The sequence below is a fragment of the Sediminibacillus halophilus genome, from assembly GCF_900103695.1.
GTDB classification, from domain to species: domain Bacteria; phylum Bacillota; class Bacilli; order Bacillales; family Amphibacillaceae; genus Sediminibacillus; species Sediminibacillus halophilus.
Genome location: NZ_FNHF01000001.1, coordinates 1,026,961 through 1,084,631, shown reverse-complemented (window position 1 = coordinate 1,084,631; position 57,671 = coordinate 1,026,961). Strand labels below are relative to the sequence as shown.

At 42.3% G+C, this 57,671-nt stretch carries 59 protein-coding genes, 1 pseudogene and 1 riboswitch; of the genes and pseudogenes, 49 read left to right on the top strand and 11 right to left on the bottom strand.

Annotated elements, in window-relative coordinates:
* The first annotated feature begins 46 nt into the window (after positions 1-46).
* From BLR82_RS05565 to BLR82_RS05520, 10 genes are all read left to right on the top strand, one after another.
* The gene (locus BLR82_RS05565) at positions 47-526 is read left to right on the top strand and encodes a DUF1189 family protein (protein ID WP_074597965.1); all 480 of its coding nucleotides are present in this window, start codon (positions 47-49) and stop codon (positions 524-526) included.
* A 156-nt stretch (positions 527-682) separates the two neighbouring features.
* Complete coding sequence (locus BLR82_RS05560; RefSeq protein ID WP_074597964.1) at positions 683-1,924, top strand: dicarboxylate/amino acid:cation symporter; 1,242 nt, start codon at positions 683-685, stop codon at positions 1,922-1,924.
* Positions 1,925-2,380: 456 nt separating this feature from the next.
* On the top strand, positions 2,381-3,799 hold the full coding sequence (locus tag BLR82_RS05555; RefSeq protein WP_074598287.1) for a DHA2 family efflux MFS transporter permease subunit: 1,419 nt from the start codon (positions 2,381-2,383) through the stop codon (positions 3,797-3,799).
* A gap of 257 nt (positions 3,800-4,056) precedes the next feature.
* Positions 4,057-4,923, top strand: a complete 867-nt coding sequence (gene licT, locus BLR82_RS05550) for a BglG family transcription antiterminator LicT (protein ID WP_074597963.1) — start codon at positions 4,057-4,059, stop codon at positions 4,921-4,923.
* Between the two features lie 454 nt (positions 4,924-5,377).
* Positions 5,378-7,105, top strand: a complete 1,728-nt coding sequence (locus BLR82_RS05545) for a carbon starvation CstA family protein (protein ID WP_074597962.1) — start codon at positions 5,378-5,380, stop codon at positions 7,103-7,105.
* Between the two features lie 89 nt (positions 7,106-7,194).
* The gene (locus BLR82_RS05540) at positions 7,195-7,452 is read left to right on the top strand and encodes a cory-CC-star protein (protein ID WP_074597961.1); all 258 of its coding nucleotides are present in this window, start codon (positions 7,195-7,197) and stop codon (positions 7,450-7,452) included.
* Between the two features lie 16 nt (positions 7,453-7,468).
* Positions 7,469-8,416 carry an ArsA family ATPase gene (locus tag BLR82_RS05535; protein WP_074597960.1) on the top strand — a complete coding sequence of 316 codons (948 nt, stop codon included), beginning with the start codon at positions 7,469-7,471 and terminating at the stop codon, positions 8,414-8,416.
* 217 nt (positions 8,417-8,633) lie between these two features.
* Positions 8,634-9,698, top strand: a complete 1,065-nt coding sequence (gene desA / locus BLR82_RS05530) for a Delta(5) desaturase DesA (RefSeq protein WP_074597959.1) — start codon at positions 8,634-8,636, stop codon at positions 9,696-9,698.
* A 401-nt stretch (positions 9,699-10,099) separates the two neighbouring features.
* Entirely contained in the window at positions 10,100-11,212 is a 1,113-nt protein-coding gene (locus tag BLR82_RS05525) for a sensor histidine kinase (RefSeq protein ID WP_074597958.1), read from the top strand.
* Positions 11,213-11,232: 20 nt separating this feature from the next.
* A complete protein-coding gene (locus tag BLR82_RS05520; protein ID WP_074598286.1) occupies positions 11,233-11,832 on the top strand; it encodes a response regulator transcription factor in 600 nt (199 codons plus the stop codon).
* Here the strand turns inward: BLR82_RS05520 and BLR82_RS05515 are convergent.
* From BLR82_RS05515 to BLR82_RS05505, 3 genes are all read right to left on the bottom strand, one after another.
* Positions 11,825-13,105 (bottom strand): glycosyl hydrolase family 18 protein, encoded by a 1,281-nt coding sequence (locus tag BLR82_RS05515; RefSeq protein WP_074597957.1) that lies wholly within the window; start codon positions 13,103-13,105, stop codon positions 11,825-11,827. The two genes, BLR82_RS05520 and BLR82_RS05515, sit on opposite strands and share 8 nt — an antisense overlap.
* A 232-nt stretch (positions 13,106-13,337) precedes the next feature.
* Positions 13,338-13,652, bottom strand: a complete 315-nt coding sequence (locus BLR82_RS05510) for a DUF3889 domain-containing protein (protein ID WP_074597956.1) — start codon at positions 13,650-13,652, stop codon at positions 13,338-13,340.
* An 82-nt stretch (positions 13,653-13,734) separates the two neighbouring features.
* The gene (locus BLR82_RS05505) at positions 13,735-14,487 is read right to left on the bottom strand and encodes an AAA family ATPase (RefSeq protein WP_074597955.1); all 753 of its coding nucleotides are present in this window, start codon (positions 14,485-14,487) and stop codon (positions 13,735-13,737) included.
* Positions 14,488-14,601: 114 nt separating this feature from the next.
* A riboswitch (PreQ1 riboswitch) is annotated at positions 14,602-14,646 on the top strand.
* Positions 14,647-14,794: 148 nt separating this feature from the next.
* Here BLR82_RS05505 and queC point away from each other — a divergent pair.
* The 3 genes from queC to queE are packed head-to-tail and all read left to right on the top strand — an operon-like array spanning position 14,795 to position 16,657.
* The gene (gene queC / locus BLR82_RS05500) at positions 14,795-15,460 is read left to right on the top strand and encodes a 7-cyano-7-deazaguanine synthase QueC (RefSeq protein WP_074597954.1); all 666 of its coding nucleotides are present in this window, start codon (positions 14,795-14,797) and stop codon (positions 15,458-15,460) included.
* Positions 15,457-15,936, top strand: coding sequence for a 6-carboxytetrahydropterin synthase QueD (gene queD, locus BLR82_RS05495; RefSeq protein WP_139186892.1), 480 nt, complete (start codon positions 15,457-15,459; stop codon positions 15,934-15,936). Before queC ends, queD begins: the two co-directional genes overlap by 4 nt.
* Complete coding sequence (gene queE / locus BLR82_RS05490; protein ID WP_074597953.1) at positions 15,929-16,657, top strand: 7-carboxy-7-deazaguanine synthase QueE; 729 nt, start codon at positions 15,929-15,931, stop codon at positions 16,655-16,657. Before queD ends, queE begins: the two co-directional genes overlap by 8 nt.
* 55 nt (positions 16,658-16,712) lie before the next feature.
* Here the strand turns inward: queE and BLR82_RS05485 are convergent, their stop codons facing one another.
* On the bottom strand, positions 16,713-17,408 hold the full coding sequence (locus BLR82_RS05485; RefSeq protein ID WP_074597952.1) for a DUF421 domain-containing protein: 696 nt from the start codon (positions 17,406-17,408) through the stop codon (positions 16,713-16,715).
* Between the two features lie 230 nt (positions 17,409-17,638).
* Here BLR82_RS05485 and BLR82_RS05480 point away from each other — a divergent pair, with 230 nt between their 5' ends.
* From BLR82_RS05480 to BLR82_RS05405, 16 genes and pseudogenes are all read left to right on the top strand, one after another.
* On the top strand, positions 17,639-18,673 hold the full coding sequence (locus tag BLR82_RS05480; RefSeq protein ID WP_074598284.1) for a S66 family peptidase: 1,035 nt from the start codon (positions 17,639-17,641) through the stop codon (positions 18,671-18,673).
* 15 nt (positions 18,674-18,688) lie between these two features.
* Complete coding sequence (locus BLR82_RS05475) at positions 18,689-19,129, top strand: VOC family protein (protein WP_074597951.1); 441 nt, start codon at positions 18,689-18,691, stop codon at positions 19,127-19,129.
* A 12-nt stretch (positions 19,130-19,141) separates the two neighbouring features.
* Positions 19,142-19,555, top strand: a complete 414-nt coding sequence (locus tag BLR82_RS05470; protein ID WP_074597950.1) for a GNAT family N-acetyltransferase — start codon at positions 19,142-19,144, stop codon at positions 19,553-19,555.
* A gap of 370 nt (positions 19,556-19,925) precedes the next feature.
* Positions 19,926-20,594 carry a VC0807 family protein gene (locus BLR82_RS05465; RefSeq protein ID WP_074597949.1) on the top strand — a complete coding sequence of 223 codons (669 nt, stop codon included), beginning with the start codon at positions 19,926-19,928 and terminating at the stop codon, positions 20,592-20,594.
* 184 nt (positions 20,595-20,778) lie between these two features.
* Entirely contained in the window at positions 20,779-21,597 is an 819-nt protein-coding gene (locus BLR82_RS05460; RefSeq protein WP_074597948.1) for a hypothetical protein, read from the top strand.
* Positions 21,598-21,939: 342 nt separating this feature from the next.
* Complete coding sequence (locus BLR82_RS05455) at positions 21,940-22,923, top strand: ring-cleaving dioxygenase (protein WP_074597947.1); 984 nt, start codon at positions 21,940-21,942, stop codon at positions 22,921-22,923.
* 240 nt (positions 22,924-23,163) lie between these two features.
* Positions 23,164-24,048 (top strand): LysR family transcriptional regulator, encoded by an 885-nt coding sequence (locus tag BLR82_RS05450; RefSeq protein WP_074597946.1) that lies wholly within the window; start codon positions 23,164-23,166, stop codon positions 24,046-24,048.
* 113 nt (positions 24,049-24,161) lie between these two features.
* Positions 24,162-24,530 carry a CidA/LrgA family protein gene (locus BLR82_RS05445; RefSeq protein WP_074597945.1) on the top strand — a complete coding sequence of 123 codons (369 nt, stop codon included), beginning with the start codon at positions 24,162-24,164 and terminating at the stop codon, positions 24,528-24,530.
* Positions 24,527-25,216, top strand: coding sequence for an LrgB family protein (locus BLR82_RS05440; protein WP_074597944.1), 690 nt, complete (start codon positions 24,527-24,529; stop codon positions 25,214-25,216). The genes BLR82_RS05445 and BLR82_RS05440 overlap by 4 nt, the downstream gene beginning before the upstream one ends.
* A 133-nt stretch (positions 25,217-25,349) precedes the next feature.
* Positions 25,350-26,111, top strand: coding sequence for a methyltransferase domain-containing protein (locus BLR82_RS05435; RefSeq protein WP_074597943.1), 762 nt, complete (start codon positions 25,350-25,352; stop codon positions 26,109-26,111).
* A gap of 263 nt (positions 26,112-26,374) precedes the next feature.
* Positions 26,375-26,566 (top strand): annotated as a pseudogene (locus tag BLR82_RS20975) (PadR family transcriptional regulator); the annotation flags it as partial.
* A 75-nt stretch (positions 26,567-26,641) separates the two neighbouring features.
* A complete protein-coding gene (locus BLR82_RS05425) occupies positions 26,642-26,986 on the top strand; it encodes a DUF1048 domain-containing protein (protein ID WP_074597942.1) in 345 nt (114 codons plus the stop codon).
* Positions 26,987-27,393: 407 nt separating this feature from the next.
* Complete coding sequence (locus BLR82_RS05420) at positions 27,394-28,155, top strand: ABC transporter ATP-binding protein (protein ID WP_074597941.1); 762 nt, start codon at positions 27,394-27,396, stop codon at positions 28,153-28,155.
* A complete protein-coding gene (locus BLR82_RS05415; RefSeq protein WP_074597940.1) occupies positions 28,156-28,905 on the top strand; it encodes an ABC transporter permease in 750 nt (249 codons plus the stop codon).
* A gap of 550 nt (positions 28,906-29,455) precedes the next feature.
* On the top strand, positions 29,456-30,349 hold the full coding sequence (locus BLR82_RS05410; protein WP_245693649.1) for a putative RNA methyltransferase: 894 nt from the start codon (positions 29,456-29,458) through the stop codon (positions 30,347-30,349).
* Positions 30,350-30,476: 127 nt separating this feature from the next.
* Positions 30,477-31,319 (top strand): nucleotidyltransferase domain-containing protein, encoded by an 843-nt coding sequence (locus tag BLR82_RS05405; protein WP_074597938.1) that lies wholly within the window; start codon positions 30,477-30,479, stop codon positions 31,317-31,319.
* Positions 31,320-31,531: 212 nt separating this feature from the next.
* On the opposite strand, the gene BLR82_RS05400 is transcribed toward BLR82_RS05405, so the two are convergent.
* The gene (locus BLR82_RS05400; RefSeq protein ID WP_074597937.1) at positions 31,532-32,071 is read right to left on the bottom strand and encodes a flavodoxin family protein; all 540 of its coding nucleotides are present in this window, start codon (positions 32,069-32,071) and stop codon (positions 31,532-31,534) included.
* A 2-nt stretch (positions 32,072-32,073) separates the two neighbouring features.
* The gene (locus tag BLR82_RS05395) at positions 32,074-32,667 is read right to left on the bottom strand and encodes an NAD(P)H oxidoreductase (protein ID WP_074597936.1); all 594 of its coding nucleotides are present in this window, start codon (positions 32,665-32,667) and stop codon (positions 32,074-32,076) included.
* Between the two features lie 123 nt (positions 32,668-32,790).
* On the opposite strand from BLR82_RS05395, the gene BLR82_RS05390 reads away from it, so the two are divergent.
* The 12 genes from BLR82_RS05390 (at position 32,791) to BLR82_RS20755 (ending at position 43,049) form a co-directional block, all read left to right on the top strand.
* Entirely contained in the window at positions 32,791-33,633 is an 843-nt protein-coding gene (locus BLR82_RS05390; RefSeq protein ID WP_074597935.1) for a LysR family transcriptional regulator, read from the top strand.
* Between the two features lie 99 nt (positions 33,634-33,732).
* Positions 33,733-34,857 carry a radical SAM/CxCxxxxC motif protein YfkAB gene (gene yfkAB, locus BLR82_RS05385; RefSeq protein ID WP_074597934.1) on the top strand — a complete coding sequence of 375 codons (1,125 nt, stop codon included), beginning with the start codon at positions 33,733-33,735 and terminating at the stop codon, positions 34,855-34,857.
* 223 nt (positions 34,858-35,080) lie between these two features.
* On the top strand, positions 35,081-35,920 hold the full coding sequence (locus BLR82_RS05380; protein ID WP_074597933.1) for a DUF2785 domain-containing protein: 840 nt from the start codon (positions 35,081-35,083) through the stop codon (positions 35,918-35,920).
* Positions 35,921-36,077: 157 nt separating this feature from the next.
* A complete protein-coding gene (locus tag BLR82_RS05375; protein WP_074597932.1) occupies positions 36,078-36,614 on the top strand; it encodes a GNAT family N-acetyltransferase in 537 nt (178 codons plus the stop codon).
* Between the two features lie 101 nt (positions 36,615-36,715).
* A complete protein-coding gene (locus tag BLR82_RS05370) occupies positions 36,716-37,504 on the top strand; it encodes a nucleotidyltransferase domain-containing protein (RefSeq protein ID WP_074597931.1) in 789 nt (262 codons plus the stop codon).
* A 12-nt stretch (positions 37,505-37,516) separates the two neighbouring features.
* The gene (locus BLR82_RS05365) at positions 37,517-38,077 is read left to right on the top strand and encodes a GNAT family N-acetyltransferase (protein ID WP_074597930.1); all 561 of its coding nucleotides are present in this window, start codon (positions 37,517-37,519) and stop codon (positions 38,075-38,077) included.
* A 179-nt stretch (positions 38,078-38,256) separates the two neighbouring features.
* Positions 38,257-38,814 carry a TVP38/TMEM64 family protein gene (locus tag BLR82_RS05360; protein WP_074597929.1) on the top strand — a complete coding sequence of 186 codons (558 nt, stop codon included), beginning with the start codon at positions 38,257-38,259 and terminating at the stop codon, positions 38,812-38,814.
* Between the two features lie 239 nt (positions 38,815-39,053).
* A complete protein-coding gene (locus BLR82_RS05355; RefSeq protein WP_074597928.1) occupies positions 39,054-40,532 on the top strand; it encodes an aldehyde dehydrogenase family protein in 1,479 nt (492 codons plus the stop codon).
* A gap of 12 nt (positions 40,533-40,544) precedes the next feature.
* Positions 40,545-40,724 carry an H-type small acid-soluble spore protein gene (locus BLR82_RS05350; protein WP_074597927.1) on the top strand — a complete coding sequence of 60 codons (180 nt, stop codon included), beginning with the start codon at positions 40,545-40,547 and terminating at the stop codon, positions 40,722-40,724.
* 189 nt (positions 40,725-40,913) lie between these two features.
* Positions 40,914-41,615: an ABC transporter ATP-binding protein gene (locus BLR82_RS05345; protein WP_245693648.1), complete on the top strand. Its 702-nt coding sequence runs from the start codon at positions 40,914-40,916 to the stop codon at positions 41,613-41,615.
* Complete coding sequence (locus tag BLR82_RS05340) at positions 41,612-42,877, top strand: hypothetical protein (RefSeq protein WP_074597926.1); 1,266 nt, start codon at positions 41,612-41,614, stop codon at positions 42,875-42,877. The genes BLR82_RS05345 and BLR82_RS05340 overlap by 4 nt, the downstream gene beginning before the upstream one ends.
* Positions 42,861-43,049, top strand: coding sequence for a hypothetical protein (locus tag BLR82_RS20755; protein ID WP_139186891.1), 189 nt, complete (start codon positions 42,861-42,863; stop codon positions 43,047-43,049). Before BLR82_RS05340 ends, BLR82_RS20755 begins: the two co-directional genes overlap by 17 nt.
* Before the next feature lie 236 nt (positions 43,050-43,285).
* Here BLR82_RS20755 and BLR82_RS05335 read toward each other — a convergent pair whose 3' ends face one another.
* Complete coding sequence (locus tag BLR82_RS05335) at positions 43,286-44,776, bottom strand: peptide MFS transporter (protein ID WP_074597925.1); 1,491 nt, start codon at positions 44,774-44,776, stop codon at positions 43,286-43,288.
* A gap of 267 nt (positions 44,777-45,043) precedes the next feature.
* Between BLR82_RS05335 and BLR82_RS05330 the strand changes: the two genes are divergently transcribed.
* The 4 genes from BLR82_RS05330 to BLR82_RS05315 all read left to right on the top strand — a co-directional run bounded on the left by BLR82_RS05330 (position 45,044) and on the right by BLR82_RS05315 (position 49,581).
* Positions 45,044-45,607, top strand: coding sequence for a beta-class carbonic anhydrase (locus tag BLR82_RS05330; RefSeq protein ID WP_074597924.1), 564 nt, complete (start codon positions 45,044-45,046; stop codon positions 45,605-45,607).
* Between the two features lie 313 nt (positions 45,608-45,920).
* The gene (locus BLR82_RS05325) at positions 45,921-46,889 is read left to right on the top strand and encodes a C39 family peptidase (RefSeq protein WP_245693647.1); all 969 of its coding nucleotides are present in this window, start codon (positions 45,921-45,923) and stop codon (positions 46,887-46,889) included.
* A gap of 351 nt (positions 46,890-47,240) precedes the next feature.
* The gene (locus tag BLR82_RS05320; protein WP_074597922.1) at positions 47,241-48,629 is read left to right on the top strand and encodes a bifunctional metallophosphatase/5'-nucleotidase; all 1,389 of its coding nucleotides are present in this window, start codon (positions 47,241-47,243) and stop codon (positions 48,627-48,629) included.
* Positions 48,622-49,581: an aminoglycoside phosphotransferase family protein gene (locus BLR82_RS05315; protein ID WP_083334714.1), complete on the top strand. Its 960-nt coding sequence runs from the start codon at positions 48,622-48,624 to the stop codon at positions 49,579-49,581. The genes BLR82_RS05320 and BLR82_RS05315 overlap by 8 nt, the downstream gene beginning before the upstream one ends.
* Here BLR82_RS05315 and BLR82_RS05310 read toward each other — a convergent pair.
* Entirely contained in the window at positions 49,578-50,492 is a 915-nt protein-coding gene (locus tag BLR82_RS05310) for a phosphotransferase family protein (protein ID WP_074597921.1), read from the bottom strand. The genes BLR82_RS05315 and BLR82_RS05310 overlap by 4 nt on opposite strands.
* The gene (locus BLR82_RS05305; protein ID WP_074597920.1) at positions 50,485-52,272 is read right to left on the bottom strand and encodes an SgrR family transcriptional regulator; all 1,788 of its coding nucleotides are present in this window, start codon (positions 52,270-52,272) and stop codon (positions 50,485-50,487) included. The genes BLR82_RS05310 and BLR82_RS05305 overlap by 8 nt, the downstream gene beginning before the upstream one ends.
* Positions 52,273-52,372: 100 nt before the next feature.
* Between BLR82_RS05305 and BLR82_RS21255 the strand changes: the two genes are divergently transcribed.
* From BLR82_RS21255 to xylE, 4 genes are all read left to right on the top strand, one after another.
* Positions 52,373-53,047 carry an MFS transporter gene (locus BLR82_RS21255; protein ID WP_245693646.1) on the top strand — a complete coding sequence of 225 codons (675 nt, stop codon included), beginning with the start codon at positions 52,373-52,375 and terminating at the stop codon, positions 53,045-53,047.
* Positions 53,047-53,607: an MFS transporter gene (locus tag BLR82_RS21250; protein WP_245693645.1), complete on the top strand. Its 561-nt coding sequence runs from the start codon at positions 53,047-53,049 to the stop codon at positions 53,605-53,607. Before BLR82_RS21255 ends, BLR82_RS21250 begins: the two co-directional genes overlap by 1 nt.
* Positions 53,608-53,698: 91 nt before the next feature.
* Entirely contained in the window at positions 53,699-54,481 is a 783-nt protein-coding gene (locus BLR82_RS05295) for a class I SAM-dependent methyltransferase (RefSeq protein WP_074597919.1), read from the top strand.
* Between the two features lie 149 nt (positions 54,482-54,630).
* Positions 54,631-56,028 (top strand): D-xylose transporter XylE, encoded by a 1,398-nt coding sequence (xylE, locus tag BLR82_RS05290; protein ID WP_074597918.1) that lies wholly within the window; start codon positions 54,631-54,633, stop codon positions 56,026-56,028.
* 73 nt (positions 56,029-56,101) lie between these two features.
* Here the strand turns inward: xylE and BLR82_RS05285 are convergent, their stop codons facing one another.
* Together BLR82_RS05285 and BLR82_RS05280 are read right to left on the bottom strand one after the other, a co-directional pair.
* Positions 56,102-56,884, bottom strand: a complete 783-nt coding sequence (locus BLR82_RS05285) for a cytochrome c oxidase assembly protein (RefSeq protein WP_342721222.1) — start codon at positions 56,882-56,884, stop codon at positions 56,102-56,104.
* 1 nt (position 56,885) lies between these two features.
* Entirely contained in the window at positions 56,886-57,371 is a 486-nt protein-coding gene (locus BLR82_RS05280) for a DUF2243 domain-containing protein (RefSeq protein ID WP_074597916.1), read from the bottom strand.
* Positions 57,372-57,671: the final 300 nt, after the last annotated feature.

Sequence of the window (57,671 nt, the reverse complement as noted above, 5' to 3'; positions counted from 1 at the left end):
TAAGGTCGTTCCGATTTATGGAGAGCTGTTGCAGGAGTTGAAAAACGTGGAATTGATAAAAATATTCAAAAACAGCATCGCATTGCCGAAAAAGCAGGCTGTGTTCTGGCTTAACAGAGTAAGCATGCGGGATACCTTGGTATATATCTTTTTATTGATTTTTGTTTTATATTTACCGGAAGGCTATGCTTTGGCCTTTCAAGAAAACCTTTTATTGGACAGTGACTTGCGGAGTGTATTCATCTTGCAGAGTATCACTTTTTATCCGATGTATGTCATTTTTACCGGGTTGGTGGTTATTTCCACCCTGGCTGCTGGGGCTCTGCTTATGGCACGTTTGCTGCACAGGAAGCTCGCTTTTCAGCATCTATGGAAAATGACTGCTTTTGCGTTGACACTGCCGCTTATTGTTTATACCGGGATAAAATTGGCAGGCTGGGGAAACGGTATCCTGCTTTTGCTGTTGATTATTGGCCTTTATTTGATTCTATATCAAATGGTTACCGTTTATCCAAAAAGAAAATAACAATCGAGTCGATAAGTTATCCAAAAACCTTTACCATTTGCTTCTAAGTATGGTAAAGGTTTTTTATTGCGAATTATTTTAAAAATATTCGGATAATTTAAGAAAAACGTGCATACCTTGATTTAAGAAAGCGCTTTCAAAAGAGGAGGAGATAGAATGAAGTTGACTACCAAGATTTTCATTGGCCTGTTGCTCGGTGCTGTAGTAGGACTTATTTTGCATTTTTCTGCACCGAGCTTGTTTGAAACGCTTGATAACTATGTATTCAGCTTACTTGGCACCCTGTTCTTGAATTTAATCAAAATGCTTGTTGTTCCGATTGTGTTTTTTTCCATTGTTCTCGGTACTGCTTCATTAGGGGATCCTAAAAAGCTTGGCCGTATTGGTGGAAAGACCGTGGCGTTTTTTCTGGCAACAACGACGATTGCCATTACCATCGCTATGGCTCTTGCTTATTTATTCCAGCCGGGAAAAACTGGAATTGATACAACCGGAGCAAGCTTTGAAAGCAGCGAAGCGCCGACTGTGGTGGAAACTTTCACGAATATTATCCCGGCTAATCCCATTCAGTCGATGGCGGAAGGAAACATGCTGCAAATTATCGCCTTTTCTATTTTTATTGGATTTGCATTGGCGATGCTTGGTAAAAAGACCGAAGGAGCATTGCGTTTAGTTGAGCAAGGCAATGATATTATGATGTTTTTGGTCAACTTAATCATGCGCTTCGCACCATATGGGGCATTCGGTTTATTGGCTTCCGCTATTGGAACAATGGGATTGGATGGAGCCAAAGCAATGGCCTCGTATATGCTGGTAGTCCTTGCAGGTCTTGTAATTCATGGGGTTATTACGTACGGTACGGCTGTATCTTTATTAGGAAAAATGAATCCAGTTCATTTCTTAAAAGGATTTTTCCCAGCTATGACGGTAGGGTTCAGTACTTCTAGCAGCAGTGCCACACTGCCGGTGTCGATGAAAGCGGCACAAGAGAATTTGAATGTCCCCAAATCGATTAGCAGCTTTGTACAGCCGCTAGGTTCCACTATCAACATGGACGGGACGGCAATCATGCAGGGGGTTGCAACGGTGTTTATCGCTCAGGTTTACGCTGTGGATCTTTCTTTTTCTCAATTGTTAATGGTTGTGCTGGTGGCTGTACTGGCCAGTATTGGTACGGCCGGTGTGCCAGGAGTAGGACTGATTATGCTTGCAATGGTGTTGACCCAGGTATCACTCCCTGTCGAGGGCATCGCATTGATTATCGGTATCGATCGACTGCTTGATATGACGAGGACGGCATTGAATGTGACGGGAGATGCGGCATGTGCTGTTGTGGTGGCAGAGACAGAAAAAAAGCACCAGGATGATGAGGAGAGTCCTCAACAATTGCATGCTTGAGAAAGAGAAAGAATACTTGTCTGATTTGGCCATGACAAAAGCATAGTGGCAAAGGAAGAAACCGAGCGATGATTCCAATTCGTTCGGTTTTTCTTGTTTTATATCAGCAATCAGCATCTATGGGAGTGATGTTGTCCAGCTCCAGCGCCTACCCCCTCGAGGTCTTAAGTCAATCCTCTATGTGGCAAGAAACGCCACGTCGAGGCTTGTCTTAAGCTTGTCGGGGGTGAGCAAGGCGCTTTCGCATTTCTATGTCCAGCTCCAGCGCCTACCCCTCGAGGTCTTAAGTCAATTTCCTCTGTCTTTTGCTTTCTAAAAATGTCGTAAATTTTAAGTCTCTATAATAGAATTCCTTTAGGAAATCAGTTAATCTATTGAGGTGTGAATTCTGTTAGACAAGGAACAACACAGATGACAGACCGGACAACCCGGCTGGAAAAAGAGAGGGAGAAGAACATGACTACAACCAGTAACAAGAGATCGACGATTGTCACCTTACTGCTGGCCGGGGCTTTTATTGCCATTCTTAACCAAACATTGATGATTACCGCCATACCTCCGATTATGGAAGAAATGGGCATATCGGCAAACACAGGACAGTGGCTCACTACTGTTTTTATGCTTGTCAACGGAATCATGATTCCTGTTAGTGCGTTTTTACTTGAACGTTTTACGACGAGACAGTTATTCATCACCGCGATGAGTGTGTTTGCGTTCGGAACGTTGGTTGCCGGGCTTGCACCTAACTTTCCTTTTTTATTGCTTGGCCGCGTGATTCAGTCAGCGGGCGCGGGTGTCATGCTGCCGTTGATGCAGACAGTATTTTTGATGATATTCCCAGTTAACAAGCGCGGAGCAGCAATGGGGCTTATCGGATTGGTTATTTCGTTTGCTCCTGCAATTGGTCCTGCACTGTCTGGCTGGATCACTTCTCATTATTCCTGGCGGCTACTGTTTTTCATCATTTTGCCGATCGCGATTATTGACATTGTAGTGGCTATATTCGCCATGAAAAATGTAACTGAAGTAAGCAGACCGCGAGTCGATATCCTTTCGATTATTTTATCCTCGTTAGGATTCGGCAGCCTGCTTTATGGATTTACCAGTGCCGGAAACAACGGATGGTTCGCATCGCTGACCCTTATCTCGCTCGGAGTTGGAGTTTTGGCTCTGGTTCTATTTATCAGCAGGCAACTACGGCTTGAACATCCGATGCTGGAATTCCGGGTCTTTAAATATCCAATTTTTCCACTCGCTGTCATGGTAGGGATGATTGTATTCATGGGACTAATTGGTGTGGAGACCATCATCCCGTTATATATGCAAAATATGCGCGAATTCAGTGCTTTTGAGGCAGGTCTTGCTTTACTTCCGGGTGCCCTGATTACCGGGTTCATGTCACCAGTAACTGGCAGGATTTTTGACAAGGTGGGTGCCCGCTGGCTGGCGATTATTGGATTGACTATCATTACGGGTTCTTCCTTTGCATTTTCCAACCTGAACACTTCTACCTCGTTTAGCTTTATAACAATCATGTACAGCATCCGGATGTTCGGGTTGTCAATGGTCATGATGCCAATTGCTACGGCAGGCTTGAACCAGCTGCCCCAGCGTTTAATTCCACATGGTGCTGCCATGGATAATACAATGCGACAAATTGCCGCCTCTGTCGGCACCGCTATTCTGGTTACCGTTATGACAACCTCCGCTTCCAATGCAGAGAACAGGCCAGAAATCAATCATCCTGATATATACGGAGCAAATATGGCATTTATTGTTGTTTCTCTTTTATCCTTGCTAGGATTGCTTTTGTCCTTCTTTATTAAAAACACCAAACCGGAAGCTGAGCAGAACCAACAAGGAGATAACGGTTGAATTAGTTCCCCCTTAGCATACTAAGGGGGAACTTTCTAGTCCAATTGTCTTATATTAATCATTGACACCATTTATAGCTTATGTTTTAATGAAAGAAACCGCTAACAATTTAATAGTAAAATGGATTGTTACTGTCCGGCAGGCAAAACCTAAGTTTGTGGTAAAGTATTCTGAAAGGGATATTTATGCCCAAATTTAGGTTTTTTTATTATAGTAGCGTTTTTCTTTTATCATTCACTTATTGAGGGCGATCGATTATGGAAATAAAAAAAGTCTTTAACAATAATGTCGTATTAACGGAAAATAAACATAATCAGGAAATAGTTGTGATGGGAAGAGGCTTGGCGTTTCAAAAAAGGCCTGGTGATCCCATTGAGCCAAACAAAGTGGAAAAGACATTTGTACTGGAAAATCAGGGGGTATCAGACAAACTCGCCGAATTGCTCAGCGAGATCCCGGAGGAGTACTTTGATTTGTCTTACCAAATCATCGATTATGCTAAAACACAGCTTCCTTATAAACTTGATGACTATATTTATGTTGCACTGACCGATCATCTGAGTTTTGCCATCAGCAGGTATAAGCAGGGGATCCATCTTCCCAATGCCTTGTTATGGGAAATCAGAAAATATTATAAACAGGAATTTCAGGTAGCGATGGCATCGCTTGATTTAATAGAAAAATCAATTGGTGTGAGACTGGAAGAGGATGAGGCAGGATCTATCGCACTTCATTTGGTAAATAGCCAGTTATCAGGGGAGAGCATGGAAGCCACCGTGAAAATGACAAAGATGGTCAACAACATCTTGAATATCGTCAAGTATTATTTTCAAATCGAATTAGATGAAAGCTCAATTAATTATGAACGCTTTCTGACCCATTTGCGTTTTTTTGCGCTGCGGTCGCTGCGAGAGGAAAAGGCTCCTGTCGAGAATACGGATGACTTTTTATACGAACAAGTGAAAAAGAAATACCACAAAGCGTTCTTATGCAGTAAAAAGGTCGCTGTCTTTGTTGAGACAAACTATGAATGGCATGTGACAAAGGATGAAATTATTTATTTAACGCTCCATATTCATCGTGTCACTAATCGGCATGATATGAATGCCAATCCTTCCGATTAATCGAGAAAGCAGATGAATACAAGCGATTCCCTTCTGAAGGAACCGCTTGTATTTTTTGTCGGAAACTCTTGTCCTTGATAGAATATCTCACCGTTATTTTCTTCTGAAAGAGTCTGCGTATTTGTCCTTTGCTTTGGGAGGGCTCGTCCTCTTTTTGACACTTATTAAAAATAAGACCAAATGAAAAAGCAAGCCTCAAAGTATTGCTGGAAAGGATACTACACATTAAACAGCGTCACGTCTGCGCTCTTCTTACGATGGATGGCTAAAGACATGGCTTTTATACCAATCATCAACCCTCTATCATTGAAATGAACTTGAGGAATATCCAAGTAAATTGCTTGTAATTCTTTCTATCTTTTTTTAAGCTGAAATTAGCATCTCGGTAAACGCTTACACATATAGTAGATAAAGAAAAAGCTTCTATTAAAAAAAGATGAGGGAGGGCGTTTCATTGAGCAGTTTGTTAGTTGCTGCAATTGGAATCATCATTTTCATTCTTGGTTATCGTTTTTACTCAAAGTTTGTTGCAGAAAAAATTTATCAGCTTGATCCAAATTATGTAACCCCGGCACATCAATATAAAGATGGAGTTGATTTCGTTCCAACTAATAAGTATGTTGTCTGGGGACATCATTTCACATCGGTCGCAGGGGCTGCACCGATTCTTGGACCTGCGATAGCCGTATACTGGGGCTGGTTGCCTGCATTTTTGTGGGTAGTGCTTGGAACCGTATTTGCAGCAGGCGTCCATGACTTCGGTACCTTGGTTTTGTCTGTCAGGAATAAAGGGCAGTCGATCGGAACACTTGCCCACCGTTTAATCGGGAAAAAAGCAAAACTACTATTCTTGTTTATCATTTTGATACTAGTTTTGATGATCAACGCCGTTTTTGCCTGGGTGATCTCGAACCTATTTATTTCTTACCCCGCCAGTGTAATTCCGGTATTTATTCAAATCCCGCTGGCGATTTGGATAGGCTATGCTGTCTATAAAGGGAAAACAAAAATGCTTTTGCCATCCATCATCGCCCTGGTAGTCATGTATGGTGTAGCCATTCTATCTAGCAATATAGACTTTCTGCAAATTGATGTCGTTTCGTACTTTGGAGGGGAAGGTGCTGCCGGCCTGTTTGGAATGGGCGCGGTATCCAGCGCTTTTCTGATCTGGATTGTGATTTTAATGGTTTACGTCTATATCGCTTCCACACTTCCTGTATGGAAATTACTGCAGCCCCGTGATTATATAAACTCCCATCAGCTGGTAGTTGGAATGGCGATTTTATATCTCGGGCTGTTATTCACCAATCCGGAGGTGACCGCCCCAGCAGCAAGTGCAGCCAGCGATGTCTCCTGGTTCCCGCTCTTGTTCATAACGGTTGCCTGTGGTGCTATTTCAGGGTTTCATGGACTGGTTTCCTCGGGAACTTCCTCCAAGCAATTAAACAAAGAAACGGACGCGCGCTTTGTCGGATATTTTGGAGCCGTTGGCGAAGGGGCACTTGCGTTAGTATCGATTTTGGCGGTTATTACCCTGTTTCCTTCGGCAGGTGATTTCACGGCAGCTTATTCAAGCTTCGCCCAGGCGAATGCAACCGGGCTTGGGAACTTTATCGAAGGTGCGAGTCAGTTGGCGAATGGCCTGGCAATTCCTCCTGGAATCGCCACCACGATTGTTTCGATTATTGTTGTCAGCTTTGCAGCAACAACACTGGACACATCGGTTAGGTTGATGCGATATATTATTGCCGAACTCGGCGTCGAATATAAAATCCCGGCATTATCCAGAATGCATGTAGCAACTAGCATTGCTGTCATCCTGAGTGCTGTGTTGGTTCTGCTGCCGGAAGGTTCCAAAGGATTTGGATCCGGTGGATACTTGTTATGGCCATTATTCGGGACGTCCAATCAGCTGCTCGCTGGCATCAGCCTGTTGCTGATCTCCATCTGGCTGAAACGGCAGGGCAGGAACTTTCTGGTCACATTGATTCCGATGGTATTCCTGCTGATTATGACGTTGCTTGCTATGTTTAACCAAGTGCTTTTTCAATGGTCGTGGTTTGGTTCCGATGCAAATATGCTTTTATTTGTGTTAGGTGCAGTCATTTTTGTATTCGCCGTGTGGATTATCATCACTGCCATTTCAACTTTGACGAAGAATGACATAAGGAGTCCTGAATGAGGCGCTTGTCCATGAGGTAAACAAAATTTCCTTACTGCAAAAGGGGCACATTGCTGCCCCTTTTTCTCATAAGGAAAGGAGGAAAAAAGATGAGGGATAAACTTAAAACATTGATCCAATGGTACGACGAAATGTTAAGCCTTCCGCATCGCAGTGAAGTAGCACGTGAATTACGGGATGAAGACGATTTATTTATGCTGCTTCTTTATTCAGAAATGGTTGGTATTCCGAATCCTGTATACTATTACACGCTTGAACTGTATCCTTATATGCTGGAAAAATTCCATGACTGGCATTTGCGGATGGGAATGGAAAAATCACCGCTGGACGGTATTCGCTGTTGTTGAATAGGAGGATGCTGCGATGAATGATTTTTTGCAAAAGCCGATTTTATTTGTGGGTGGCAAAGGCGGAGTGGGGAAATCGACAACGGCAGCTTCGCTGGCATATGCTGCGGCCGAAGCAGGAAAACAGGTTTTACTAGTATCGACAGATCCCGCTCATAACCTTGGAGATATTTTTAACTGTGCAGTGGGTTCGGAAAGCGTACAAGTTACTGATTGTTTATCCGTATTAGAAATTGACGCCGTTAAAGAAGCAGAAACTTACATTAAAGGTGTCAAGGATAACCTTTCGGGATTAGTGAAATCAAGTCTTGTTGAAGAGGTGAACAGGCAGATGGATATGGCAAAAACGTCACCAGGAGCTGAAGAGGCTGCATTGTTTGATCGAATAGTATCCATCATTTTGGAGGAGCGGGAACATTATGATTTTCTTATTTTTGATACAGCACCGACCGGTCATACAGTGAGGCTTCTTAGCCTTCCGGAATTAATGGGTGTGTGGATGGACGGCATGTTGGAGAGAAGACGTAAGACAAATGAAAATTACAGTCAGTTGTTAAATGACGGTGACCCAGTTGAGGATCCAATATTTGACGTCTTAATGAAGCGAAGGCGAAAGTTTGAACATGCTCGTAAGGTGTTGCTTGATCATGAGGAGACAGGCTTTCTGTTCGTACTAAATCCGGAAAAGCTTCCGATTGAAGAAACAAAGAAAGCTATTAATCAGCTGGAGCCTTTTCACATCCACATAGACACATTGGTCATCAATAAAGTGCTGCCGGAAATTGCTGATGGGGATTTTTATCATAGGCGCAAACAAATTGAACAGCCATATCTAGATGAAATCGCAAGCGTTTTTTCCAACAAAAAGTTATTTTATGTTCCGCTTTTCTCGGAAGATATGACCGATATCGACAGTCTGTCTGTCTATGCGAAATATTTAACAAATACGGAGTCCATTAGATGAAAAATTCTATCATGAAGCAAATTGCTTTGAAATCATAACCCAACACGGGGCCGGGGCTACTTTTACCTGAAAGCCTTTTTTCTTCTATATGACAAATGTCATGCGAAGGGCTTGACGTTTGTGTCTGTTTATCGGAATGGTTTTCTTCTACTATTAAAGATAAGCAAATGGTTTATCCTAAAAAAAGCATGGACAACCATGCTTAAGGAGGAAAACAATGAGTAAACAAAAACAAGCAGAACTGAGAAAAAATGTAGCTCCGTATGAAAAAGCGAACAAAAAATCGAGCGTTATACAATTGTTGAATACCATCCCAGCCTTTTTCATTCTTTGGTTTTTGGCTTACCAAAGCCTGTCGATTTCGATTTGGTTGACCATTCCTTTGGCAATCGTGGCAGCTGGATTTGTTGTACGGATGTTCATCATCTTTCATGACTGTGCGCACCAGTCTTTTTTCAAAAACAAAAAAGCGAACCGTATCCTTGGAACACTGACCGGCATCATTACCCATTTTGCGTTTGAAAAGTGGAAACGAAGCCATTCTATTCATCATGCCACGAGTGGTAACTTAGATAAACGCGGGACTGGAGATATGTGGGTGATGACAGTGGAAGAGTATAAGCAAGCTTCTTTTTGGCAAAGGCTTACTTATCGGCTGTATCGCAATCCTTTGGTCATGTTCGGCCTCGGCCCGATTTTTTTATTCTTGATTGATAACCGGTTTAATCGTAAAGGTGCGCGGCGGAAGGAACGTCTGAACACTTATTTGATTAATGCTTCCTTGGTTGTCATTTACGGCCTCCTGCTTTGGGGGATTGGATGGGAAGCGCTGCTGATCATTCAAGGAACTATTTTATTTGTATCAGGGGCCCTTGGAATCTGGCTGTTTTATGTACAGCATCAATTTGAAGATTCGTATTTTGAAAATGAGGCAGAATGGGATTATGTAAAGGCTGCTGTAGACGGCAGTTCTTACTATAAACTGCCGAAAGTGATTCAATGGATAACAGGGAGCATCGGCTTCCATCATGTCCACCATTTGAATCCGCGTGTTCCTAATTATTACTTGGAAGAGGCGCATGCCTCCACTCCGCCACTGCAAAAGGCAACGACGATAACTTTTCTATCCAGTCTGGAATCTCTTCGATTTCGTTTGTATGATGAAGAAAGTAAGTCATTTGTTAGTTTTAAGGCTGTAAAAAACATCAGTCGAGAGGGACGGATGACAGCTGCAAAGAATCTGAACCTTACGAACCGGAGACCAGATTTCCAGGAAAAATAGTGCTCTGTTCCAAAGATGGGACAAACACAGAATGCTATCGTAAAAAACCGAACGATCATTCGAATTCGGTGGTTATCCTCAAAAGTTAGTATGAAAAACCTAACTTTAAGAGGCTGTGCCATCCCACGCATTCGAACTCGTTCGGTTTATTTTTGATTTTACTGAGGATAACCCGGCATATAAATACCCATTTCTGCTTTCTCTTAAGCATGGAGTAATTCTCCATTCCGGGTAGGTACTTCACTTGGTACTGCAGATCGAAGCAATCATCAGACAATATAATGAATTTTATAGTAGAACTGCAGGATAAACTTCCGTTTAGAGATAATATGCTATCTTGCGTGTTTTTGCTATACTTTTTTATAATTAGTAGTAGAAATTAGAGAAGCAGGAGGACCATCATGCATAATTGGTTCCACATTATCCCCAAAAACACCGGTCTTAGTTCTTACGTCTGGATTATTTTTTGTGTTTTGCCTTTTTACTTTATTTTCCGTTCCTCAGGTGCGATGGAAATCATCTTCGGTATCGTGATGATTCTGTTGTTTTTCCTTTCCTATCGGTTGTCGTTTATTAAAAACGGCTGGCCGGTTTATATCTGGGTAAGCGTGGAGATGGTTATCAGCATCGTCATGACCCTATTTTTTGGTTATGTTTATTTCGCTCTCTTTTTAGCTTTTTTCATTGGTAATATTCAACGAAAGGGCGGTTTTATCACCCTTTATATCATCCACTTAACTACTACGATTGCGGCAATTCTGGCTGGTTTTTTGTTGCATTTCGATTTGTTTTTTTCGCAGCTCCCCTTTATCATCATCAGTTTAATCGGAGTGATATTATTACCGTTCAACATGTATAATCGAATTAAACAGGAAAAACTGGAGGGACAGCTGGAGGATGCGAATAAAAGGATTTCACAACTAATGGTCATGGAGGAGCGCCAACGGATTGCGCGTGACTTGCATGATACATTGGGACAAAAGTTATCCTTGATTGGCCTAAAAAGTGATTTAGCTGGAAAATTGATCACATCCAAGCCTGAAGCCGCAAAAAAAGAAGTAAATGACATCCATCAAACAGCGCGGACCGCCTTGAAGGAAGTTAGAGAAATGGTTTCTGGAATGAGGGCGGCCAATTTACAGGAAGAAGTGTCACACATACGCCAATTGTTAAATGCAGCGAATATGGCTTTCAATATTGAAACCAGCCCGGATTTAGGGAATATTCCCCTTTTAGTGGAAAACGTATTAAGTATGAGCTTGAAAGAAGCGGTAACCAATGTAGTGAAGCACAGCCAGGCGACTTTATGTAAAGTGACGATACAACAGTTGCCAAATGGATGGCACATCATTGTGGAAGACAATGGCCGTGGTATGGGACACGATATTACCTCCTTCGGTGGGCATGGATTAAAAGGAATGAGGGAGAGGCTTGAATTTGTCAACGGCAGTCTGAACGTTGAGTCGACATCTGGCACAACGATCCATATACATGTGCCGCATCCTGTGCAGTAATGGAGAAGGGAGGAATGGATGTGATTCGAATAGTAATTGCCGAAGACCAACAAATGCTGCTCGGTGCTTTAGGGTCGCTGCTGGATTTGGAAGAAGATATGGAAGTGGTAGGGATGGCTAAAAATGGAGAAGAAGCCGTGTCGCTAGTCCGGAAACATCAGCCTGAAATTTGCATTATGGATATCGAAATGCCCGTAAAGAGTGGTTTGGAAGCAGCGGAAGAATTAAAGACCCACCCATGCAAAGTGATTATCTTAACGACCTTTGCCAGACCGGGTTACTTTGAACGGGCACGAAAAGCGGATGTGTATGGGTATTTATTAAAAGACAGCCCGAGTGAGGAATTGGCGAATTCCATCCGCGTCATTATCGACGGCCGCAAGGTGTATGCGCCGGAATTAATCGATATCGCCTATGCAGAAGCAAACCCGCTAACAGATCGGGAAGAACAGGTTATCAAACTAATGGCGGACGGAAAAGATACGAAAGAAATAGCAAACCAGCTGTCTATCACGAACGGAACGGTCCGTAATTATATTTCCGTGATCCTCGAGAAACTGGAAGTCAGCAATCGAATCGAGGCTATTTCCCGTTTTCGGGAAAAGGGTTGGTTCAAATAGTCTTTAATACAGCCATGTTTTTTTCTACATAAGCCCAGTTTTGCGGGAAATCATAGCCTATCCTCCAGTAGGCTGCGCCTGCCAATTGATAGGCTTCCAAAAGCTGATATTTGACCGATATGCTTCGGACGTCTTCAAACCAGACAGTCCGTTCCTGCCCATTGGAAGTGTAAGTATAATAAGGGGACTGGGCTTCCTGATCATACTCAATGACTGTGTAATTATCCAGCGCTTTTTGCTGGGCTGCCAGGGCAGACAAGGCTGTCGCTGTCCCGGTCGTGTCAGCAGCAGAAGTGCCCGGCCAGTCATAGCCAAACAAAGCAATGGCAATTGTAAGTTTGCTTTCAGGAATCAAGCTGGCAGCATAACGGACGATATCTTCAACCCACCCAATAGGCGCAATTGGGTCTGGTGGTCCTTCGGTATATCCGTAATCATAAGTCAATATTGTTACCAAATCTGCCGCTGCTCCTATCGCCAGATAGTCAAAGGCGCCAGAAAACGGATTATCCGGCATATCTTCTGATTTGGCAAATACATTGATGTGTAGCAGAAGGTTTCCGATAGCAGCTTTCAGCTCCTGGGCAAATGTAGTGAATGCTTCCCTTGAAGAAGGCGGGATGAATTCAAAGTCAAGGCTGACTCCTTTGTAGCCTTTTTCTTCGATTGTTTCGACAATCCTGTTGATTAAATTATTCCTGGCTTCTGGCTGCAGTACATTTTCCGCTAGTTCAGGGCTGAATGTTCCTTCCGCGTAGTTGCTTACGACCATCAATGGATCAATATCACGGCGAACTAATTCTTCAATCAGTTCTTCATCTTCTACTTCAGACAAGCCTCCGTCAGGAAGTGCGGCATATGTGAATACTGCACCATACGTCAAGGAAGAAGACGGTTCCTCTAATATTGCAGGAATGGATGCAGGGTCGAATGCATCGATAAAACCGATTGTTCGAATTGGGTAACGAACTGGAGATGGAATTGCCAGTACATTTCCTATTGATAGATTAGTTGGAGAGATATTTGGATTGGACTGGAGCAGGAGTGGAATGGTAGACTGCCATTTCCTTGCTAACTTTGCCAGGCTGTCGCCCTGTTGAATACGGACGTAGCGTACCGGTAATGTTGCAGGAGCTGGAACGTATAAAGCAAGTCCAGGCATTAACAAATCACTCGTCAGTCCATTCGTTTCCCTAATGGCTTCAATGGTTGTCTGGTAAGCAAATGCAATAGACCAAAGGGTGTCCCCCGGCCTGACCACATGAATCTCCATATACATCCGTCCTTTCTATTACCACAACACATTTTATGGCGGGAATAGTACCATTTATGCATGATGTATATAGAAGAGCTCGTTTAAAAAAAGAGGATGGAATAAAAAAGCACGCTTTTCATTGAAGCGTGCTTTTATTCTATTGAAGCAAACTGATGGAAGCCATGAAAAAGTAAAGATTGTACAAGTACATTTTCCAACCCGAATTTTTCATAAAAAACGCGGGCCGGATTTATTCAATCTCATCGAAGTAAACATCAATCAACTGCTCAGTCTGGGGATTTACCAGGACATAAACACGGACTTCTTTGGTTTCCTCCCCTTCAAGAGTAATAAGAAAGTTAAATTGCTCTCTTTCAGCAGAAATAAAAACTTTTCCCTGATAGGCATAATCGGTTGCATTATAATCTGGATACTGTGCTTTAGCATCTTCTAAGGCAATATTTCCCCACTGGGCGTATTCGGGTTGGGCTAATGTTATCATAGGTAACGTCAGGAAAATGACAGCAAATGCAAGGGAAACTTTTACGGCTTGTTTTTGTAACATGGTTTTTCAACTCCAATCATCTTTTGCTTTATTTTTCGCCGCATTTGTCAAGTTATTCATTTTCCCCCGCTCGTTACCCAGATTACTGGAATAAATGATGCAAGAGCCGGTCTTTATCCTCAAAAAACTGTTTCATGATTGTATAATGGCTGGTGTCCTCCAAACGAACCTCCTCAATTCCCGATTCGGTTAATTGAAGGATTTTCGCCCCGGGATAGGCCATCAAAATCGGAGAATGCGTGGAAATGATAAATTGTGAACCCTGTTCGATTAACTCATGAATACGAGCGAGCATGGACATCTGCCGTAATGGTGACAGCGCAGCCTCCGGCTCATCTAGAATATACAAGCCGTTTCCGCGGAAACGATGAAGGAATGCTGCAAAAAAGGACTCGCCATGAGACTGCTTATGTAGGGAACGACCGCCAAATCCATCAATGACTTTTCCTCCTCCCGGTCCTTTGTCCAATTCTTCAATATTGCTCGCAACATTATAGAACGTTTCTGCACGGAAGAAAAAACTGTCTGTTGGCCGCTTTACTCCTTTTACCAATCGGATATAGCGATCAAGTTCAGAATGGGAATCATAGCTGGAAAAGTTGAAATGAAGGGTGCCACCTTCAGGATTAAATCCATAAGCTATTGCTACAGCTTCTAATAAGGTTGATTTACCCATGCCGTTTTCTCCTACTAAGATGGTGATCGTTGGATGAAAATCGACTTCTTCCAGGGAACGGACAGCAGGTAAATAAAAAGGAAACCTATTGGTGGCGGGAATCCTTTCGCCGTTCCATGTAACAGATTTAATAAACTGGGTAGAATTGGTTAATTTCATTGTCACCGCCTCCTTTATTTCCTGTTTTCTATTGTACATTTTTCTGCCAATTTCGTAATCAAAAAGTTACTTTTTGTTTTGCATCAGGCGTGTTATGATATGGGGGCAACTAAATAATAAGAGGTTCTAGCTACACCCTCTATAAAAAACTAAGGAATGACTATACTTTCTTAGGTATAGTTTTTTTGTGTTCGTTTTTTAATTACCTGAAAAAGCGGAGCCTGTATTTCCGTCTTCTTTTACAGGGAACGATTCAGATCAATGTGTAGATAGAATTCTCGTTTCAATCGGAAAGGGGAATTTTTTTATGGAAAAAAACAAAGCGGTGGTTGTGTTTAGCGGAGGACAGGACAGTACCACATGCCTGTTTTGGGCTATGGAAAGATTTGATGAGGTCGAGGCCGTGACGTTTGATTATAATCAACGTCATCAAGAGGAGATTGAGGTTGCCAGAGAAATTGCTGGCGACCTGGATATCAAGCATACGGTATTAGATATGTCGTTATTGAACCAGCTTGCCCCGAATGCGCTGACAAGAACCAATATAGAGGTGACAGAAGGAGAAGACGGCGGGCTGCCATCCACGTTTGTCCCTGGACGCAACTTGTTGTTTTTATCATTTGCAGCGATTATGGCGAAACAAATTGGTGCCAAACACGTAGTAACTGGGGTATGTGAGACAGATTTCAGCGGCTATCCGGATTGCCGGGATGTGTTCGTCAAATCGTTGAATGTTACACTGAATTTATCGATGGACGAACAATTTGTCATTCATACGCCATTAATGTGGCTAAATAAAGCTGAAACATGGGAGCTTGCCGATCAACTGAACGCATTTGCGTTTGTCCGGGAAAAAACGTTGACCTGTTACCATGGTGTACGGGCAGATGGCTGTGGTGAATGCCCTGCATGCAAGCTTCGAAGCGCTGGATTGAATGCCTACATAGCGAAACTCGAGGGGGAAAGGGCATGATGGAAGGCTTCGGTTTTACCATTGTAGAGAAGTTGGAGAAGCTGGGTGATGACATACAGAAAGAAGAGTTGAAGTATCATCAGAAAAGGGTGTTGATAAGCAAGGAGTTCACCTTCGATGCTGCTCACCATTTACATGCCTATGAAGGGAAATGTAAAAACCTGCATGGCCATACCTACAGGGTGGTCTTCGGCATCAGTGGGTTCACGGATGATATTGGGTTGGTCCTGGACTTCGGCGATATAAAAAAATTATGGAAAGAAAAAATAGAGGTGAAATTGGACCATCGTTATTTGAATGAAATGCTGCCAGCAATGAATACAACAGCGGAAAATATCGTCGTCTGGGTCTATCAGCAAATGGACTTCGCACTAAAGGATTTGGATAATCGAAGTCTCCGAGTTGAGTATGTAAAGCTGTATGAAACCCCGTCAAGTTTTGCAGAAGCGCGGAGGGAGTGGATGGAAGATGTTTAAGTTCCCTGTATTGGAGATTTTTGGTCCAACTATACAAGGAGAAGGGATGGTTGTCGGAAGAAAAACGATGTTTGTCAGGACAGCTGGCTGTGACTACGGCTGTTCGTGGTGTGATTCAGCTTTCACATGGGATGGCAGCTCCAAGAAAGACATCAGGATGATGTCGGCTGAAGAAGTTATGGAAGGGCTGCAGGCAAAAGGCGGCAGCCGATTTGACCACGTGACGATTTCCGGAGGCAATCCAGCATTACTGCAAAACTTGAGTGAACTGATCGATAAGCTGCATGGACAAGGGATAGAAGTTGCCTTGGAAACACAGGGTAGCCGCTGGCAGGAATGGTTTGTCGATATAGATGATTTGACCATTTCTCCTAAGCCGCCCAGTTCTGGGATGAAAACGAATTGGCAGGTGCTCGACAGCATTATAAACCGTTTGGCTGACAGTGGGAGGCTATCCCACACCAGTTTGAAAGTGGTCGTTTTTGATGAGAAGGATTTGCAATATGCCTCCGCCGTACATCAACGTTACCCAAAGGTGGATTTTTATTTGCAAGTAGGCAATGACGATTTAGCGGAAGCTGATTCTGCAAGTCTGGCAGGCAAACTATTGGAAAAATATCAGTGGCTGATTGATCGGGTTATGCAATCTGACATGCTCAACCACGTCCGCGTCCTCCCACAGGTACATGCACTCGTATGGGGAAACAAGCGGGGGGTATAGAAACATTAAAAAACAAGAACCGCTATAAATCCTATAAGGAAGCGGTTCTTGTTTTTTAATGTAGTAAATTATCTTTGCTGTCGATAAATAGAGAACCGTCTTGCTGTACTTCTGCGTAAAAGACATCCTTAACGGAATCAACACCGGCTTGCTGAAGCTGCTGCTCCAGCCAAGCGTTATCCAAATCCAGCTTAGCCAGGTTTTTGGAAAGAATTCTTCCGTCTGTTATAACTTCGGTAGCTATCGGATAAGTAGTTTGTTGACTACCGACCATCATATCATTTTTGGTTACTGATTGTTTGTCTTGTTTTTTCATAACGGAAAGCTTTCCGTTTGTTTCAAAGACGGCATAGTCGACATCCTTTAAGGAAAAAACATTCTTCTCTCTTAACATGGCTTTTAATGAGTCCAAGTCCAGTCTGCTTTGCTGCATAGCATCTTCAATGATTTTTCCCTCTTTGACGACTGTGATCGGGCTGCCAGTCACCACTTTTCTAGCTCGTTTGGACTTGATATCAATTAAGTCCAAAATCAGGGTAAAGGCCGCCCATCCGACCAGAGCCAAAACGCCGTTTCGCAGGCTGAAGTTTTGATTGGCAACAAGGTTTGCCGTTATCGAACCGATTGCGATAGCTGAAACGAAATTGAAAAAGGTCATCTGACTGATTTCTTTTCTCCCCATTATTCTTGTAAGGACATATAAGACCAAAAAGCTGATGGAAACCCGAAGTATTAGTTCCATTATATCCATACTAACCATCCTTTTTTTTACTAATTTCTGCCCTTAGTTATTTGTTTTTTGAAAAAAACTATTCCATAGCAAGGAAAATTAAAAAGATTTGTTACATTTTATATACACTTTCTTTACTTAAAACTATCCTTTTGTGAAAGGATTACACAGTTCTCAAAACTCAAATATAAAGGAATTTTCGGGATGAAATCGAATAAGTAATGTAGAGCATAGAAGAGGTGATCATGAAGATGTTGATTAAGCCAGAAAAACTGGAGCCAGGTGACCGGATTGCGACAATTAGTCCTTCTTGGGGTGGAGCGGGAGAACCTGAGTTGCGTTGGAGATATGAACAAGGCATTAGCAGAATTGCAGATATTTTCGGTCTTGAAGTGGTGGCAATGCCGCACAGTCTGAAAGGAGCTTCGTTTCTTTATCATCATCCTGAAGCACGAGCGGAAGATATCATGACTGCTTTTCGGGATCCAACCATTAAGGCGGTTATCGCGAATATCGGCGGAGATGACAGTATAAGACTGCTGCCATATATAGATTTCGAAGTCATCCGTCAGAATCCGAAAATTTTGATGGGATATTCTGATGTGACTGTGGCACATTTGTTTTGTCATAAAGCTGGGGTGTCATCTTTTTACGGACCGGCAATTATGACAGATTTTGCGGAAAACGTGGAAATGGATGCCTATACGGTTGAGAATATTAAACGAACGTTCTTCCGTGCCGAACCAATCGGAGAAATTAAACCGGCAAAGCAGTGGACCAGCGAACGTCTGGAATGGACAGAAGAAAATAAACACAAACGAAGAAATCTACGTCCAAACACTGGCTATGAACTTTTACAAGGGAAAGGGCGCGTACAAGGCCGGCTTATCGGTGGCTGCATAGAAGTTCTGGAATTTGCGAAACAAACCATTTTGTGGCCGGATGAAGAATATTGGGAAGACAGCATCTTGTTTTTTGAAACGTCTGAGGAAAAACCGGAACCAGATTTTATCAAGTACTGGCTGCGCAATTATGCTGCACAAGGAATACTGGGGAAGGCGAAAGGTATCATCTTTGGAAAACCGATGGACGAAACGTATTATGAGGAATACAAATCAGTCATCAGTCAAGTGATGGAGGAGCATAATCTTACCAATTTGCCGATTCTTCATAACCTAAATTTCGGACATACCGAACCGAAATTCATCTTGCCATATGGTGCTAGAGCCGAGATTGATTGTGAAAACGTGGCTTTTTCTATTTTGGAAAGCGGTGTGAAAGAATAAAGGAGGGTGCAGAGCATGAATCGTTTAAATTTGATAACGCTTGGAGTAAAGGATATGGTGGAATCTTTGCATTTCTATCGGGATGGTCTCGGTTTCGAAGTCGTTGTCTATGGAGAGGAATCGAGCCCAGAGGTTATTTTTTTCCAAAACCAGGGTACGAAAATATCGCTTTTTCCTTTGGAACAGCTGGCAAAGGATATCAATGAACAGGATCCGCCAGCATTAAATGCAGGAGCTGCTGCAATCAGCCTGGCGTACAACGGGAAATCGAAACAGGAAGTCGATGACGTATTCGCAATGGCTGCAAGAGCTGGAGCCTCAATCGTCAAACTGCCTCAAACAGTGTTCTGGGGTGGCTACAGCGGCTACTTTCAGGACCCGAATGGCTTTTACTGGGAAGTTGCCTATGGCGAAAACTGGGATTTTGATGAGAACGATATGTTAATCATGAAATAAGGGGAGAAGGAAATGAAACTTGAAAAAACAGATAATCAGTCAGCTAAAGACTATATACGAGAAAAATTAATTGAACATAATATGAGCCAGCTTCCCGATCAGCTTAAAACCCCGAAGGAGAGCATCTGTTTTACGGCATCAGAGAATGGTGACATCATCGGCGGCATCACCGGGACGATGTATTGGCAGCACCTGCATATCGGTTTTCTCTGGGTGGATGAATGCCATCGTTCCAAAGGATATGGGGTGCAGTTACTGAAGCAGGCAGAAAAACTAGCAGAGGAAAAACGATGCCGGTTGATTTTCCTCGACACGTTCAGTTTTCAGGCGCCGGAATTTTATCAAAAGCAGGGCTATCAGGTGTTCGGTGTCCTGGAAGACCACCCTCAGGGTTTTAATCAATATTTCTTGCAAAAAAGACTATAGAACTTGAGGCTGGGACAAAGGCTTCGTGATCAAAATAAATACCGAACGATTCGTTTGATTTTTCGATTAAAAAAGTAAACCGTTCTAGCCTTCTCATATGAAGCGTGCAAAGCTCCACTCCGGCAAGGCACATCGCTTTCCGCGGGCACGGCTTCAGCTAACTTGGCAGACGTGTAGTATCTCGTCGTAAGATGGGGAGGGGCTTGACTTGAGATACTTTAGGTCCAATCAACTTCCGGAAAATCTCGACGAAAGGGCACGGATCGTGCTAGAAACTTACTTATAGGAGCAATACTGCAAGATCATGTCTCATTCTGTAGGCAGTTAGGTGAGGTTGTGGACAGGATATTCTCTTCATGGAGGAATACATATGAAGAAAAATATTGTTTTGCTCGACATTATTTTTTATGTTTTATTTCCATTATTTATTTGGCATTTTATCCGTGATTTTATCGGAGATTATTATGCTATGCTGCTATCCTCTGTCCCGGGGATTATTTACAGTGTATATCGCTTTTTCGAATTGAAACGAATCAACTTTTTCGGTGTCTTTATTCTTGTTACGTTGATGATTGAGACGTTGATCGATATTCTCGCAGGCTCTTCTCTGCAATTACTGTGGAACAATGTCTTTTATGCTGCAGCTATGAGTTTGTTTTTTCTCAGTTCCATCATTATCAAAAAGCCGATCACCCTTTACTTCGGTCTGGATCTTGCTGAATTGCAGGGCCATGATCGAAAGTTTAGTAAATGTCTTTATTATCAGAAACGGCTGTTTCTGATTTTTCAGCTGATCACGCTTGTTTTTGCATTGAGGAGTGGAGTCCTTGCCGTGGTAAAAGCCTGGTTAATTATAGAATACGGTGTGGAGGCATTCGACAAAGGGATCATTCTTCGTCAGGCATTTAGCTGGGTTATGACTGGCATTACGATCGCGGGCTTTTTTTATATTGGAAAAATCATCTATACCTCGCCGGATTTAATTAAAAAAGCGGAAAGTGAAATGGAAGAGAAGGAAGCAATCCTAGTTGACAGATAACCTTCGTGCTTTCTTCTGAAATGAATAGTTGAGGAGTATTCGTTAAAAATGCTTTTTCTTACTGCAACAACTGCGAGAGAGTTGGAACACATAAACAATATCCTGGAAACGGAGGGGAATCCCAGAGATAGCGAGCGAGTCACGTATTAATAGATTAGGAGAAGGTGCTTGGCACTTTGCTTATTTGATTGAAGAAGAACAACTTGTTCTACGTATTCCTAAGAAAATTGCCTATGAAAAAGAAGTCCTCTTCAACGAAAAGGCATTAAGGGAAGAATATACTGCTACGCATGCGTTTTACCAGCATGCAAACAAGGTGAAAAAAGGGGTATGTCCTGAGCGGTTCACGTTCTGTGTAAAGAAGGATATGACTTACACAATGGAGACCTATATGGGAAGTTCGATTGGATTTAGTCAACAAACAATAGAAGAATCAAAAAAATACGGAAGAGAGTTAGGGACGTTCTTTCGGGGGCTTGAATCGGTGAAGCCTCCTTATGAAGGGATAGGTTATCTTGAAGAAGGAGAAAACGGTGAGCTCAGAGGCAGGATGGAAAAGGAGTTGCATGCTTTTCTGTTAGAGGAGTCAAGAGAATATGAGGAAGAATTACAAGGATTGGTTGCAAGTCCCTACGAGTTTGACAAAGAAAAAGTGATCAAAAAAGCAGAGTGGCTCCTTTTAAATCGCTCGGTAGATAAGGAACAAGTCGTTCTGACCAATCAGGATACATCACCAGAGAACATTCTTTTTACTCAACGTGGCGCTAAGATAATCGATCCTTTTCCTCTTCTATATAGCGGGACATCTCTTGCTGCGAATTACCGTTTCAACTACCAAACCCTGTTTCCTACCTTTTATAACACAATAAGATATGGAAAGGGTAACTATAAACGACATATTCCTCAGTTAGCAGCTAATGCCAAGGGGTTTATGGAAGGATATACAAAAGGTTCCAGACAGAAGCAGGTTGATTTACACGTGGAAGTATTCTTAAGTTACTGACAATGTCCTACACCCATCTTCAGTTGTTAAAAGAGAAAGTGTTAAATCGTGAACAAGTAATTCGCTATGGTACGAAGGCACAGGTGGAAGAACGTTTATTGATTTATCTAAAAAAACTGGAAGGTTACCCACTCTATTAGATTATTCCTATTATCCCCTCTAACAAAATTAGTCGTAAATAGGTGCCGAGTTAATTGGATTGACACTAAAAAAGCGCACGTGATATATTTATCTTGAATTAAAGATAATTTTGGGAGAGTAGAAATAGGAATGAGACATTAGCCGCCGGGAATAGCTAAGACGTCCACGGTGGTTCGTGACTTTATATATGGAGGTATAGAGATGAACCAGTTGAAAGGAATTCATCACGTAACTGCGATTACGAGCAGTGCGGATAAGAACTATGAATTTTTCACTTATGTACTTGGAATGCGGCTGGTGAAAAAAACAGTCAATCAGGATGATATCCAAACGTATCACTTATTTTTCGCTGATGATACAGGCAGCCCGGGTACGGATATGACGTTTTTCGATTTTCCTGGGATACCGAAAGGCCAGCATGGCACTAATGAAATTTTCAAAACTTCCTTCCGGGTTCCGAGTGACGCTGCCCTGGATTATTGGGTGAAACGGTTTGACCGGCTGGAAATAAAACACACTGGTATCAAAGAACAGTTCGGCAAAAAAACGTTGTCGTTCGTCGACTTTGATGACCAGCATTACCAGTTGATATCCGATGAACACAATGAAGGGGTCGCATCGGGAACACCATGGCAGGATGGTCCGATTCCATTAGAATATGCTATTACGGGACTTGGTCCGATTTTTGTCCGAATTGCAAATTTTGAATACTTTAAAGAAATGATGGAAAAAGTTCTAGTCTTTAACGAAATAGATCAGGAAGGTTCTTTCCATTTATTCGAAGTTGGCGAAGGCGGAAACGGGGCACAGGTTATTGTGGAACACAACAAGGTACTTCCTCAAGCACGCCAAGGGTTTGGTACTGTCCACCATGCCGCTTTCCGTATAGAGGATCGGAAGGAGTTAGAAGAGTGGGATCAATGGTACCGCCGTTTCGGTTTCCAGACCTCAGGCTATGTTGACCGCTTCTTCTTTCAATCACTGTACACAAGGGTGGCACCGCAGATCCTGTTTGAATTGGCAACGGATGGTCCAGGTTTCATGGGTGACGAACCATATGAAACCTTGGGAGAGAAGCTTTCACTGCCACCGTTTCTCGAGTCGAAACGTGACCAAATCGAAAATGCGGTTCGGCCAATCGATACGGTCAGAAGTACGAGAAATATTGAAAAAGAATATGAGTAAAAACCAACAGACGCTTGTATGGAGTTTTCTCTCCATTGCAAGTGTCTTGTTTTGTTAGTAAGGACATTAACTGGACTTTCAGTCATTTACTACACGCTCAACAATCTTGCTTTATCGGTGATGATCACAATGTAGGAGCCTTTCCATTGAGCATGTTTTTCTTGTTTCCTGTATCGGTCTGATAAAATGACGATAGTCGAATCGAAATAGTAATTATATTAACGATAGGAGGTGCCCAGTATGGAATTACGTCAACTGCATTATTTCTTAGAGGTGGCAAAACAACAAGGTATAACCAAGGCGGCGGAATCTCTCCACATTTCTCAACCGGCATTAAGTAAAATGATTAAAGCACTCGAGGAAGAACTGGGAATGACTTTGATCGTCCGATCCAATAAAACGAGTGAACTGACGGATGCCGGTATGGTTGTAAGAGAATATGCGAAGAAAATACAAGGACAATTGGACGATATGACGACAATATTGAATGATTTGACACAGTTGGAACGTGGTGCCATTCATATCGGTTTGCCTCCAATAATTGGCAGCTTGTTTTTTCCGAATGTGTTATCTGCTTTTCATAAAAAATACCCAAACATTAAAATAACCATCACCGAGTATGGTGGTGCAAAGGTTGTGAAAAGTGTTGAAGAGGGAGAACTGGATGTGGCGGTCGCTGTACTGCCCGTCGATGATGAAATATTCAACATCTATCCGATCGTAGAAGAAAAAATGAATGTTGTCGTGCCGCAGGAACATCGTTTTGCCAATCGAAAATCGATTGATTTAATGGAATTAAAAGATGAGGAATTTATTTTTTATCATGAAGACTTTGCTCTTCATGACATCATTATGGAAAAGTTCATTCAGGCTGGTTATCATCCGGATATTTTGTTTAAAAGTTCGCAATGGGATTTGATGGCGGAAATGGTTGCGGCCAATCTCGGAATTACGATTTTACCTGATTCAATCTGTAATAAAGTAAAGAACAGCGGGTTGCATATTCTGAAAGTGAATCCAACGATTCCTTGGAATCTTGCAGTTATTACCAAAAAAGAAAAATACATTTCTTATGCGAGCAGGACGTTCATAGAATTTATCCAGCAGATGCACGATAGCATATAACTAAAAGTTATGTTATCTATAATATTTATGTATTTTACGAATGAAGACCACGGTTGTAAGATAAGAATAATCGAATTTTAAAGCTTAGGTATAGGAGTTTGGAGGGAAGGGCTTTGAAAATCATTATGATTTTTATTCAAATTGTCTTCATTCATTTGTTTCTACTTTTGGGTGCTGGTGTCAAAGCACTTATTCCGATTCCGATACCAGCATCGATGATCGGACTTCTGCTGTTGTTTTTGGCCCTATGCCTGAAGTTGGTTAAGCTGGAATGGGTCGAGCAGGGCGGAAATTGGCTGATTGCAGAGCTGTTACTATTTTTCGTGCCGTCTGCGGTCGGAATTGTTAATTATGATGAAATGCTAAGTTGGCAAGGCTTCAGCACTGTATTGATTATTGGAATAAGTACTTTTATTGTTATGAGCACTACCGCCTGGATTGCAGATAAAATTATGATTCGGAAAGAGCGTGATACCCAATGAGTATCATCTTTTTTATTTTCGTAACCAGTTTGTTATATATGGTAGCGAAAGCAGGCTATAAACGCATGCCATGGCCAATCTTTCACCCGTTGCTCTTGAGCCCGATTTTGATTATTGGACTGATCAGTTTAATGCATGTGTCTGCGGATCAATATCTCGACAGGGCTAAGTTTCTGACACATATGCTAGGACCGGCAACCGTTGCGTTTGCCATTCCTATTTACAAACATCTGCCAGTATTGAAAAAGTATATAGGAACAATTGTGACCAGCATTACTGTCGGTACGCTGATGGCAATCTTTTCTTCCTTCTTGCTTTCAATGCTTATGCATTTGAATAATCAATTTCTGGTTAGTGTCCTGCCAAGATCGATTACCACACCAATTGCTATCGAGGTGTCCAAGGATATAGGTGGTATTCCAACATTGACAACCGTTTTTGTTATATTGACCGGTATTATCGGCGGGATCATAGGTCCTGCTGTGATCAAGCGTTTTGCGATAAAATCGACGATAGCAAAAGGTCTGGCGTTAGGCATGAGTGCGCATGGTGTCGGGACCAATAAAGCAATGGAATATGGCGAGCAAGCAGCAACTTTTTCGACATTGGCAATGATTTTTGCCGCAAGTATAACCGTCTTATGGGGAAAGTTTTTAATTCCCGTGCTAGTCTCGTTTATCGGCTGACCTGAATACAGGTCAGCTTTTTCATTCAGGAATAGAAGACTGACTGGGCAGCGTTTCAATCGCAGGTTTGTGCTTTTGGAAATTTTTAAAGGGATTTTATTGCTTCTCATGGAATTAAAAAGAGGTGGAGGCGATGAAATTGACAGAAGAGTTATTGGAAAAAAACAGGGCCGGTTGGAATACGGTTGCGCACCATTTTAACGGACAGGATGCGTTGCCTGGATATGGTCCTTACGCACAGACAGAGGATGAATTAAAGTTATTTGGGGAGATAAAGGATAAAAAAGTATTGGAAATTGGTTTTGGCAGTGGTCATTCCCTGCGGTATATGGCAGAAAAAGGAGCAGCAGAGTTATGGGGAGTTGATTTTTCAGAAGAACAGAAAGAGATTGCGGAAATTACCCTGCAGGATCATCCGGCTCACTTGTTCTGTGCGCCAATGGAAACGGAGATCGGTCTGCCGAAAGCATACTTTGACTATGTTTACTCGATTTATGCAGTAGGCTGGACGACTGATCTATCTGCAACTTTTCAATTGATCTATTCATACCTGAAGAGAGGCGGCTCCTTTATATTCAGCTGGGACCATCCTTTCTATCCCTATATAAAAAGCGAAAATGGACTTCTTTATTTAGATGCCTCTTATCAGGAGGAAAGCATGCTGGAGTTCGATAATTTTAAGGGTGGAAACAAACCGATGGCATTTCAGCGCCGGAAGATGAGTACGTATCTCAATGCCTTGATCTGTGCTGGTTTTTCCATTGAGCGAGTGATAGAAAGCGATGTTCCGGTAGATCTAAACGATGTGAAAGCAGAGCAATCTGACAGTTACTATTCGTTGTATAAAGCACAACGTTTTCCTGCTTCTATGATTATCAAGGCTGTCAAAAAATAATAATGAAATGGAGTTAAGTTGAAAACAGGCAGACCGTTATGCGGGGCTGCCTGTTTCATTTTTATCAAACAGTGAGCGGGCCGCCGATTTTGCATGATGGGTTATCATTTTGATGGAAATACCCATTATTCAGAAAAAGATGTTATTTAGCGAAAAAAAGTCATGTTGACAAATGAGGCTATTATGTAATACTATATACCAGTAGTAAGTATCGCTTATTACCGGTGATAAAGAATACTGAAAAACACAAATGGGTGATGAAATTGGAAATTATAACGGAAATGCTGAAAGGGGGGCTCGAGAGGTGTGTACTTGAAATCATCAGCCGTGGCGAAAATAACACAAAAGCTTCGGGAACTTGGCCTCACTGAAGTGGTCGATCGCACAGTCCTATACGGCTTGAGAAAAACAATTTGGTGGATATTGAGAAAAACCAATCCACTGTGGGACCGCCGTGAAAATTTTACAGACTGACTGCTGCAAGTAAATGAATGAACTCAAAACACAATAAATTAAAAGGAGAAGGTAATATGAGTATTTTTGAAAAAATTATTGGGAGTATGGATGAGAAACGGGAATGGAGAGCGATGGAAGCCCGTGCGAAGGCACTTCCGAGTGAGTACCACAACGCTTATAAGGCTATTCAGAAATATATGTGGACCTCTGGTGGCCTCACGAATTGGAAGGAAACCAGCCGGATCTTTCACGGAATTATTGACCTCTTTGAGGAAGGGGCAGCTGATGGCAAGAAAGTTACTGATTTGACGGGAGAGGACGTTGCGTCTTTTTGCGATGAATTAGTGAAGGACTCGAAAACTTGGAAGGACAAATACCGTGCGAAGTTGAATAATACAATCGGACGTAACGAGAGATGAAGTGAGAATGGATACCCGCTTCTGGAATCAACCCTAGGTAGCTGAAATTATCGCTCGACGGTGAACTGGTGGCAGCTGCTTGCGCCCATCGGCAAAGTAATAAAGAGTTTTTATAGCATCATGAGGTTGATTGGAATATAAAACTCAATAGATTATCCTGACTGAATAGCTGGTTGTAAATGAGTAGCGTCACCTTTCCTATTCAGTTCTATTTTCGCCTGGTACTTAGTGTTACTGAATATAAGTGACACTTAATAGATGCGTATTATTTAAGAATCCGCTTCGCAAGGGCCTTCCATAAAACCTCACTTTTCTGAAGGCGAACCATCTGCTAGCTTACCAGGCAAATCCCTATATTGAGGTTTATGGAAGCGGCTTTGCTGCACTTTTAAAAGGAGGAAAACAATATGAGCAATACAGCGATTACAGTAAAAGGATTAAAAAAATCCTTTAAAGACAAGGAAGTCTTAAAGGGAGTCGATTTTGAGGTGAAGCGTGGCGAAATTTTCGCACTGCTAGGCTCAAACGGCGCTGGCAAGACGACAGCGATCAATATCTTCTCGACACTGATGAAGCCAGATGGGGGCAAAGTGAGCATTTGCAACTTTGATGTTCAGCGGGAACCGGACAATGTTCGCCAAAGCATCAGCCTGACAGGACAGTTTGCTGCTTTAGATGGCATGCAAACTGGGCGGGAAAATATAATAATGATTGCTAAGTTGCGGGGAGTATCCAATCCCGCTCAAGTCGCCGACAATCTGCTTGCGAAATTCAGTCTGTCCGATGCGGCCAATCAACGCGCAGACAAGTATTCTGGGGGAATGAGGCGCAGACTTGACCTCGCCATGAGTTTGGTTGGGACACCGGAAGTCATTTTTCTCGATGAACCAACCACAGGACTTGATCCCGAAGCGCGGATTGAAGTATGGGATACAGTCAAGGAGCTTGCCGGCAGTGGTACGACCATATTGCTGACAACTCAGTACCTGGAGGAAGCCGAACAACTGGCCGACCGCATCGCTATCCTTAATGGCGGAAAAATCATCACCACCGGCACCCTCGCCGAACTCAAGGAGATGTTCCCGCCAGTGAAAGTAGAATACGTCGAGAAGCAGCCGACATTGGAGGATATTTTCCTCGAAATCATTGGCAAAAAGGAGGAAAAGTAAATGAAAAGGAAAACAGGAGTATTATTGGGACGTTTAATGCGTAATATCATGCGTAGCCCGGATACCATCATTACGGTTGCGGTTACGCCGATTATGATGATGCTGCTTTTTGTCTACGTATTTGGCGGAGCCATAGAAACAGGCACGGATAACTACGTCAATTATTTATTGCCGGGAATCTTGCTGATCACAATTGCATCCGGTGTTGCTTATACTTCCTTACGGTTATTTACCGACGTGAAAAGCGGACTGATGGCGCGCTTTATTACCATGCCCATCAAGCGTTCATCGATATTATGGGCTCACGTTTTGACTTCGATCGTTTCCAATGCGCTCACTGTAGTAATCGTTATACTCGTTGCGTTTTTGATGGGATTCCGTTCTGACGCGGATATCCTGGCTTGGCTGGCCGTAGGTGGGATACTTGGACTATTCACGCTGGCACTGACTTGGCTGGCGATCATTCCAGGATTGACAGCAGGGTCAATGGAAGGGGCCACAGCATACTCCTATCCACTGATTTTCTTACCGTTTATCAGTTCTGCTTTCGTCCCCACCGACACCATGCCTAAGCTTGTCCGTGCGTTTGCTGAGAACCAACCTGTGACTTCCATCGTTAATTCAATCCGTTCCCTCTTGGATCAAGGGATTGTCGGTAGCGGTATCTGGATTGCGCTTGCCTGGTGTATAGGAACCATGGTCATCGCTTATTTGATTGCCAGTAAAATATTCAAACGCCAGTTGAGATAAGCTCACTCTTTATGGAAGAAAGTTCAATAAACTATTATAAAAGTCAAGCACTCAAATAATTAACTAGTTCAGTTTTGGTGGAGGAAGAAGAAAATACGTATTAAATCAGAGACTAAATCGCATATTTTAGGTCTCTGATTTTTTCCTTATCTATAAACGATTATTGGAAAACACACTTGAATTAGAAGACAAAATCGCAATCCGATTAACATAATGTGTTGTCAACAAGTTATTTATGCTAGCTGCTATGGTGGTTTTTTAAAGCAAAAAACAATTGTGGAGTTTATTAAATTATCTTAAACTGACGTGGCAGTAAAATAATAAAAAACCCTTACAAATATGATAAATATTCGTTATTATTTAACTGTGGGTTTAAAACCATTTATGTGAAAAAAGGAGTCAGTTCCATGATTATTCAATTCATTCGTTATAGATAGAAAAAGGTATAGACAACAAGTAAGCCCACTTCATATTTTTAGGAAATATGATGAGGGTTTATTTGTCTATGCCTTTTTCATTTGTCTAAAAATGAATGAATGAGGTGACTTCTTTGTTACAAAAGAATAAAAGAATTAAGAGCGCAAAATATGTTAGCAACTTTGAAAATATTTTTGCTTGTCCGATATGTAAATCGTCTATGAAAGTTATAGATTTTAAGTGTTTAATCTGCTCAAATCACCATACGTTTGATTTTGCCAAGCAAGGATATGTGAATTTGACGACTCACTCACCAAACTCCAGGTACAGCAAGAGTCTTTTTGAAGCACGAAGAAAGTTTATTACCGAAGGTGAATTTTTTAAACCATTGAACAATGCGATTGCCAAAATAATAAATGAACATCTTTTGAAGACAAAGGATATATTTTCTGTACTTGATACTGGATGTGGCGAGGGCTCACATCTTTCTAATATTTGCGATATTGTCCAGACTGACTTTTCCGACAGTGTTGTAGGAGTAGGAATAGATATTTCTAAAGAAGGTATCATGGTAGCTTCTAAAAACTACTCCAATAAGATTTGGGCTGTGGCTGACCTTGCTAATACACCATTTAAGAATACACAGTTTGATGTTATTCTTAATATCTTATCCCCTTCAAATTATGCCGAATTTAACCGCTTGTTGAAATCAAATGGTATAGTAATCAAGATTGTGCCTCAAAGTGGTTACTTAAAAGAGTTAAGGGAAAATCTGTTCTTAGAAACTGAAAAGCAAAATCACTCTAATGCAAGGACGGTGGAGAGATTTAATCAGAGTTTTCAATATGTAGAAAGATCAAGGTTAAGTTATACCATTAACCTTAATAAAACATCAATTGAATGGTTGGTTCAAATGACTCCATTGACTTGGTCAACAACAAGTGAACGAGTAAAATCTTTTAAAAATAAGGATTCGGCTCATATGACAGTTGATTTGGATATATTAGTTGGTAGAAACACAATTTAGAAAGAAGACTATTAGGATAGCCTCCTGATAGTCTTTTTCAACTAAATAGAAGCCGAATCTTGCATTAGACACGGTAAAAAGACCATTACTGAATAAATACAATCTGAAAAAGGGAGGGACATTAAGCATGACTGAAATTAAAGAATTAGGATCTTTATGTCCTGTAGACGACAAAGGCTATATAATAAACCAGTCTGATCCTAAAAAGGTCCATAATAAATTTCGAGAAGTAATTCAACTAATAAATCAAAGCTGTCTTTCTTATTTACCTAAGGAAACTCACAGCATTTATTTAAGAGGCTCTGTGGCAAGAGGGTTAGACATTGAGGGTGTATCTGATGTTGATGTAATAATAGTAACTTATTCTAATCCTCAAGATATTGACCTTGATTGGGTGGAGGAGACGGAACAATTTATTGACCAAAAATTTCATTTTATAAATGGAGTAGAATTAGGATTCTACCCTTTAAGTGAGGTAGAGGAGTCAAAATATTGTTCTATGATTCCTTTTATTCTAAAAGCCTATGGTATTTGTGTTTATGGTAAAAACCTTATAAGTAAACTACCTGATTATAAACCCGACAGCTCTTTGGCGAATGAACACCTCATTCACTTATCAGCTCTGATTGACAAAGCCAAGCATGAACTAATGGGAAATAACGACATGGAGGACATTAAGGATTGCTGTTCATGGATCATGAGAATTATGGTAAGGGCTGGTTTTGCGCTTGTCATTGTTCAAGAACGGTCGTACACAAGGGACCTATTCCCTGCTTATAAACTGTTTTCGAAGCATTATCCAGAAAAAGAATCAGAGATGAGGACAGCACTGTGGTACGCAATCAATCCTTTATCAAGTTCAGAAGAAGTATTGAAATTATTGAACCAATTCGGAAGCTGGATAAAGGCGGAAACGGAAATTTGGCTGAATATTTATAATCCAAGAAGGGAATTACATTTGCAGCTTTGATTATGTCTCCGCTGTTATTCAAAAGGCGCTTAAGTTTAATAAGACATTGGCAAAACTAAACGCTTGGATTCGACAATCCAAGCGTTTTTTGGTTACTATTTGAACCGTTATTTTTGGTTCTAAACATAATGTGTTTTAAGGTTGTTTCCCCTGTTATTTTAGATTTTCCCGCGTTATTTGAACTACTTAAACAAACTAGATTGGATTTTTATTTATTTCCACTGTCTATTCCATAAATCTGCTTTTGCCATTGCAAAGGAATCGTTTTGTATCTCACCTGGTTTGTTAGCCTGGCCGATAATATAATCGGAAAACTCCATACCAATATAATCAAAAATCGCCTTGAATTGTTGTACCAAGGGGAGAGCTGAAATTCTAGGATCGGGTGAATTACCGGTTATGATAACATACGCTTTTTTCTGTTTGACCGATTCTTTAAAATCGAACCGGGGATCGCGCATATATTGGCTCCACCGGTCAAAAAAGATTTTCATTTGACCAGACATACCAAACCAGTATAAAGGTGTGGCGAACACAATAATGTCGTTATTCAGAAATTCCTTGAGCACCCTTTCATAGTCATCCTCCACAGCTGTAAAGCCTTCTTCTGTATGTCGTTCGTCTATAATGGGGTTCATTTGATAATCGTGCAGGTGCATGGACGTATGGTCAACTCTATCCAGTGCCTGTTTTACCAGGTAATCACTGTTACCGTCTTTTCGTGAACTGCCTAGCAAGGTTAAAATATTCATCATTAGATCTCCTTTTTGTCTGAAAGTAACGTATAATGTTTCCCCAGTTTATAAGCTTCTTCAAGCAGCATATCCACATGGTCTGAGGAAGGATTGATTGTTTGGCAGAACAATGCAAAATGGGAGTGTTCGATACCGCAGTAATCGGCAAGCCCTACATTGAAATAACGACGGATCATGGAATCGTATTTCCTTTTATGGAATCGCTCAGGAGGAGCACCGGCCAGACTGAGCCATAACACACGCTCATGCGAAAGTTTTTTTCCTCCGTATGCAAAACCGTAATTCCAAACCCGATCGATATACCCTTTCATCAATGCCGGCATATTCCACCACCATAAGGGAAAGACAAACGCCAATCCATCATATTGTTTCAGCCGTTCCATTTCTGCTTTAGTCTGAGGGGAGAAGTGCTGGCAGGAATTATTCCAATCAGGTTCATCGTCTTCTTCCACTAGTGGATTAAAACCGCTCCGGTATAAATCCACCTTATCGACTTCATGTCCAGCGTCTTTTAGTCCTTCCATGAAATTCTCTGCAGCGGCAAATGTTAAAGAATTTGTCCGGGGGTGCGTGATAAAGGTTAGCACCTTCATAAGTGATCACTCGCCTTTCGATTGAACTGTTTATAAGACCAGTCTATAATAGAAATATAGTTCAGTAAAATTGAAGTTTTAGAATGTTTCATTCAATAAAAATGATAATAAGGAGATATGAAGATGGAGTTGCGTCATCTTGTTACTTTTGAAACCATTGTTGAAAAAGGAGGATTTAAAAAAGCTGCAGATGAATTAGGTTATGCTCAGTCTTCGATAACAGCACATATCAAAGCCTTGGAAGAAGAGCTTGGGTATCCTTTATTTGACCGGATGGGTAAAACGATCACACTAACGGAGACCGGCAGGCGCTTTTTGCCATATGCTGCTGAGATCATCAAGTTATATGCAAAGTCAAAACAAACCATTCAGGAAGATGACCATCCAGCAGGGTTTTTATCAATCGGAGCAAGTGAATCGTTGATGATTTATTGGCTGCCAGAAAAAATCCGGCAATTCATGGAGTTTTATCCGAAGGTGGAATTGACGCTTAAATCAATCGATTACGAAAATCTTTCCGGTCAATTAAAAAAGGGAGATATAGATGCGGCAATTCTGGTAGATACTCCTGATTGGCAGCCCAAGGATTTAACAATCGAGAAAATTAAAGAGGACCGTCTTACACTTGTTGAGGCAGCAAGACCGTCTGCATCGCGTATAGCTGAAACCATGCTGGTAACAGAGTACACATGCAGCTGGAGACCATTGATCGAGGAATATTTAAGAAAAGAAGCAGCATATGCAAAAATAGAACTTCCAAGTATTGAAGCAATTAAACAATGTGTGTTAAGTGGATTGGGGAAGGCCATGTTACCTTCTTTTACAGTAAATAATGAAGTGAAAAACGGGGAATTGGCAGCTATCCCGATAAGCACACGGAATGAGATTGGGATTTATACTGCTTTTCATAAAGATAAGTGGCGTTCGCGCAATTTACAGGCATTCCTGTCATTGCTGTCTGATTAGAACAGAAGAATAAGATTCCTATAAACTTCTTTCTTCATAAAGTGATTGATATGTTACGATAGAAACGGTTAGTTGAACAACCGAAAGGAAGTTACATAAATGAACGTAAAGACTATCGCTAATAAGATGACACCGGACAACGATCCTTGGGAAGCGTATTTGGATGTAGAGCAGCACGGAGAAATGGTATTGTCTAATGTCGAATTTACCACCACGACGTTATGCAATATGCGCTGTAATCATTGTGCAGTAGGATATGCCTTACAGGATCACGACCCGGAAGCACTTCCTATGGACCTGATTTTCCGGCGTTTGGATGAAATTCCGCATTTACGGGCGATCAGTATTACCGGCGGAGAGCCGATGATGTCCAAGAAGTCTGTCAGGAATTATGTTCTGCCCCTGCTTCAATACGCTAACGCACGCGGTGTGAAAACACAGATCAACTCGAATCTGACCTTGCCATACGGACGTTATGAGGCAATCATTCCTTATTTAGATGTTCTTCATATTTCGCATAACTGGGGGACGGAAGAGGAATTCGCAGAAACAGGGTTTGCTCGAATGGAACGTAAACCAACAATGGAGAATCGAAAAAAATACTTTGCCAGAATGGTGGAAAATGCTCAGCGCCTTTCAAAAGAAGGGGTCATGGTTTCAGCAGAAACCATGCTAAACGGCAGGACATTTCCCTATCTGGAAAAAATCCATGACCATGTTCAGGAAATGGGCTGTATGCGTCATGAGATTCACCCTATGTACCCGGTCGATTTTGCCGAAAATCTGGAAACATTGAGTCTGGAACAAATAAGAGCGGCCATTCGCCGGTTGCTATCACACCGGAATGAAGAGATTTGGATGTTGTTTGGAACGCTGCCCTTTTATCCGTGCAGTTCCTCCTCGGAAGAGTTAGAACTTCAGCAACAGCTATATGCAGCCAGGAACGTTTCTGTCCGTAACGATCCAGATGGCCGATCGAGACTAAACGTCAGTATTTTTACCGGAGAAGTAACAGTTACTGACTTTGGCGATGAACCACCGCTTGGAAATATTCAAACCGTTCCATTACAGGAGTCCTATCGCCGTTGGATGGAGACGAAAACAGCGAAAGCGTTGAACTGCCATTGTCCGGCAGTCAAGTGCTTAGGCCCGAACGTTTTGGTGAAAAATACGTATTACCCCGATACCGATTTCCAACAAAAACAAGCAAACATTAGCAGGTGAGATAGAAGAGCAGGGGCAAGCGTTCCTGCTCTTCGGTTCATCTAGCGGGCTTGATCCGGATTCAATATGATTACGGGCTCTTGGCCTTGGTGTTTTTGTATATTGTGAGGGAATTGCGATGGCCAAGGGTTTGCTTGCCTACTATTAAGGCGGTAACCTGTATTTTTACAGAATCAAGAGGAGATACAAAATGACTGCCGGTTAAAAGGAGAAACCATCTATCATGGATACCCAACAATTCACCGAGCGATTAAAGCAGCTAAAAAAGAATAAAGATGACCGCCTCTCGGAAGAAGAACTTGACTTGTTGACAAAAGAAATGCTTTGTCACATAGGAGTTACCGATTCGATTCTTCGTGATGAACTGATTTATCCTGTTTTCAGCCAACTGATCATGAACGGTGATTATACGAGGGAGCAGTTGGCTGTCCTATTAGCGGAATGTCTCGATGAGAACCATTTATTTTATAAGATTGGGAGGAAAAATGACGATTCGGTGTTCACCAGGTCGTTTTCTTCCCTGATTATCGCCGTTCTCTTACATAAAAATTTGCAAAGTAGTTTTATGGACGAAAAACAACTGCTGACAGTAAAGCAAGCCTTGCTGTTGTATTTGAAGGAAGAAAAGGACATCAGAGGACTAGTGGAAGAGAAAGGATGGGCACATAGTATCGCTCATGCGGCTGATGCAATCGATGAATTAATCAAACAGCCTGGAATCCAGCCTTATTTTCAAGAGATATATGAAGCCGTCATTCGGGTGATGGGTACTTCGAGCGATTGTTACTGTTTCGAGGAGGATGAGCGTATGGCAATTCCGGTCACAGAAATGCTGGATAGGGGATTCAGTGAGGAAGTCGTCCTCCGGGAAATCACCAGTCTAACAGAGGAACTGGAGAAGAATTTTCATGCTGGGAGTGTACAGCAATTTATCCATCGGACAAATATAAAGCAATTTTTAAGAAGTCTGTTTTTTCGCTTAGTCGATAAGCAAAAATCTCCCCAACTCCAAAAGGATATCATGCGAGCGATTGTTCGGACAAGCCGTCCTTACTATAAATGATGTTCCGTCCATTATAACCGGGACCCTTTATTGGCAGTTGCGCAACAATGAGTGTTCCAGAATAGGATTAATACAGCCAAGGATGATGCATACAAATGGCAAAAAGATGAGAAAGGTCATCGCCAATCAATCATAGAGTAGTAGGGGAGGAGAAAGAGTGGATATTTCAAACGTTAATAATGGAAAAGGAGACTTTGAAGGAATGGCAGCTGTGTATTGTCGTGTCCATCATCCTGCTAATCCGGAAAACTATCTTGAGAGAATGAAAGAAAGGATTCAAAAACATGCTGGATATCCAGGATTTAGGGCTCTGAAGGCGATAAATGATACCGGTGTGCCAGTTGGCATTGCTTATGGATATACGTCGATGCCTGGACAATTCTACCGCAGCAAAATCGAGTCTTTTTTAGATGAGCAAGAAAGGCGTGCATGGCTGGATAACTGTTTTGAATTTGTCGAGCTTGCTGTCGATCCTGCTTATCAAAGAATGCAAATAGGCAGCAAGCTTCATGATGCTCTGCTGAAAGAGTCGTCGGATCATGCTGTTTCGATATTGACGACACAGGTTGATAACCGTGCCGCCAAAAGTCTTTATGAATCAAAAGGATGGAAAGTGATCAAATATGCAATCCGTCCGGTGGAAACCAGCCCTTTGCTAACTTTGATGGGAAACAGCCAATTATCCGGGTTCTGATTTTTGATGGAAAGTGCCTATCCCCGAAAATAAACCTTGTCATCCCCTTTGTTACGTAATATAATGGCGTAATATTTACTTTTATAAGGGAGGAAGGAAGTGTGATACAAGAGCAGGCATTAAAGAAAATCACTGCAAGCTTGCAAACGGATCCGCTAGTCCAGGCAGTGTTTGTCAAGGGCTCGATCGGACGTGGGGAGCATGATGAAAACTCGGACATTGATCTTTATTGTCTTGTGGAAGAATCGGACAAGCAATCATTTTTAGAACGTCGTCTCCATCATTTGCAGTCCTATGGTTCCTTATTGTTTTATGACGATATATTTATTATTGCTCCACAAATTATTGCCGTGTACGAAGATTTACTGCATGTGGATTTGTTTACGGTTACGGAAGAAACCTATATCGAAAAAGATTACTTCCGGGTGATATACGATCCCGAACGGCTGATGGATAAATATGTGTCAGGGCAGCATTTAACCTTGTCGCAAGAAGAATTTTTGGATGATGTAACAGATGTTGCTTGGTTTTTGCTGCAGTACCGTAAAACAGCTTTGCGGGGAAATAATTTGTGGGCAGTAGGGATTTTACATCATATTGCTGTCCATCTTGCCAGGGTACTGTTGCATTGCTATTCCCCAAACCGCGCTCAGTTGGGTTTAAAAGCAGTGGAGGCCTCCCTTCCTGTAGAAATGGAGGCGGAAGTGCGAACGATTTTTCAATCAATGACACCGGAGTTGCATTCCCAAGCAGCAGTTCATGTTGTCCGGCTTTTGCAGAAACATAGACAATGGCTGCTATCACAATTGGCTTCTGAACCTTATACGAAGCGTTTGTTAGCGACAATGATAGCAGCGGAAACGTGGGAATATCAATCTACCAAGCTGTAAGGGAGAGGGAAAATGTTTACTTATCCATTTGAAGAACAGTCCTATTTGAAAATGCTGGAACCAGATGATGCTTCGGAATTATTTTTGCTAACCTGGAATTCGATGGATCGTTTGAAGAAATGGCTTCCTTTAATCGGGAGTAACAGGAGGCAAGAAGACACCGAAGCTTTTATCAAATCTTCACTTTTGCAACTGAGCGAAAACAATGGTTTTCAGGCAGGGATTTGGCACCAAGATAAAATAGCCGGGGTTATCGGCTTTCATTACGTTAATTGGTATAACCGCACTACAAGTATCGGTTATTGGATCGGCGATGGCTTTGAGGGGAAAGGATTGATCACTAAAGCTTGCCGGGCGATGATTCAACAGGCGTTTGATACCTGGCAGCTGACCCGGGTGGAAATCAGGGCAGCCGAGGAAAATGTCAAAAGCAGATCCATTCCGGAAAAACTGGGTTTTACCCAAGAAGGGAAAATCCGGCAGGCTGAATTATTACAGGGAGAGTACGTCGACCATATAGTGTATGGATTGCTAGCGGAAGAATGGAAGAAACAGCAAAGTCAAAACAATTGATTCAATAAAATTTGCCTATTTCGTCTCAATAAGTGTCGTGACCATCTAATAAAAGTAGCATAAACTGGTATTGCAAGCAATTCTTGTCCTTAACGAGAGACCCATATCTTTTCAAATCGGGCCATTTCTTATAAAATGCTATAGGACTTGTATTTTTTTGCAAGGAGAGGGGGATGTGTATGGATAATTTCAATAATTCCATTCAATCCTTGATAGAAGGGGCTGGATGGCTTGCTCCCGCACTATTTATTCTTATTCATTTGATCAGGCCCTTTTTGTTTTTACCGGTGATTGTCGTTTGTATTGCCGGAGGTGTGTTGTTTGGATTTGTAGAAGGAGCGGTATTGTCTTTTATTGGATTATCGCTGATGAGCCTTATTTTTTATAAATTGGTCAGTAGATTTCCGCGTTTTCGGGAAGGGGTAGCCCGACTGAAAACCAAAATATTGCATGACCGCACGATTACGGTCAGTCAGGTGATGGTTCTCCGAGTCATGCCGTTTGTACATTTTCATTTATTGTCGTTGTATTTGATGGAAATGACTGATGGTTTTAAAAGTTATATGTACTATTCTGGTTTAGGAGTTATTTTACCGGCCGTATTATACACTGCTTTTGGCGAGGCAATCACGGAGTTTCCATGGTATGTAGTCAGTTTATTCATGCTTTTATTAGCAGCTGTTTATGCGCTATTAGGAAGAATCCATCAAATGAATATCGAAGGCAGCAAAAGTTAATTCTATTTAGAGGGAAGGGGGTTGCTCCATGAGTGTCAAACTGATGGAGCAACCCCTTTTTATAATGTACTGAGGTTCTGAACGGTGGGTCGAACGGGGGTCAGTCCCTCTGTGAAAAATTCACAGAGGGACTGACCCCCGCAACACCCAGACATTATGAAAAGGGTGAATGGCTGTAGGATTGTTGCGAATACTAGGAATATTGTTTTGGACTTTACTGGGAAGGAAGTGTAGACAGAATGACTGATAAGCAGATTGTGATTGATGCGATAATTAATGGGGAAAAGTTTAAGGCTGAAAAACAGGCGCCCCGGGAAAATCCGGCGAGACCGGATGAAGTTGTCGGATATGCCCCCGTTAATACACGGGAGGATACCGTCCGGGCAATTGATGCTGCCCATGATGCTTTTCCATCCTGGGCAGAGTCTGACATGCCAGATAGAATTAAGCGGATGCGGACAGCGATTCAGCATATAAAAGATCGCACACCTGAGATAGCTGAATTGCTAAGTCGTGAGCATGGGAAGCCATTATATGATTCAAAAGGGGAAATAGGAGTTTCCCTGGCATGGATGGAGTTTGCCTGCGATAATGTAGCGGAAGTCCTGGAAAACGAAGTCCAAAAACACGAGGGTGGAAAAACAATCATCGCCAAGGATGCGATCGGTGTTGTCTCCGCTATATCACCGTGGAACTATCCTATATCCCTTTCTACCATAAAAATCGCTCCCGCTTTGCTGGCCGGTAACACAATGGTCTTGAAACCAAGCCCACTGGCTCCGCTAGCCGTTAGTGTGGTGACTGAAATCATTGCAGATGCTTTTCCGCCAGGTGTTCTGAATTTAGTTCATGGTGAGGCAGATGTCGGAGTGGAACTTACTTCAAATCCTAAAGTGGCCAAGATAGCCTTTACGGGCGGCACGGAGACTGCGAAGCATATTATGAAGGCTGCTGCAGATACAATCAAGCACATGACTTTGGAATTGGGAGGGAATGATGCCGCGATTGTTCTGAAGGATTTTGATGTCAATGACGAGAAAGCCATGCGCCGTCTAGTCATATCCAACTTTCTTACCGCTGGACAAATATGCATGATTGCCAAGCGTGTATATGTTGATCGGTCCATTTATGAGCAATTTGTCGAGAAATATATTGAAGCAGCCAATAAATGGATACGAGTGGGAGACCCATTTGGTAAGGATACGACCATCGGCTCGGTGAATAATAAAAAGCAGATGGAGTTTGTGCAAAGTCTGGTGGATGATGCCAAAAGCAAAGGTGCCAAAGTAGTAAAGCTTGGCAAAATTCTCGATCAGGATTTGTATGAAAAAGGGTACTTTATGCAGCCGACTGTAGTACTGGGTGCCGGTTATGACGATCCAATCGTGGTAGAAGAACAATTTGGCCCTACTGTACCAATACTGCCGTTTGATGATGATCAGCATGCAATCGATTTGGCGAATGATAGTATTTTTGGCCTGACCAGTTCAGTTTGGGGAGAAGAAGAACATGCCGTGAAAATTGCCAAACATATTCAAGCAGGAACAACGATGATCAATACAGCAGCAGTGCAGGGGCTCGATGTCCGTTTTCCATTTGGCGGGGTGAAACAGTCGGGAATGGGACGTGAATATGGAAAAGAAGGGATTCTTGCCTATACCGATACCCATGTGATAAACATACCTGATGAACTCGATCTCCCATATATACCCGAATAAGGAGGAAAAGTGATGGAAAGCCAACGTGCAAAAGCGATTAGACAGTCACAAGATTTAATCAAGGTTACCTATCAGGGAAATCCGGTTTACATTCAAGAAGTTGACGAACAGAACGGAACCGCACAGGTTTATGCCTTGGAGAATCCAGAGAGTAAGCAGCAAGTATCAATTGAACAACTACATGAAAGTTGAATTGTTCTCAAGCTTGCAGAGGAATACTATGTTTCTCTGCAAGCTATTAATTCCTGGATAACCATAACCTTTAGAACCCCTCCTGTTATTTTTCAAAACTCGCTAGACATGGGACTGCTCTATTTTTGACATAAAACGAAACCAATCTATGTAATAAAACGTAAATCAGTTAAACCAAAAGGAGGGCAGGTGATCTGGTTGCAAGGATTACTGGTAGAGGAGGTTTCCGTAGAAATAAATCGGGAGCCGATTCTGCAAAACATGTCATTCTATTTAGATCCTGGTACCATAACCGCTTTAATCGGTCACAATGGAGCGGGAAAGTCTACCATCATGAAAACATTGATTGGACTGCAGGAGAGGAAAATGGGCAAAATTGTATTAAACGGTGTCTCTCAGGAGGAAGATTTTCTTCCCTTTAAACAAATGTTATCCTACATACCCGAAGAGCCTTTTCTACTTCCGGAACTAACCGCTATGCAGCATTTTCAACTTTATGGCCGAAGTTATCAAATCGATGAGCAGGAGCTAGTGGAGAAGGTTGATTATTTATCCAGAAAGATGGAAATAACCGATAAACTTGATGAGTTTCCCGAATCCTTATCAAAGGGAATGCGGCAAAAAGTACAGACGATATGTGCATTGCTTCCCGAGGTCCCGTTATTACTTATTGATGAACCCTTTATGGGGTTGGACATCTATGCTTCCGAATTTTTAGCAGAAGCGGTGAAAGAGAAGGCTGAACAGGGAACAATAATTTTACTGACTTCCCACCAATTGGACCGTGTCCAGCAGTTAGCCGATCATTTTATCATGCTACAGCATGGAAAGGTGGTCGACCATGGAGATATAAACAGCTTTCAAGTCCTGAAACGGAGATTTTCAGAATGACTGGGTTCGAAAATGCCTGGAGTGTTTATCGATATGTGAAAAGGCATCGTTTCAGAAAGAAATCAAAGCTGTACAAGCTGGCCTTCGGTGTAAGCTTTGATGTGACTATATCAATCTATTTAGGAGCATTCCTACTGTTTGGATTTTTCATCTTACATGAAACGTTGCAAGAGTCAGCTGATAGAATTCTTCAGTTGCAATCATTTGTTACAGCCAATTATCTCAATCTTGTTCTCGTCCTGTTTGTGCGTCCTGTTATAACCTCTTTTACCAGACCAGGGGTGCTATTCTCGAGTGCCGAATTGAAATTAAGCATGCTGCCATTTTCCAAACAACAACTCTGGCAATATTGTATAGGCGAGAGGTTGCTGAAAACCACGGCTGTTTGGGTGTTTCTTGCCGGTTTTATCGCTTTTATTACGCCGCTTGCTTTCGATTTTGTCATGATGACAGCTGGTTTGATCATTTTGATGGATGTGTTAATGGCAGTCCCTCAGTGGCGACTGTTCCAAAGACATTTTTTAATAAAGTTGATGACAAGCACAGCAATTGTCGTTATGGCTGCAATTGTCAGGTTGCTTAGTATGTATGTCGGCGGTTCGGCTTGGTGGATGGGAGTGCTGTTTGTATTCCTTGCAGGTACAAACATCTTGCTGCTAAAAAGAGCGACCGAGTCCGTAAACTGGTCGAAAGTCGTGCAGACGAATGATTTGATCATCTGGAATATGTGGTTTATTAACAAAATGTCGCAAATGGAAATAAAGCCTCCATCTAAGCAGGGGTGGATTCAGCAATTATTCACAAGTAGAGTGAATCGTAAAAGATTTGATTACTCCAACCCTGTCAGAATTTATCGAAGGCTCTGGAAAAACTATTTATTGGAACAGAAAGAAGCGGTGATCCGTACGATTGGCAGTGTCTTGATTCTATTAGTGCTTCTTGGTACCCGCAATGATTGGCTGTTTGGGTTTGGAATAGCGCTGGCCATCTTTTTATTTGTGCAAATGGCTTCCAGTTTTTTTTTTCGGTGGCTTCGGCAACAGGCTGGTTTATTGTTTGCCTTGGGAGTTGAAGCAGTGGAAGCGTGGATTCTTCTATTGGTTTGCACGTACGGCACTACTTATATCTCCAGTGCTTATACTGTGCTTACTTATGTTACAGGAGCAGCCTTGGTGGTTACCGGTTCAATTATGGTTCTATACCGTTTTAACAAGACGATTTTTTCATTATCAAATGGAAATCAGGATGTCGGTTTTAGCTAGAACAAAACGCCAAATGCCCGCAGATCAAACTTTATTGGTTTCCTTGTTATTCTGTCTAGCTGCAATCAGTATTGCTTATCCATTTGTATCTGTTATCGGTGTGGCCGTGTTAGGCTGGAAACAGAAAGAATATGTTTTGCCGGCTGGAAAAGGTGGGAATATGTATGGATAGTCATGTAATGGCTCTTTTTCCAAATATTTAGTCGCTGGATAAACAGGAATATAATTGGGCAAATAATTGATTGTTTATATGATTGCCTTGAAAAAATCCCCTCCGTTGGGGAAAGGAAAGTCGTCAGAAAACCGGAGTTACATAAAAAGCGGCTCAACGCTGAGAGCGCCAAGCCGCTTTTGTTAACAATTATCAAAAAATTCATTGTGTGGACAGTTAATAAATATACGCTGTTGTTACTTGACACCTTGCATTTTCTTTTGAATGACAGGCGAAAGCAGGAACAACAACAAGCTTAATACTAAGGCAGATCCACCGATGATACCAAAGTAAAGTGTCTCGGTTTCGTCTGTGTAGAATTTGACAATTTGTGCGTTGATCGCTTGGGCTGCTGCATTGGACAGGAACCATAGGCTCATCGTTTGAGCTGAGAAGGCTGCAGGCGCCAATTTCGTGGTGGCTGACAACCCTACTGGTGATAAGCACAATTCACCAAGCACCACGATAAAGTAACTTAGTACCAGCCATAATGGATTGACTAATGCATCTCCGCTTAAAGCTCCAGGCACAAGGATGACGATGAACGACAAACCGGCAAACAACAGACCTAAAGAGAACTTCTTCGGTACGGACGGCTGGCGATCACCAAGCTTGACCCATAACCAGGCAAATGCAGGTGCCAGGAAAATGATGAACAATGGGTTCAGTGACTGAAACCAAGCCGGAGAAATATCAATACCTGCAAATTGTAGTTGAGTGCGCTGATCGGCATAATTAGCCAGGATTGTCGACCCTTGTTCTTGAATTGCCCAGAACATTACCGAAGCGATGAAAAGGGGAATATAGGCGATAATCCTTGACCGTTCCACAGTTGTTGTTTTCGGACTACGGTACATGACCACAAAGTATATAGTAGGAATCAAAATACCAAGCACGCCGATCAATCCGATAAACGTATCAAAGGTAAGCAGTCCCATTGGAATGGTAAAGGCGATAAGCACAATGACCACGATAGCAGCCAGTACCATCCATTTAGTGAATTTTTTCATTTCTTCCGCGGATAAGGGATTACCAACATAGTTTCCGGCAAGACCAAGGTTTTTCTTTCTCGTAAAGATATAAACCATCAATCCACAAAACATTCCGACTGCGGCTATACCGAAACCGAGATGAAAGTTAACTTCTGTTCCGAGTGTTCCGACAATTAACGGAGCAAGAAAACCTCCTAGATTAATACCCATGTAAAAAATACTGAAGCCGGCATCGCGACGCTGGTCTTTCTCACTGTAAATCTCACCGACCATGGTAGAAACATTCGGTTTCAATAAACCTGTTCCCAGGACGATCAGTACCATTGAGACAAAGAACAATGTAATGCTACCTGGAATTGCCAGGGCAATATGTCCGAACATAATCAAAATTCCACCGTATAAAAGTGCTCTTGAAGTACCGAGAACTCTATCGGCAAGCCAGCCTCCAATTATACCCGACATATATACGAGTGATCCGTAAATAGACATAATAGCAAGCGCAGTGCTTTCCGGCAGTCCTAATCCGCCGCTGGATACTTCGTAGTACATGTAGAATACGAGAATCGCCCGCATTCCATAGTAGGAAAAACGTTCCCAAAATTCAGTAAAAAATAGCGTAAATAAACCTTTCGGGTGACCAAAAAAGCCTTTCTGAGGTACGCTGTCCACAATTTTCTGTTTTTTCTCGCCAGTCATAAGCAACCTCCTTTTATTACCTTTACCATATTATTTCTATCTAGTTAAAATGTCAAAGTAAAAATCAGGCAATAGCTTTAGATTATTGATATGGCAGGGATTATTTTTCATAGGAAGATGATAGAAATAGAGGTTTACGGTCGAAAGGATCGATTGATGGCACCTGATCCTTTGCAAAATTAATGAAGTCATTACCTATTTATTTTATTTTTTTTGAAAGACCTTTTATAATTTATCTAGTACATATAATAGAAGAGAGGGACTAAAATGAAGTTATTGGAAGAAATTTTGGCGCACAATGAAAAGTTTGTCGGAAACCAGGACTATGAAAAATATCAAACAGACAAGTTTCCGAATAAGAGGGCGGTCATTATCTCCTGCATGGACACCCGCCTTGTGGAACTGCTTCCCCAGTCGATGAATATCGGCAATGGGGATGCGAAAGTCATTAAAACTGCTGGAGCAATCGTAGGCGATCCGTTTGGCAGCGTTATGCAGAGCATACTCGTAGCTGTTTATGAACTGAAAGCAGACGAGGTATTCGTTGTCGGTCATCATAACTGCGGCATGTCCAGTTTAAACGCTGAAGCGATGTTGGACAAAGTGAAAGAGCGAGGAGTAAGTGAAGAAACATTGGCGACATTGGAGCATTCCGGTGTAAATCTAGATCAATTTTTACAAGGGTTCGATCGGGTGGAAGACAGTGTCAAGCACAGTGTCGAAACCATCAAACACCATCCGATGCTGCCTTCCGATGTACCGGTGCACGGGTTAGTCATTGCACCTGATACCGGAAAGCTAGACGTCGTGGTTGACGGATACCAGCAATAACCGAAAAAAAGCCATTCTACTGAGGTGTTTCAGTGGGATGGCTTTTTTAATTTTGATGAAGCTACAGAGTTGAACATATCATTTATTTTAAGGGTTTTTCTATTTATCCAAAAGACTAATCCAGCCAAGTGAGTCATCCGCGAAGGAGTTTTTATAAAATTTGGAAAAAGGGTGGAAATAGATAGATAACTATTATAGTATAAATGGGGGAAGGATATTCTTTTATTACCATTAAAATAGTAAAATAATACTATTTTAAAACCGTTGAAATTGAGGCTGCGAGAATAGAAAGATAGCAGAGAGGATTTTTTTAGTGGGGAAATACGTTAGGAAGTTAATGATTGTATGTATGGTGTTTATGCTTTTTATGACTAGTTTCTGTTTTTCTAAAAGTAAACGCATTCAGGCATCAGGAGTTCGGATAAAAGGAATACCGGTTTTTGATCAATACCCCGAACTTCCAACAGGCTGTGAATCCACAGCGTTGGCAATGCTATTAAATTGGGGCGGAGTCGATATAAGCAAGTTTGAAATAGTAGAAAGGCTGCCGAAAGGGAGTAAGGTCAGAGAAATAGATGGACAAGCTGTGGGAGCAAATCCCGACTTTCAATTTGTTGGCGATCCATACTCGGAGGAAGGCAGCTTTGGGGTTTTTGAAGGACCTATCTTACATACGATTGATCAGATTATGCCTGGAAGGGCAGTTGATTTAACAGGGAAAAGCTTTCAAACGATTTTGGATGTCATCCAGACTGGAAAGCCTGTAATGGCATGGACTACGATTAATCAGCAAAAAACCTATCATAGTATTTCATGGGTAGATGAAGAAGGCGAACAAATAGATTGGTATCGTTATGAGCATGCGGTTGTTATTGTTGGATTTGATGAGGATCATGTTATCGTCAACGACCCCTACACTGGTCAAGAGGAAGTATACGATCGGGAACTATTCAAGGAAAACTGGCGATCAATGGGAAGAAGATCGGTGACCTTGAAAATGGATGACAAAGATCTCCAACCGCCAGAAGAACTGGAATGGAAAAGTTTCTCGCAACCAAGAAAAACGGCCAGCAAATCTAAAAAAGGTAACGAATCTTCTGCGGTGTTAATAAAAGGAGAAAAAAACCCGCGAAGAAGTAATATAAAAGAAAAAAGCAAGAATAGAAAGGTGAAGAGTAAAACAGTAGAAGAAAACGCATATACTAATCAATCCATATCGTTATGGAAGCAAATAACGAATACTAGAACGGTAGCTATCAATGCCTTGAAAATTTTATGGTGAAGTACAGGAAAGCGGTCCCCTTTTAACAAAGAAAGGACCGTTTTTTAGCAGGAATTTGGAAGGTTTTTGCGAATTATTAGAAGGATAGGCCATTATATGCTTTGTTGCTTTCGTCTAAGTAGAGAGAAACTGCTACACAACTTTCCAGTGACTTCCACCTATCCTTTACAGGTTGAGTGGCAATTCAGCAATGCGGAAAAAAACACTCTCTTTCCGCAGCACCGCATTTCACCTCAACGAGGGAAAAATGGTAGAAAGTCTCTTTAACGTTACACTGCAGTTTTGATCTTTTATGCAATAGTAACCGTATTTAAAAAGTAGCCACCATAACAGCAATAAAGGGGGATATTGATGAAGCTTAAAATTATACATACCAATGATGTGCACAGTCATTATGACAACTTTTCCAGAGCTGTGTCACTGATCCGACAGCATAAGGATAAACATACTTTACTATTGGACGGCGGGGATTTTGCCGATTTTAAAAGCATCGAATTACAAGGAACTAAAGGAATGGCAGCGATTGAGTTGTTGAGCGAGGCCGGATACGATGCATTGACCATTGGAAATAATGAAATATTCAACGGCATGGAAACACTTGAGTATATGGCAGGGAACAGCACGGTACCTTTTATCAGCAACAATCTTTTAAAAAAGGATTTGGCACCGATTGAGGGAGTGGTTAGTAGTACGATCATCGAAAAAGATGGCCTGCGTATATTAATTACCGGTTCATCGCCAAATTTGGATGAATTCAACGACGGGCTCGGTATCCATGTATCCGATTATAAAACAGCATTGCAAACAGAATTGGAAAGGAAGCGTGGATTATTTGACCTTTGTGTGGTTTTAAGTCATATCGGCACAGCCGCAGATCAAAAGCTTGCTGAAGAAATCGAAGGCATTGATGTATTGATATCTGCGCATGACCACCAGCTTTATACCGAACCCAGGGTGATAAATGGCACGATTTGCAATAGTGCCGGATCGTTTGGCGAACATGTAGGCGTTCTCGAGTTAACGGTAGAAAACGGAAAAGTCACCTTGACCGACAGTAGCATGCTCTCGACAGATAAGGCTGAAGCATCCAGTAGGATAGCCGATATATTAGCAACAAATAAAGAAAAGGGAGTCAAAAATTTAAGTCAGCCCCTTTACACATTGAAGCAGCCACTATGGCATGATGTAGTAGAGGAAAACCCGTTGGCGAATTTAATCGCCGACGGGTTGAAGGATTTATTGCAGACCGACATCGGATTGATCAATAGCGGTATCGCACATACAGGTATATTTGAGTACGTATCGGAGAAAAAACTGATCGAAACCTGTCCTTCTCCATTAAATCCGACGACATTTGAGATAAAGGGAAAAACTTTAAAAGTAGCATTGGAGCAGTCACTGGATGCTCAGGTTTGCCTGGCAGATGGCAGAGGACCAGGGTTCAGAGGCAAATATGCAGGAAGGCTTCATATTTCCGGAGCTACCGTATTGCATGACGGCTATCGTCTCATCAAGGTCTCCATTACCGGGCGAGAAATCGAGGATGAAACATGGTACACAGTGGCTAGCTCAGATTATTTACAACGAGGATCAGGTTATCCGGTTTTGGCCGATAATCGTAATCCTGTATTCAAACCGGAATACATCCGTAACGTCATCCGAGAGTATGCTGCCAAACCAACCTTCCTGAAACAAACGACAAACGGACGCTGGATTAAAGGCGCTGATATTCTTGTTTGAAAACAGAGGGGACCCTCCCCCCTTCCAGCAGGATTTTGTCAAAAACGTTAAGCATCACTTTAAACAGGAAGGCGAAGCATGGCTGGAACGACTGCCGGAAATAATCAAACAATGTGAGCAAATTTGGCAGCTGGAGATGAAGGAACCATATGTACTGTCAATCAACTATGTCGCACCAGCAGTTAGAATAGATGGAAGGAAATTGGTCGTAAAGCTGTCGATTCCCGGTGAAGATTTTGCTTATGAATTAGAAGCACTTCGGCATTTGGAATCTCCGGCAATCGTCCAATTGATAGATTTTGATGAGAAACTGGGCGCCCTTCTTTTAGAACGGATTGAACCGGGTGTAACGCTGGCTGAGGTGGAAGAGGAGGACAAAGCTTGTCGGATTGCGGCGGATGTGTTTGAACAGCTGATCAGAGAACCTCTGGGAGAAACAGCGCTCCCGACCACAGAGGACCGGGAAGCATCCTTGGCAAAGATTATTGCCGATTATCCTAAGGGATGTGGGCCGATTAGCCAATCGGTATTGCTGGAAGCACAGCGTACTTTTCACCGCTTACACAGTACAAGGAAAAAGCAATGGGTGTTACATGGTGATTTCCATCACTACAACGTCCTTCAAAGCGGGGAAAAGGAGTGGAAAGCGATCGACCCTAAAGGCTTGATTGGAGAGCGGGAGTATGACTTGGTACAATATTTACTTAACAAGCTTCCAGAAGAAAATCCTGTCTCTGTCATCGACCAACGGATAAAAATTTTTACAGATATCCTAAAGCTGGATAAACAGCGTTTGGTGTTATGGGGATTCTGCCACAGCGTATTGGCTACCTGCTGGACGGTTGAGGAAGATGGCAATTACCACCGTCCGTTTTTCCAGACGATCGCTGCTTTTCGGCAGATTCATCAAAACAATTACAGGCGCGATATCGATGAGGCGAAAATCCGTTAATTGAAATAATGGTATTTAGAGTCTTGCATCTTTCTTAATCGCTTGAATCTTTCCAGGGCAGTCGGCCAATTCACCGACTGTCCTTGTTTTACCTGATATAATAATTCATGAAAAACGGGCTGGAGACCGTAAAAATTCTGGATACGTTCGAAAAGATGTTCACCAGGCTCCATTCCTGAATAATACCGCAGGACCTGGCTGGTAAAGGCGGGTCCGAAATCCCAATAAAATCCGGCGAAATCAAAGGCCGGATCCCCATATTGAGAATCGGTGAAATCGATAATCCCGGTTACTAATCCGGATTTCTTGTTGAAGATAATATTGTCGGCGGATAAATCACCGTGTATCCAAGCCTTTTGAATCGTTTGTCCTTTCCCTTGTTCCAAAAAGGCATGAAAAAAATCAGATACCATTTGGCTATCTTCTTTCGATAAGTATGGAAATATTTGCTTTTGGACAGAAGCAAATAACCGTTGCCAATATTCGAGTGTATGAGTCGTGAAAAGGGGACTGGCAACTTGTTTGGCAGGAATTTGGTGAAGCTTACTGAGAAATTCACCAAGCAGCTTGGCACTCCTTTCCTTGGAAAATAGGGGATGATCCAAAACAGACGCTAAAGGCTCCCCCTCAATAAGCTGGTAATAGGTAGCAATGGCATTCCCTTGTTTATCCCGAATCGCTTGACAGGTGGGAATCTGGAGCGGCGGACTCGTATTCTCGATTGCCTTCAACAGGGCGATTTCCCGTTCGGTATGGCGGCGAACGGCTTGATGTTTGGGAAACCGGAAGACAAGCTTCTCATTTATTATGATAATGTCATGGTCCCAACCTGAATATTCAAAGCTGGTTGATTCAATGGTTAACCAAGGAAGATGTTGGCTAATGATGGATAACATCGTCTGTTCATTCATTCTCGATCTCCTTTCTTACCGATAAGGGGTTAAACCAGAGTTTTGTATAGTCAACCCAACCCAAAGCGTTTAGCTGAATGTTCTCAACGTTTTTTGGATAGATGGCAAACTGTTCTAAGCGGTATAAAAAAAGTAAGTGGTGATTGTTACACAACGCTGCTTCTTCTTGCTGCAATCGTTGAATATGCTCCTTCTCCGAAAGATTGTCTGAAACCATTCGTTGAATCCGTTTTCGATTTTGGTCAGGAATGTGGTGGGCTGGTAAACTGTGCGTTCCTTGAAAACAGGATAAATAAGTCTGAAGTCGACTTTCATCGGCAAGCTGCTCGCCTAGCAACATATCGGCAGCATCGAGATTTTGTCGCATTAGTTCTTCATACGGAAGAAAATGTAAGGTTACATCCACACCCGCTTTTGATAATTGCTGCTGAATCCATCTGCCATCCAATTCGTTTCCAGCTCCAGTATAACTATATAAGTGAAAGGTTTCCCCTTGATAACTGCTTGCATTGAGTAGCTCATGTACCAAAGCAGGATTTCTAAGTAACGAGGCGTCGTTTTCGGTATCGCGTAAAAGTCTGCCAGCTGGCAAATAACGGTTTCCCTGCAGTTGTCTGATCAATTCCTCTGGTTGTAATAAATGAAAAATAGCCTTGCGCAGCATTGTATCGGTAGCCAATCGCCCTTTATTCCCGTTCAGCGATAACAGTTTACTGCCTTGATCCAATACGGTTGTTTGTTGGAAGTTTGCTGTCGATTTAGAAGTGTAAGGATACTGGTAAAAATTGACTCGTTCACTTTCCACCACCTCGGAAGGTTGGTTGTCATACAACTCAGGGAAAAAATACATATTAACTTCATCCAGGAAGGGCCTGGTCCCGAAAAAATGTTCAAATGTCTTGAGCCTCAGTTGCGTAAGTGTGTTTTCGACAACCTGAAAGGGTCCTGTGCCTATTGGGATAGCGTCAGAATGATCCTCGGACGGTACAATGCTGCCGCCCATGCTTGTCGCAAGATGCAAAAAATGCGGCATTGGTTTTTCAAAAGTGAATTGTACGGTATAAGGATGAAGTGCTTCTGCCTTTTCCAGATTAGCTAAAATCCAATGATAAGCTGAGCATGTTTTCTGGTGACGAAGAAAACTGTAACATACATCCTCTGCAACTAATTCTTTTTCATTATGGAAGCGAACCCTTTTTCTTAACTGAAAAATCCACACTGTATAGTCGTGATTGTGGGACCAGGCATGCGCCAGCTCGGGGACATGTTTTTCGGCTTTTTCGTCATAACGGATCAGCCGATTGAATATATGTCGCATGATATGGTTTTCCGAGCGGCGATGAACCAGCATTGGATCCAATTTCGGCAGCGGCCGGTACGAAGGGAATTGGAGCCGGTCGATTGTATCGGGTGGTTTCGTATGGCCGCCATCAGAAGCAAAAAACAACCAGTCGACAAATAGTCGCTGTGTATGTTTGCTGATAGAAAACCGGTGTAAAAAATAGATTCCTTCTTCCATCGAAACAGTACTACGTTCTTTAGCCTCGGCGAGAATCAGTTCTTCCAGATCGGCCAGTAGCATAATAGAGGAAGTGTTTCCCCTTCCTTTACCTGGCTTCCAGACAATCCAGCCAGCTTGCTGCATACGGTGGATGATCAACTTGGCATTCCGCTCTGTACAGGATAGGCTTTTGGCCAGCATGCCGATGGTTATAGAATGGGCTTTTTCTTGGCCAGGCAATATGTTGTACAAAAGTTGATAGTGTTCCAACAATCTCATTTTGTCACCTCACTTGGGAAAGGGGGAAATATATTTGCCTTTATTATACACTTTTTTTCCTCTTTTTATTAGGTAGACTTTAAGAAGGGGAGGGGATTATATGAATAAGGGCAACCACAAGAAAAGATGGGGCGAAAAGAAACAAATTATCGGAATAGCATTTATTACAGCAGCAGCTGTTCTGGGAGATGCGATGTTGCTGATTGCGCTGCCGATATATTGGAAGGATGCAGGGCTTGTCTCCCTGTGGCAAGTAGGGGTGCTTCTGTCGGTCAACCGGTTTATCCGGCTGCCGGTCAATCCACTGATAGGTTTGTTTTATCAACATTTTCATCGACGTACCGGTATCATGATTGCAGTATGCTTAGCTGTAATAACGACAGCTTCTTATGGATGGATGGCGAATTTTTGGCTGCTTCTGCTCATGCGGGCAATATGGGGGATTTCCTGGTCACTTCTTCGGCTCGGTGGATATCTGTCCGTAATTGAGGCATCGAATGACAGCAATAGGGGCCAGTATGTCGGATTGTATAATGGATTATGGGGGCTCGGAGGATTGACCGGGATGCTTGCCGGTGGGATGTTGATTGACCAAACCTCTTTTCTGTTTACTTCCAGCCTGTTTGCTTTTATCGGACTATTAACAATTCCATTAGTATATTTCCTAGTACCGCCCAATCATCAAGATAGTCCCTCTACGTCTAGAGGACAGTCTGCTCAGATAAAGTGGGGATGGTCCGGCAGATATGGCTCGTGCTTGGAACAGGTTGTGTAGTGGGAATCATGGTATTTGGATTGTTCGCATCCACGCTCAGTCAATTGATTGCTGAAAACGTGTCGGAAAACTGGTCTGTAGGTGGATTTGCCGTTGGGGCGGCAACCATTGCCGGTGTTATACAGGCAATACGCTGGGGCTGGGATCCATTTGTCGCTCCATTGATTGGGAAAGCACTGAAGACAAGCCGAGTTATGGTAAAGACGTTATTGGTCGTACTGTTTTCCGGTGGGATTGTTTTCATATTCCTTGGAAATGCTGCTTCGTTGAGCGTTCTGTTACCTGCATTGTTGGTATTTCAACTCATATCTACTGCGTTTGTCACTACTTCCGATACAATGGCAGCCAGTACAGCGGCAAAGACGGATCGTGTGAAAATGATGACTGCCTATACCATTGTCGTTGATATAGGAGCGGCGATAGGACCGCTCATTTCCTTCTTTTTGCTGGATATAACAAGTATTGCGCTGGTCTACACACTGGCCGGAGGTCTCCTATTGGTAGTTGGTTTGAGCTGGCTGGTTGTGTATGTTCGAAACGGCAGCGTTTTTTCTACATAACGAAAGAAACTGCTAGGAGAAATAGCAGGTATTTAGAAAAAAATCCAGAATAAAGAGTGGACTGGAAAATGTAAAAAAGGAGTTGTAGGCGATGAACCATGCGAATCAACCGAAAGCGGATGTACAATCCCAATTCGGAAAAAATGCTGCCAATTATGTAACAAGTACGATCCATGCCCAGGGGAATGACTTAGAAAAACTGAAAGCAATGATCGACTGGACTGGCAAAGAGTCCGTCTTGGACATTGCAACAGGAGGCGGTCATGTGGCGAACGCACTGGCTCCACTGGTGAGGAGAGTGACAGCCGTAGATTTAACAACAGAGATTTTAGAAGTCTCACGTGATTTTCTTGAAAATAACGGACATACGAACGTGGAAGTTATGGAAGCGGATGCTGAACAGCTTCCATTTGCAGATGAATCCTTCGATATTGCTGTTTGTAGAATCGCAGCCCATCATTTTTCAACTATCACATCATTTGTACAGGAAACCTTTCGAGTTTTACAGCGAAATGGGACATTCATTCTCATTGACAATACAGCCCCGGAAGCCGATCGTTTTGATTTGTTTTATAATGAGATTGAAAAACGCAGGGATTATAGTCATCAGCGAGCCTTGAAAAAGTCGGAGTGGGTGCAGATGATTGAGGAGCAAGGATTTGAACTGGAGGAGCTGTATCGGTTTCCCAAGCAGTTTCAGTTTGAGAAATGGTGTAAAACGATGGGCTTGCCCGATGATGAAAAACGTGCCCTATCAAAAAAGATGCTTGAGGCGCCGGTGGATATTAAGCGGAAATTCCGTATCACAGCGGAAGAAGGGATGGTTTCCAGCTTTCAAGGGGAAGCGAGTCTACTCAGAGCATTAAAAAGATAACCCAAGGTTTTTTCGCAAAAAGAATAGGTCTTTATACTTAGTTTGTTTACTGGACAAACTAAGTAGCAATTGATAAAATACCCTTGAGAAAACGATTACAACAGAAAGGGGTGGAGACGGAGAGTTTCCGAGATACTTTCCGGCAGCAAATGAAAAATCATAAACAGCTTTATATTATTCTTGTAACCCTGGTAGCAACACTTGGAGGATTGTTATTCGGATACGATACTGCGGTCATTTCTGGTGCAGAGGGAGCATTGCAGGCTTATTTTGCCGATAATTTGAATCTCAGTGCGCTTGTCCATGGAGTAACGGTTTCGAGCGCCCTGATTGGATGTATCATCGGAGGGCTTCTGTCTGGCTACTTAGCCTCCAGCCTTGGTCGGAAATATTCACTTGTGCTGGCAGCTGTGTTATTCCTTGTTTCCGCACTAGGATCAGCATTTCCCGAGTTTTTATTTTTTACAAAAGGAGACCCGACGATAGCCTTGTTGGTGACCTTCAATCTCTATCGGATAATTGGAGGGATTGGTGTCGGACTTGCTTCTGCAGTATCTCCGATGTATATCGGCGAAATTGCACCTCCCGAAACGAGAGGCAGTCTTGTTTCCCTGAACCAGTTTGCCATTATTTTCGGCATGCTAGTTGTCTATTTTGTGAATTGGGGTATTGCCAAGGGACAGTCTGTCGCTTGGGTAAATGAAACCGGTTGGCGCTATATGTTTTTATCAGAGGCAATCCCGGCAGCGTTGTTTCTCTTCTTGCTCTTTTTTGTACCAGAAACGCCGAGGTACCTTGTTTCCAAGCAGCAAAATGAAAAAGCAAAGGAAATACTCAGCAAGATTTACGATAAAACTATGGCAAAAGCAACGATGTTTGAAATTGAAAAGTCCTTCGATGAAAGAAAGGCAAAACTATTCGCTTTTGGTAAAAGGATAATTGTAATCGGTGTTTTGCTATCTGTATTCCAACAATTTGTCGGCATAAACGTTGCGCTTTATTATGCACCCCGTATTTTTGAAAGCATGGGAGCCGCCCGGGATGCATCCATGTTCCAAACAATCATTATGGGAATGGTCAATGTCGTCTTTACCCTCATTGCCATCTTTACGGTTGATAAATTTGGAAGGAAACCATTGTTGATTATTGGTTCGATCGGTATGGCTGTCGGAATGTTTGGTGTAGCCGGAATGGCATTTTCTAATGCGATTGGGATTGGCACCTTGATCTTCATTATTATTTATACGGCTTCCTTTATGATGTCCTGGGGTCCGATTGTCTGGGTACTAATCGCAGAAATTTTTCCAAACAAAATCCGTGGTCAGGCAGTTGCAATAGCTGTCGCGGCCCAATGGGCAGCTAACTATTTTATATCTTCTACTTACCCATCAATGATGGAGTTCAGCGGTGGCTTGACCTATTCTTTCTATGGGTTGATGAGCGTTCTCTCTGCCTTGTTCGTTTGGAAAATGGTTCCCGAAACCAAAGGCCGTTCTCTGGAAGAACTGGAGTCGATTTTGGTAAGGAACAAGAGACATTCCGCTTAATGTATCCGGTTTCTAATTAAATAAGAATGAATTATGAACTGGCCATCCACCAAGACCATTGGTGGATGGTTATTTATTGGTAAATAGGATGACTAGCTTGCCGAGACCGTGGCCGGGCTGCCTGGAACCAGTGCAGGCAGACGAGAAAAATGAGGACTGCGTCAATAAAATCTCCTCCATAATACATTAGCATACTACCGGCCTCTGCCTCCGATGTGGATACATAGTCAGGCGGATTACCATAGAGATATTTTGCCAGGGTGGCGTGTCCTGCCAGCGCTGCTAGCAGGATACTGGCGCGATAGCGGTAATCGGTCCGGTGGGGTGTTGGATCGATATAGACCATGGAAGCAGTGAATAGATAACCGGCAATGAAAACGTGTAAATGGATAAATACGTGCAGCGGGAGATTTTGATGCATGGCTCCATACAATTCTGTCGTATATAATACCCAAAGTCCGCCGATGTTTAAAACGGTGGCAAATACCGGATCAGTAAGCAAGGAAAAAAGACGACATCTTAACAGCCTTGAAACACGTCTGGCACTATGCACAGGCAACGCACGGAGTAACAGCGTCAGTGGAGCACCAAGTACCATCAATAGCGGTGCAAGCATTCCTAACAGTAAGTGGCCGAGCATATGATGGAAAAAGCTATGATGAGCAAGCGATGCCAATGGTCCGGCGACAGCCAAACCTGCCAAAATACATCCAGCGGTCCAGCTGCACGTCCGAAAAATCGACCAAGAACGTTGACGTCTGGCCGAAAAGATTACTCCGGTTATATACATCAAACAAGCAAGAACGAAGGGAATCAACAGAAGCTGCTGTGCAACTATGGATAAAGAATGATGCATATTATTCATCCTCCTTTATTCTTTTAGGTCGTGTACGAGTGATCAGGAGCAATCCGGCCAACAACATGCAAAATGCTGTGACATTCCAGACAACGTCATAGGGAAGAATGTCAACATCATAGCGGATTTGGTGCAATTTCCACAGCTTATGTTGAATCGTTCCATCGTACAGTTGAAAGAGTCCGGCGCCTGTCAGAACGCCGCCAGACCAACGTTTGACATACCAAGCACTCCTACGTCGTAAATCCGCCACAAGAAACAAGCTGCCAATGGTAGCGAACCAGCTGAATGCATGAAAAAAACCATCAGAAACAAGACCGATATTCGTTGTAGCCTTATCATAAAAATGATGCCAATGAAGCAGCTGATGGAAAACAACCTCGTCAATAAAAGCAATCAAGCCTAAGCCGAACAGGAAACCGGACCATAAGTTTCGGGAAGCATATAGAACTGCAATCGGATAATCCATTTTTTTCACATTGTGCATAAAGCGATCCTCCTTTATGTATCAAAAGCACATTTTTATTTAGTTTGCCTTAACTTAGGGCAATGAAAACCTGTTAATTGATGTTTTAGTGTATTAATTACTACCCGAACAAAGAGATTGACGAAACCAGGGAGAGGACAGATCTTATAGTGGATAAGAGAGTTAAAACTCCTGTTTGTTAAGAAGAGCGATAATCCGGGAAGGAAGATCAACTCTCGCGAAGAAGAGCGATAATATGGGAAAGAAGATCAACAACAGGAAAAAGAAGAGCGATAATCCGAAAAAGAGGATCAACTTCCG

Bases quoted from the DNA above. Each gene is read 5' to 3' on its own strand.
- BLR82_RS05305 (WP_074597920.1), bottom strand. From the start codon at position 52,272: ATGAGATTGTTGGAACACTATCAACTTTTGTACAACATATTGCCTGGC.
- BLR82_RS05395 (WP_074597936.1), bottom strand. From the start codon at position 32,667: ATGAAGGTGCTAACCTTTATCACGCACCCCCGGACAAATTCTTTAACA.
- BLR82_RS05480 (WP_074598284.1), top strand. From the start codon at position 17,639: ATGTTGATTAAGCCAGAAAAACTGGAGCCAGGTGACCGGATTGCGACA.
- xylE (WP_074597918.1), top strand. From the start codon at position 54,631: ATGAAAAATCATAAACAGCTTTATATTATTCTTGTAACCCTGGTAGCA.
- BLR82_RS05450 (WP_074597946.1), top strand. From the start codon at position 23,164: ATGGAATTACGTCAACTGCATTATTTCTTAGAGGTGGCAAAACAACAA.
- BLR82_RS05485 (WP_074597952.1), bottom strand. From the start codon at position 17,408: ATGGATATAATGGAACTAATACTTCGGGTTTCCATCAGCTTTTTGGTC.
- BLR82_RS05475 (WP_074597951.1), top strand. From the start codon at position 18,689: ATGAATCGTTTAAATTTGATAACGCTTGGAGTAAAGGATATGGTGGAA.
- BLR82_RS05295 (WP_074597919.1), top strand. From the start codon at position 53,699: ATGAACCATGCGAATCAACCGAAAGCGGATGTACAATCCCAATTCGGA.
- BLR82_RS05320 (WP_074597922.1), top strand. From the start codon at position 47,241: ATGAAGCTTAAAATTATACATACCAATGATGTGCACAGTCATTATGAC.
- BLR82_RS05335 (WP_074597925.1), bottom strand. From the start codon at position 44,776: ATGACTGGCGAGAAAAAACAGAAAATTGTGGACAGCGTACCTCAGAAA.
- BLR82_RS05505 (WP_074597955.1), bottom strand. From the start codon at position 14,487: ATGAAATTAACCAATTCTACCCAGTTTATTAAATCTGTTACATGGAAC.
- BLR82_RS05525 (WP_074597958.1), top strand. From the start codon at position 10,100: ATGCATAATTGGTTCCACATTATCCCCAAAAACACCGGTCTTAGTTCT.
- BLR82_RS05515 (WP_074597957.1), bottom strand. From the start codon at position 13,105: ATGGAGATTCATGTGGTCAGGCCGGGGGACACCCTTTGGTCTATTGCA.
- BLR82_RS05415 (WP_074597940.1), top strand. From the start codon at position 28,156: ATGAAAAGGAAAACAGGAGTATTATTGGGACGTTTAATGCGTAATATC.
- BLR82_RS05380 (WP_074597933.1), top strand. From the start codon at position 35,081: ATGGATACCCAACAATTCACCGAGCGATTAAAGCAGCTAAAAAAGAAT.
- BLR82_RS05390 (WP_074597935.1), top strand. From the start codon at position 32,791: ATGGAGTTGCGTCATCTTGTTACTTTTGAAACCATTGTTGAAAAAGGA.
- BLR82_RS05400 (WP_074597937.1), bottom strand. From the start codon at position 32,071: ATGAATATTTTAACCTTGCTAGGCAGTTCACGAAAAGACGGTAACAGT.
- BLR82_RS05350 (WP_074597927.1), top strand. From the start codon at position 40,545: ATGGAAAGCCAACGTGCAAAAGCGATTAGACAGTCACAAGATTTAATC.
- BLR82_RS05510 (WP_074597956.1), bottom strand. From the start codon at position 13,652: ATGTTACAAAAACAAGCCGTAAAAGTTTCCCTTGCATTTGCTGTCATT.
- BLR82_RS05555 (WP_074598287.1), top strand. From the start codon at position 2,381: ATGACTACAACCAGTAACAAGAGATCGACGATTGTCACCTTACTGCTG.
- BLR82_RS05280 (WP_074597916.1), bottom strand. From the start codon at position 57,371: ATGCACAATGTGAAAAAAATGGATTATCCGATTGCAGTTCTATATGCT.
- BLR82_RS05535 (WP_074597960.1), top strand. From the start codon at position 7,469: ATGAATGATTTTTTGCAAAAGCCGATTTTATTTGTGGGTGGCAAAGGC.
- BLR82_RS05455 (WP_074597947.1), top strand. From the start codon at position 21,940: ATGAACCAGTTGAAAGGAATTCATCACGTAACTGCGATTACGAGCAGT.
- BLR82_RS05435 (WP_074597943.1), top strand. From the start codon at position 25,350: ATGAAATTGACAGAAGAGTTATTGGAAAAAAACAGGGCCGGTTGGAAT.
- BLR82_RS21255 (WP_245693646.1), top strand. From the start codon at position 52,373: ATGAATAAGGGCAACCACAAGAAAAGATGGGGCGAAAAGAAACAAATT.
- BLR82_RS05310 (WP_074597921.1), bottom strand. From the start codon at position 50,492: ATGAATGAACAGACGATGTTATCCATCATTAGCCAACATCTTCCTTGG.
- BLR82_RS05560 (WP_074597964.1), top strand. From the start codon at position 683: ATGAAGTTGACTACCAAGATTTTCATTGGCCTGTTGCTCGGTGCTGTA.
- BLR82_RS05365 (WP_074597930.1), top strand. From the start codon at position 37,517: ATGTTTACTTATCCATTTGAAGAACAGTCCTATTTGAAAATGCTGGAA.
- BLR82_RS20755 (WP_139186891.1), top strand. From the start codon at position 42,861: ATGTCGGTTTTAGCTAGAACAAAACGCCAAATGCCCGCAGATCAAACT.
- BLR82_RS05425 (WP_074597942.1), top strand. From the start codon at position 26,642: ATGAGTATTTTTGAAAAAATTATTGGGAGTATGGATGAGAAACGGGAA.
- queD (WP_139186892.1), top strand. From the start codon at position 15,457: ATGATGGAAGGCTTCGGTTTTACCATTGTAGAGAAGTTGGAGAAGCTG.
- BLR82_RS05440 (WP_074597944.1), top strand. From the start codon at position 24,527: ATGAGTATCATCTTTTTTATTTTCGTAACCAGTTTGTTATATATGGTA.
- yfkAB (WP_074597934.1), top strand. From the start codon at position 33,733: ATGAACGTAAAGACTATCGCTAATAAGATGACACCGGACAACGATCCT.
- BLR82_RS05355 (WP_074597928.1), top strand. From the start codon at position 39,054: ATGACTGATAAGCAGATTGTGATTGATGCGATAATTAATGGGGAAAAG.
- queE (WP_074597953.1), top strand. From the start codon at position 15,929: ATGTTTAAGTTCCCTGTATTGGAGATTTTTGGTCCAACTATACAAGGA.
- BLR82_RS05285 (WP_342721222.1), bottom strand. From the start codon at position 56,884: ATGCATCATTCTTTATCCATAGTTGCACAGCAGCTTCTGTTGATTCCC.
- BLR82_RS05470 (WP_074597950.1), top strand. From the start codon at position 19,142: ATGAAACTTGAAAAAACAGATAATCAGTCAGCTAAAGACTATATACGA.
- desA (WP_074597959.1), top strand. From the start codon at position 8,634: ATGAGTAAACAAAAACAAGCAGAACTGAGAAAAAATGTAGCTCCGTAT.
- BLR82_RS05360 (WP_074597929.1), top strand. From the start codon at position 38,257: ATGGATAATTTCAATAATTCCATTCAATCCTTGATAGAAGGGGCTGGA.
- BLR82_RS05420 (WP_074597941.1), top strand. From the start codon at position 27,394: ATGAGCAATACAGCGATTACAGTAAAAGGATTAAAAAAATCCTTTAAA.
- BLR82_RS05340 (WP_074597926.1), top strand. From the start codon at position 41,612: ATGACTGGGTTCGAAAATGCCTGGAGTGTTTATCGATATGTGAAAAGG.
- BLR82_RS05540 (WP_074597961.1), top strand. From the start codon at position 7,195: ATGAGGGATAAACTTAAAACATTGATCCAATGGTACGACGAAATGTTA.
- BLR82_RS05465 (WP_074597949.1), top strand. From the start codon at position 19,926: ATGAAGAAAAATATTGTTTTGCTCGACATTATTTTTTATGTTTTATTT.
- BLR82_RS05330 (WP_074597924.1), top strand. From the start codon at position 45,044: ATGAAGTTATTGGAAGAAATTTTGGCGCACAATGAAAAGTTTGTCGGA.
- licT (WP_074597963.1), top strand. From the start codon at position 4,057: ATGGAAATAAAAAAAGTCTTTAACAATAATGTCGTATTAACGGAAAAT.
- queC (WP_074597954.1), top strand. From the start codon at position 14,795: ATGGAAAAAAACAAAGCGGTGGTTGTGTTTAGCGGAGGACAGGACAGT.
- BLR82_RS05405 (WP_074597938.1), top strand. From the start codon at position 30,477: ATGACTGAAATTAAAGAATTAGGATCTTTATGTCCTGTAGACGACAAA.